We start from the raw sequence: 57,671 nt of genomic DNA, 5'->3' as shown, positions 1-57,671 counted from the left end.
CGCGGCGCGGTCGGCGCGGACCCGAAGGCCGGCGACGGCTGCGGCATGCTGATCCAGATCCCGCACCGCTTCCTCTCCGAGGAATGCGCCCGGCTGGGCTTCACCCTGCCCGCCCCGGGCGAGTACGCGGTCGGCCATCTGTTCCTGCCGCGCGACCCCGAGGGCCGCCGCCTGTGCGAGTCGATCGTCGAGAAGGTCGTGGCCGACGAAGGCCAGGTGTTCCTCGGCTGGCGCGACGTGCCGGTCGACAATTCCGGCCTCGGCGAGACCGTGAAGCCGACAGAGCCGACCCACCGGCAGATCTTCATCGGCCGCGGCGCCGGCGTCACCGACGTCGACGGCTTCGAGCGCCGCCTCTATCTGCTGCGCAAGGTCATCTCCAACACCATCTACAATCTCGGCAACCCGGCGACCAAGGGCTTCTACCCGGTGTCGCTGTCGGCGCGCACGCTCGTCTACAAGGGCATGCTGCTGGCCACCCAGCTCGGCGACTACTTCCCCGACCTGCGCGACCCGCGCCTGGAGTCGGCGGTGGCGCTCGTCCACCAGCGCTTCTCGACCAACACCTTCCCGACCTGGTCGCTGGCCCATCCCTACCGCATGGTCGCCCACAACGGCGAGATCAACACCCTGCGCGGCAACGTCAACTGGATGGCGGCGCGGCAGGCCTCGGTCGACTCCGAGCTGTTCGGCACCGAGATCTCGAAGCTCTGGCCGATCTCCTACGAGGGCCAATCGGACACGGCCTGCTTCGACAACGCGCTCGAATTCCTGGTGCAGGGCGGCTACTCGCTCGCCCACGCCATGATGACGCTGATCCCCGAGGCATGGGCCGGCAACCCGCTGATGGACGAGCAGCGCCGCGCCTTCTACGAATACCACGCCGCGCTGATGGAGCCGTGGGACGGCCCGGCAGCCGTGGCCTTCACCGACGGCCGCCAGATCGGCGCGACGCTGGACCGCAACGGCCTGCGCCCGGCCCGCTACTTCGTCACCGACGACGGGCTCGTGGTGATGGCCTCCGAAATGGGCGTGCTGCCGGTTCCCGAGGAGAAGATCGTCACCAAGTGGCGTCTCCAGCCGGGCAAGATGCTGCTCGTCGACCTTGAGGAAGGCCGCATCGTCTCCGACGAGGAGATCAAGGAGAGCCTGTCCAACGCCAGCCCCTACGCGGAATGGCTGAAGCGTACGCAGATCGTGCTGGAGGACCTCAAGCCCGTCGAGCCGCGCGCCTCGCGCACCGACGTGTCGCTGCTCGACCGCCAGCAGGCCTTCGGCTACACGCAGGAAGACCTGAGCATCCTGCTGTCTCCGATGGCGATCACCGGGCAGGAGGCCATCGGTTCGATGGGCACCGACACGCCGATCTCGGCCATGTCGGACAAGTCGAAGCTGCTCTACACCTATTTCAAGCAGAACTTCGCGCAGGTGACGAACCCGCCGATCGACCCGATCCGCGAGGAGCTCGTCATGAGCCTGGTGTCGTTCATCGGGCCGCGGCCGAACATCTTCGACCGCGAGGGCAACTCGCGCCGCAAGCGGCTGGAGGTGCGCCAGCCGATCCTTACCAACGGCGACCTCGAGAAGATCCGCTGCATCGGCCATCTCGAGGACTCCTTCGACACCAAGACCCTCGACATCACCTACCCCGCCGAGTCGGGGGCGGACGGCATGCGCGGCGCGCTGGAGCGCCTGTGCGACCGCGCCGAGGCGGCGGTGAAGGGCCGCTACAACATCATCATCCTGTCCGACCGGATGACCGGGGCCGACCGCATCCCGATCCCGGCGCTGCTGGCCACCGCCGCCGTCCATCATCACCTGATCCGCCAGGGCCTGCGCACCTCGGTCGGCCTCGTGGTGGAGACCGGCGAGGCGCGCGAGGTGCACCACTTCGCCTGCCTGGCCGGCTACGGCGCCGAGGCGATCAACCCGTATCTCGCCTTCGAGACCCTGGCCGCGATGGCCAAGGACTTCCCCGGCGAGGTGGACGCCTACGAGGTCGAGAAGCGGTTCATCAAGTCGGTCGGCAAGGGCATCCTCAAGGTGATGTCCAAGATGGGCATCTCGACCTACCAGTCCTATTGCGGCGCGCAGATCTTCGACGCCATTGGGCTGGCCGACGACTTCGTGGCGAAGTATTTCGCCGGCACGCACTCGCGCATCGGCGGCGTCGGCCTGGCGGAGATCGCCCAGGAGACCGTGTCGCGCCACAAGGACGCGTTCGGCGACTCCCCGGTCTATCGCGGCGCGCTGGACGTCGGCGGCGAGTACGCCTTCCGCATGCGCGGCGAGGCGCATGCCTGGACGCCGGACTCGGTGTCGCTGCTGCAGCACGCGGTGCGCGGCAACAGCCGTGACAAGTACCGCGCCTTTGCCGAGCTGCTGAACCGGCAGAGCGAAAAGCTGCTGACGCTGCGCGGCCTGTTCCGCATCAAGAGCGCCGAGGAGGACGGCCGCAGGCCGGTCGCCATCGAGGACGTCGAGCCCGCGAGCGAGATCGTCAAGCGCTTCGCCACGGGGGCGATGTCGTTCGGCTCGATCTCGCGCGAGGCGCACACCACGCTCGCCATCGCCATGAACCGGATCGGCGGCAAGTCGAACACCGGCGAGGGCGGCGAGGAGTCCGACCGCTTCCGCCCGATGGCGAACGGCGACTCGATGCGCTCGGCCATCAAGCAGGTGGCCTCCGGCCGCTTCGGCGTCACGACGGAGTACCTCGTCAACTCCGACATGATGCAGATCAAGATGGCGCAGGGCGCCAAGCCCGGCGAGGGCGGCCAGCTGCCCGGCCACAAGGTCGACGCGGTGATCGCCAAGGTGCGCCACTCGACCCAGGGCGTCGGCCTCATCTCGCCGCCGCCGCACCACGACATCTACTCGATCGAGGATCTGGCGCAGCTCATCTACGACCTCAAGAACGTCAATCCGGCGGCGGCGGTTTCGGTGAAGCTCGTCTCCGAGATCGGCGTCGGCACGGTCGCGGCGGGCGTGTCCAAGGCGCGCGCCGACCACGTGACGATTTCCGGCTTCGAGGGCGGCACGGGCGCGTCCCCGCTCACCTCGATCAAGCACGCCGGCTCGCCGTGGGAGATCGGCCTGGCCGAAACCCACCAGACCCTGGTGCGCAACGGCCTTCGCTCGCGCATCGCCGTGCAGGTCGACGGCGGCCTGCGCACCGGCCGCGACGTCGTGGTCGGCGCGCTGCTCGGCGCCGACGAGTTCGGCTTCGCCACCGCGCCGCTGATCGCGGCGGGCTGCATCATGATGCGCAAGTGCCACCTCAACACCTGCCCGGTGGGCGTGGCGACGCAGGACCCGGTGCTGCGCAAGCGCTTCGTCGGCCAGCCCGAGCACGTCATCAACTACTTCTTCTTCGTCGCCGAGGAGGTGCGCGAGGAGATGGCGCGCCTCGGCTTCCGCACCATGGACGAGATGATCGGCCAGATGCAGATGCTCGACCGCGAGGAGGCGATCGGCCATTGGAAGGCGAAGGGCCTGGACTTCTCGCGGCTGTTCGTGAAGCCGGAGGCCGCGCCGGCGCAGATCTTCCACAACCAGAGCCAGGACCACAATCTCGGCGCGATTCTCGACCGCAAGCTGATCGAGAAGGCGGCCCCCGCGCTGGAGGCGCGCACCCCGGTGCGGATCGAGTCGCCGATCAAGAGCGTCAACCGGGCTACCGGCGCGATGCTCTCCGGCGAGGTCGCCAAGCGCTACGGCCACAAGGGCCTGAAGGACGACACCATCCACGTGTCGCTGAAGGGCACTGCGGGCCAGAGCTTCGGCGCGTGGCTGGCGCGCGGCGTCACCCTCGAGCTCGAGGGCGAGGCCAACGACTATGTCGGCAAGGGCCTGTCCGGCGGCCGCATCATCGTCTACCCGCCCAAGGACGCCACGCGCATCGTGCCGCACGAGTCGATCATCGTCGGCAACACGGTGATGTACGGAGCCATTCTCGGCGAATGCTACTTCAGCGGCGTCGCCGGCGAGCGCTTCGCGGTGCGCAACTCCGGCGCGATCGCCGTGGTGGAAGGCACCGGCGACCATGGCTGCGAGTACATGACCGGCGGCATCGTGGTGGTGCTCGGCAGGACTGGCCGCAACTTCGCGGCCGGCATGTCGGGCGGCATCGCCTACGTGCTGGACGAGGACGGCGACTTCGCCGAGCGCTGCAACATGTCGATGGTGGAGCTGGAGCCGGTGCTGGAGGAGGAGACGCTCAACGAGCGCCTGCACCACCAGGGCGGCGACCTGACGACCCACGGACGCGTCGACGTGATGAAGGACATGACCCGCTTCGACGCGGAGCGCCTGCGCCAGCTAATCGAGGACCACGCGCGCTACACCGGTTCCGCCCGCGCCCGCGCGATCCTGGCGGACTGGGACGTCTACAGGACCAAGTTCCGCAAGGTGATGCCGGTCGAGTACCGGCGCGCGCTGGAGGAGCTGATGGCGGAAAACGAGAACCGGCCGATGGCCGTGGCTGGAGAGTAATCCGATGGGCAAGGTCACCGGCTTTTTGGAAATCGACCGCCGCGACCGGCGCTATGCGCCGGCCGCGGACCGCATCCGCCATTTCAAGGAATTCGTGATCCCGCTCTCCGAGGAGGCTACCCGGGACCAGGCGGCGCGCTGCATGAACTGCGGCATTCCGTACTGTCACAACGGCTGCCCGGTGAACAACCAGATCCCGGACTGGAACGACCTCGTCTACCACGCCGACTGGAAGGAAGCCTCGCGCAACCTCCACTCGACGAACAACTTCCCCGAGTTCACCGGCCGCATCTGCCCCGCCCCGTGCGAGGCGTCGTGCACGCTGAACCTCACCGACAGCCCGGTGACCATCAAGACGATCGAATGCGCCATCGTCGACCGCGCGTGGGAGGAAGGCTGGATCGCGCCGGAGGTTCCGGCAGTGAAGTCCGGCAAGCGGGTCGCCGTGATGGGTTCCGGCCCGGCCGGCCTCGCCGCCGCCCAGCAGCTCGCCCGCGCCGGCCACGACGTGCACGTGTTCGAGAAGAACGCCAAGCCTGGCGGCCTGCTGCGCTACGGCATCCCGGACTTCAAGCTGGAGAAGCACCTCATCGACCGGCGCGTCCGGCAGATGGAGGCGGAAGGCGTCACCTTCCATTGCAACGTCCATGTCGGCGTGGACCGGCCCGTCAGCGCCATCGCCGACGAGTACGACGCGGTTCTGCTGGCCGGCGGCGCGGAGAAGCCGCGCGACCTGCCCGTTCCGGGCCGCGACCTCGCCGGCATCCACTTCGCGATGGATTTCCTGCCGCAGCAGAACCGCCGCGTCGGGCACGAGCCGCTGAGGTCCAACGCGCCGATCCTCGCCAACGGCAAACACGTCGTGGTGATCGGCGGCGGCGACACCGGGTCCGACTGCATCGGCACCTCGATCCGCCAGGGCGCGCTCTCGGTTACGCAGATCGAGATCATGGCCAAGCCGCCGGAGAAGGAGAACAAGCTCCTCACCTGGCCGAACTGGCCGATGAAGCTACGCACCTCCTCCTCGCAGGAGGAAGGCGCGGAACGCGACTTCGCCGTCAACACCGTGTCGTTCTCCGGCGAGGACGGGGCCGTGAAGGCGCTGAACTGCGTGCGCGTCGACGAGAACTTCAAGCCGATCCCCGGCACGGAGTTCGAGATCCCGGCCGACCTCGTGCTGCTGGCCATGGGCTTCGTGTCGCCGGTGGCCGAGGGCGCGCTGGCCGAACTCGGCACGAAGCTGGACGCTCGCGGCAACGTGGCGGCCGACCCGCGCAACTACAAGTCGAGCGTCGACAAGGTGTTCGCCGCCGGCGACATGCGCCGCGGCCAGTCGCTCGTCGTCTGGGCGATCCGCGAAGGCCGGCAGGCCGCGCGCGAGATCGACCTGTTCCTGATGGGCGCGACGACGCTTCCGCGCTGACGGCGCGGCCTCAGGGCTCCGGCGGCGGCCAGCGGAAATCGTCCGCTCGCCCGGGCTTGGCCTCGGGCGTGCGGCCCTGCGCGAGCACCTGGTCGGCCAGGCGGCCGGCCTCCGACGCCCCGCGCGCCACGCCGCCCGTCAGCAGGCGCGCGCCGGGCGCGCTTTCCGGCTGGTTCAGCGGCAGGATGGGCCCGGCGACCGGCTTCACCGGGATCGCGATGGGGAGCGGCGGCAGGCCTTCGAGGCCTCGCCGCGCCGCCTCGTCGATCAGGCGCTCGATGCCGCCCGGCTCCAGCGCCGCGTCGGGCGACGGCTCACTCGTCTCGGGCGATGGCACGGCGATGACCGGGGCCGGCGGGCGGTTCTCGAGCAGGCTGCGGATCTGGGTTTCGACGAAGTGCGCCGCCTTGCGGGCTCCCAGCCGCGTGAAGTGGACGCCGTCGCCGGCGCGCAGGCGCACCGTCTCGCCGGTCAGCGCCGGGCCGGAGACCGTGTAGCGGTTCTCCGAATCCGCGAACGCCTCCCAGATGTCGACGAAGACGCCGCCGGCCTTCTGCACGCGGGCGCGCGCGATGTCGTTGATGGCCAGCATGTCGGCGGACATGCGCGCGTTCTGCATGATCGGCAGGCCGACCCAGAAGAGCGGGATGTTGCGCTCGGTGAAGGCGCGCGCGATCTCCTCCACCCGCGCCCCGTAGGCCTCGCGCCACGGTTCGCTCAGCACGTCCAGCGTCACGCCCCCAGGCATGCGGATGGCCTGGCGGTCGTTCGAGCCGACCATCATCACCGCCTGGGTGATCTTGTCCCCGGAGGCGATCTCGCGCGCCGCCTTGCGCCAGTCGTAGAAGTCCTCGCGCACCAGCCCGCTATTGTTGCGCGTGCGCCGGACGACCTCGACGTCGGGATTGGTGTCGAACGCCTCGGCGAGGCCGTTGGCCAGCAGTTCGCCCAGCGTATCGCCCATCACGACGATGAAGACGCTGGCGTCGACCTTGGGCGGAGACGGCGTGTCGGTGACGACGACGGGCGGAGCGGCGCGCCGCGGCGCCGGCCTGGGCGCCGCCACGGGAGGAGGCGGCGGGGCCGGCGAGAACAGCCGCAGCAGGTCCGAGATGGGGTTGCGGAATTCGGGCGCGGCCTCGCGCTGCGGATAGACGTTGGCCGGCGGGCGCGGCGGCTGCTGCGCGGCCAGCCGGGCGCTTCCCGCCGCGACGAGCAGGAGCGCCAGCACCGCGAATCGCGCCAGCCGGAAGAGGTTCATGGTTCGGCCGCCTCGAAAGCTTCCGCCGGCGGAGCCGGCGCGGCAAGGTTCAGGGCGAGCAGTCTAGCCCCGATCGTGGCGAAACGTCAGCGGCCGCCGCGCAGGCTCTCCAGCAGCGCCAAGGTCGGATGGCCGTCGGGCACCAGTCCGCGCCGTTCCTGGTAGTCGCGCACCGCCTCGCGCGTCTTCGAGCCCAGCTTGCCGTCCGGCTCGCCGAGATCGTAGCCGAGCCGCGCCAGGTGGCGCTGCAGGTCGACCCGCTGCTCGCGGTCGAGCTGGCGCTGGTTGACGGGCCACGCCGCCTGGATCGAGGCGCCGCCGTAGATGCGGTCCCCGAGGTGGCCGACGCCCATCGCATAGGCGTCGGAGCTATTGTAGCTCTTGATGACGTTGAAGTTGGACGTGACGAGGAAGGCCGGGCCGGACGCTCCCGCCGGCAGGAACAGCGTCGCCTCGCCGCCGCGCGGCATCGCCTCGCCGTCCGCCCGGCGGACGCCGAGCGAGGCCCATGTCGAGAACGAACCGGCGCGCGTGCGCCAGTCGAAGTTCGCCGGCAGGGCGACCTCGACGGCCCAGGGCAGGCCGGGCGTCCAGCCCTTCTGGCGGAGATAGTTGGCGGTGGAGGCGAGCGCGTCAGGCACGGAGGACCAGATGTCCTTGCGCCCGTCGCCATCGCCGTCGACGGCGTAGCTCATGAAGCTGGACGGCATGAATTGCGTCTGGCCCATCGCGCCGGCCCAGGAGCCTTTCATGTCCTCGCGCGCGACGTGGCCCTGCTGCAGGATGACCAGCGCCGTCACCAGCTCGTTGCGGAAGAAGTCGCCGCGATAGTTGAGATGGGCGAGCGTGGCCAGCGAGCGGATCACGTCCTTGCCGCCGGTGAACGTGCCGAAATTCGTCTCCATGCCCCAGATGCCGAGCACGGCGGCCCGGTCGACGCCGTAGCGGCGCTCGACGGCGTCCAGCGTCGCCGCGTACTCGCGCGCGACGTCCTGTCCGCGAGCCACCCGGGCGGAGGTGACCGCGCCGTTCAGGTACTCCCAGATCGGCTTCACGAACTCGGACTGGCGGTGCGTCAGCTCGGCGATCTTGGGATCGGGCGCCACGCCGGCGAAGGCGAGATCGAAGGTGTCGCGCGACACGCCGCGCGCCTGCGCGGCCGGCCACACGCCCTCGACGAAGGCGCGGAAGGACCCCCGCTGCGCTTCCTCGGCCGGGAGCGCCGTTGCCGCGCGGGCGTTCATGGCGGGCGAGATGGAGGCGGTGGTGAGCGGCCCGCGGCCGGGCTTGGCGGGCGGCTTGGCTGGCCCGCTCTTCTCCGTGACCTTCTTGGCCGTGACCTTCTTGGCCGGCTCGCTCTTGGCCGCCGCCGTCTTGCCAGCCGTCGGTTTGTCAGTTGCGGTCTTGGCCGTCGGCGCCTTGGCCGGCTTCTTGGCCGCCTCGCCTTTCGCCGGCGTCCCGGCGGCCTCGGTCTTGACCGCCTTCTTCGCCGTCTCGGCCTTGCCGGTCGAGGCATGGGCGGGCGACGCCTTGTGGGGCTGGGACTTGGACTGCGGCGTCGTGGCGCTCTCGGACGCCGCGCGGGCGGGCGATCCCGCGCACAGCCCCGCCACGACGGCGATGGCGGCTCCCGAACGCAAGGTCCGTGCGAAACGCGATTCCATGACGGCTCCCAGCCCAGGCGGCGCGCGCGCCGCTGACCGTGGAAGCCTTATAGCACTTATGGTTGGGGATTTCTTAAGCGACGGGGGGCGTCACGCGACCGCGGGCTCGCCGAGCCGGCTCTCCCACGCCAGCGCGTGCCGGACGATCTCCTCCAGGTTCTCATGCGCCGGCCGCCAGCCGAGCGTCCGCCGGATCTTCTCACCGGTGGCGACGATGGCCGCCGGATCGCCCGCGCGACGCGGGCCCCGCCGCACCTGGAAGTCCTTGCCGGAGACGCGCTTGACCGTCTCCACCACGTCCAGGACCGAGTAGCCCTTGCCGTAGGCGCAGTTGAGCAGCAGGTTCTCGCCGCCTTCGCGCAGGTGGTCGAGGGCCAGCAGGTGGGCGCGCGCGAGGTCGCTGACGTGGATGTAGTCGCGCAGGCAGGAGCCGTCCGGCGTCGGGAAATCCGTGCCGAACACGTCCATGCCGTCGCGCCGGCCGAGCGCCGCCTGGCAGGCGACCTTGATGAGGTGCGTGGCCTGCGGGGTGGACTGGCCCGCCCGTCCGCGCGGATCGGCTCCGGCGACGTTGAAGTAGCGCAGGATGGCGTAGCGCAGCCCGGTGGCGCGGGCGGTGTCCTCCAGCATCCACTCGGTCATCAGCTTGGACCGTCCGTAGGGCGACACCGGGTTGGGCGGCGTCTCCTCGGTCACGGGGTTCGTCGCCGGGTTCCCGTACACGGCGGCCGTCGACGAAAAGATGAAGTCGCGGATGCCGGCGTCCACCGCCGCCTGGATCAGCGAGCGCGACTTCGAGGTGTTGTTCAGGTAGTAGCCGAGCGGATCGGCCACCGACTCGGGCACCACGATCCTGGCGGCGAAATGCGCGATGGCGTCGACCCGGTGGCGCGCGATGGTCTCGCGCACCAGCGCCATGTCGCCCATGTCGCCCTTGACGAGCGGCACGCCGTCCGGCACGGCGGCGGCGAAGCCGGTGCTCAGATTGTCGAGAACCACGACGTCTTCGCCCCGGTCGACGAGGTCGAGAACCATATGCGAACCGATATAGCCCGCGCCGCCCGTCACGAGTACCGTCATGCCTGTTCCGATCTTCCGCTCCTGAAAGCCGTCCGCCAACGAGGCAGAACCCATGAAGGTTTCATGCGTTCTCTCACGTGTTCTGCCGCAGTCATGGCGCATGTTCGTGCCATGAATGTTAACCAATCCTCGCGCAGTTTCGCCCGGATCCCCTCGCCTGCCTCAATCCCGCCCGTCGCGTAGGGCAATCCTCGCCCTCGCGTGACACCAACATCGAGCCGATCTTCGACCATGACAAAGCGCATCCGCAAAGCCGTGTTCCCCGTCGCCGGCCTCGGCACCCGCTTCCTTCCGGCCACGAAGGCGATCCCGAAGGAAATGCTGACGGTGGTGGACCGCCCCGTGATCCAGCATACGGTCGACGAGGCGCGCGCCGCCGGCATCGAGCACTTCGTCTTCGTCACCGGCCGCGGCAAGGCGGTGATCGAAGACCATTTCGACATCAATTTCGAGCTCGACCGCACGCTGGCCGAGCGCGGCAAGACGAAGGAGCTGGAGGCGCTCAAGCGCGATCTGCCGGGCGCGGGATGCACCAGCTTCACCCGCCAGCAGGCGCCGCTCGGGCTCGGCCACGCCGTCTGGTGCGCCCGCGACATCATCGGCGACGAGCCTTTCGCGCTGCTGCTGCCCGACATGCTGCACCTCGGCGCGACGCCCTGCCTCGCCGGCATGATCGACGACCACGCCCGCCACGGCGGCAACATCGTCGCCGTGTACGAGGTGCCCGACAGCGAGACGCACCAGTACGGCATCGTCGGCGTCGAGAGCGGCGTCGGCGGGGCGCAGCGCATCACCGCCATGGTCGAGAAGCCGGCGCGCGGCAGCGCGCCCTCGAACCTCGCCATTTCGGGCCGCTACATCCTCGGCCCGGAAATCTTCGACATCCTGGAGACGCAGGAGCGCGGGGCCGGCGGCGAAATCCAGCTCACCGACGCCATGATCGCGCTGTCGAAGACGCAGGATTTCTTCGCCCACACCTTCGAGGGCCGGATCTACGACACCGGGTCCAAGCTCGGGTTCCTGATGGCCAACGTGGCCTACGCCATGGCGCGCGAGGACATCGGCCCCGCCTTCCGGCTGGAGCTCGACAAGCTGCGGCGCGCCTGAGCGGCGGAAGCGGCGGGGTTTCGCGAGGGCGCGGCGCGTGATAAGCCCGCCCCCATGCCGCACGCCGTATCCGTTCCCTCCGCCCGCCCCTCCGTCGAGTCCGCCCTGCGGACGCTGGAAGCGGAAGGGGCGGGCATCGCCACGCTGCGGGACGCGCTGGCCGGCGCGCTGGGGGACGACTTCGCCCGCGCGGTCGAGCTGATCGCCGCCGCCTCCGGCCGGGTCATCGTCACCGGCATGGGCAAGTCCGGCCATGTCGGCCGCAAGATCACGGCTACCCTGGCCTCGACCGGAACGCCCGCCTCCTTCGTGCATCCCGCCGAGGCGAGCCACGGCGACCTCGGCATGATCCGCAACGACGACGTCATCCTCGCTTTGTCGTGGTCGGGCGAAACGTCGGAACTGTCGGACATCGTGGCCTATTCGCGCCGCTTCCGCGTGGCGCTGATCGGCATCACCTCCAACCGGGACAGCGCGCTCGGCCGCGAGGCGGACGTCTGCCTCTGCCTGCCCAAGGCGCGGGAGGCATGTCCCAACGGCCTCGCTCCCACCACGTCGACCACCATGCAGATGGCGCTGGGCGACGCGCTGGCGGTGGCGCTGCTGGAGAACCGCGGCTTCACCAGCCAGGATTTCCGGCTCTACCACCCCGGCGGCAAGCTCGGCGCGCAGTTGAAGCAGGTGCGCAGCGTCATGCACACCGGCGAGCGGCTTCCCGTCGTCGCGCTCGGCGCGCGCATGGCGGACGCCGTCGTCACCATCAGCGCCAAGGGCTTCGGCTGCGTGCTCGTCGTCGACGCGCAGGGGGCGCTCGTCGGCATCGTCACCGACGGCGACCTGCGCCGGCACATGGCGTCCGACCTGCTGTCGCGGCCTGTCGAGGCGGTGATGACTCAAAATCCCAAGGCGATCCCGCCGGAGACGCTGGTCGCCGAGGCGCTGGAGATGGTCGAAAGCCGCAAGATCGGCGCGCTCCCGGTCGTCGAGGCCGGGCGGCCCGTCGGCATCCTGCACGTGCTCGACCTGCTGCGCGCCGGCGCGGCCTGACGACTCAGGCCTCCGCCACCTTCAGCAGCGTTCCGTCGACGCCGGTGACGCGGATGCGCGCGCCTTGCGGCAGGTCGGGACCCTCGACGCGCCAGACCGTGTCGTCGACCTTCACCCGCCCCCGCCCCTGCTCGATCGGCGCGTCCAGCACGAAGGTGCGGCCGACGATCTTGGCGCTGCGGTTGTTGAGCGCGGTTTCCCCCGTCCGCGGGCGACGCTCGCGCAGGATCCGGCGCCCGACGAGCACGGAGGCGAGCGACAGGGCCGCGAACACCAGCACTGTGATCTGCCAGCTCATGTCGACGACGGAGGCCACCAGCCCGGTGGCGACGGCGGCGAGGCCAAGCCAGAGCATGAAGGCGCCGGGCGCCAATATCTCCAGCGCCATCAACAGCAGGCCGGCGATGAACCAGGCCCACGGCCCCAGCGCGACGATGTCCGCGAGCGTCATGGCGGCCTAGCCCCGCGCCGGGCCGGCCGGCGGCACCGAGCCGCGCGCCGCCGGGGCGTTCTCGAAGGCCGACTTCGCGATCTCCGCGACGCCCGCCAGCGACCCGATGAACGCGCCGGTTTCGACCGGCATGATCAGCACCTTCTGGTTGGGCGCGGAGGCCATGGCCTGCAGCGCCTTCACATATTGCTGCGCGACGAAATAGTTGATGGCGCCCATGTCGCCGCGCGCGATGGCCTCGCTCACCACCAGCGTGGCCTTGGCTTCCGCTTCCGCCGAGCGCTCGCGCGCCTCCGCGTCGCGGAACGCCGCCTCGCGGCGACCCTCGGCCTCCAGGATCTGCGACGCCTTGTGGCCCTCGGCGCGCAGGATCTCCGCCTGCCGCTGGCCCTCGGCCTCCAGCACGGCCGCGCGCTTCTCGCGCTCGGCCTTCATCTGGCGCGCCATCGATTCGACCAGGTCCTTGGGCGGCACGATGTCCTTGATCTCGATGCGGTTGATCTTCACGCCCCACGGCGAGGCGGCCGCGTCGACCACCTTGAGCAGGCGGTCGTTGATCTCGTCGCGATGCGAGAGCAACTGGTCGAGGTCCATCGAGCCCATGACCGTGCGGATATTGGTCATGGTCAGGGTCAGGATCGCCTGCTGCAGGTTGGAGACCTCGTAGGAGGCGTGCGCCGCGTCGAGGATGGTGTAGAAGGCGACGCCGTCGACCATCACCGTCGCGTTGTCGCGCGTGATGACCTCCTGGCTCGGCACATCGAGCACCTGCTCCATCGTATTGACGCGCGAGCCGACCGTTTCGAGATAGGGGATGATCAGCCCCAAGCCCGGCTGCAAGGTGCGCGAATAGCGGCCGAAGCGCTCAATCGTATAATTGTAGCCCTGCGGCACAGTCTTGACGCCCGCGATCAGGGTGACGATCACGAACAGAACCAGCACGATCACGAAGATCGTGAAACCCGACACAGCCATGCAAGCCCCCGCGCCGCCAGATCGTCTTTCGATGATTGTCCAGCGACGGAAGCGAAGCAAGAGCGGTGGCGTGGAGAGCTCAGCCCGCCGGCTCGCCTGCGTCAGCGCGCGGCGGGTCCGGCCCAGCCCATCAGTTCGCGCTCGACCACGGCCTGAATGACGTCCAGCCCCTCCGGCGAATCGTTCAGGCAAGGCACGTAGGCGAATTTCTCGCCGCCGTGGTGCATGAAGTGCTCCATGTTCTCGCCCTCGATTTCCTCGAGCGTCTCGAGGCAGTCGGCGGTGAAGCCTGGCGCGATCACGAGCACCTTCTTCACGCCCCGGCCGGGCAGTTCGCCCATCGTGTCGATCAGATAGGGCTTCAGCCACTCGGCGTTGCCGAAGCGCGACTGGAAGCAGACCATGAAACGATCCTTGTCCCAGCCCAGTGTTTCACGCAGCAGCCGGCCGGTCTTCTGGCACTGGCAATGGTAGGGGTCGCCCTGCAGCAGGTAGTCGCGCGGGACGCCGTGGAACGAGGCGACGAGCATGTCCGGCTCGAAGTCCAGCGTCGCCAGCTTGGCCCGCACCGTGCTGGCGAGCGCGCCGATATAGGCGGGGTCGTCATGCCACGGCGGGGCGACCCGCACCGCCGGCTGCCAGCGCATGCCGGCGAGCGCCTCGAAAGCCTTGTCCGCCGCCGTCGCCGTCGTCGCGGCGCTGTACTGCGGGTAGAGCGGAACCAGCAGAATGCGGTCGCAGCCCTGGTCCATCAGCGCCTGGATGCGCGACTGCGTGCTCGGGTTGCCGTAGCGCATCGCCCAATCGACGACGATGTCGCCGCCGAGACCGGCCAGCCGGCCCGCCAGTTGCTCGGCCTGCGAGCGCGTGATGGTCTTGAGAGGGCCCTCGTCGCGCTCCGTGTTCCAGATCTTCTCGTAGTCCTTTCCCTTGGGCCCGGGCCGCACGGTGAGGATGATGAGGTTGAGGATCGGCCACCACAGCCAGCGCGGCGTCTCGATGACGCGGCGGTCGGACAGGAACTCCTTGAGATAGCGCCGCATCGACCAGTAGTCGGTGCCGTCGGGCGTCCCGAGGTTGAGCAGCAGCACGCCGACGCGACGCGGCTTGACGGCGGGGTGTCCCTCCGGCAGGGGGCCGACGGCGCGGAAGGTCGCATCGGCGCGGGGAATCGCGGTCATGTCTCGGTGGCCTCGTGTACAGCGCCCGGGTGATTTGCGCCTAGGTAGGCGGTTTCTCGCCGAAGTCCAAGGGGATGCGTCCGCAGCCGTGAGCCTGGCCGCTTGTCTCCCCGTCATTCAGGCTTCATCCTAGCCGCATACGCGGTTTCCGTTCGCCAGGATTAGTGGGAGTTCTTTCATGGGCACATTCTCTCGTCGCGACACGCTCAGGCTCGGGCTCGCGGGCGCTTCCCTCGCGGTGCTGGCGAGCACGGGCGCGTCGGCGCAAGGCGCGGTGAAGGTCACGTTCGTCCTCACCAACGACATCTACCTGATGAACGAGGAGAAGGGCCGCGGCGGCATTCCGCGCCTCGCCGCGATCGTCAAGGCCGAGCGGGCGAAGAACCCCAACGTCGTGTTCGCGCATGGCGGCGACACGCTCTCGCCGAGCCTGATGGCGGGCTTCGACCAGGGCGCGCATATGGTCGACCTGTTCAACACCGTGCCGCCCGACGCGCTGGTGCCCGGCAACCACGAATGGGATTTCGGGCAGGAGGTGTTCCTGAAGCGGATGGGCGAATCCAAATTCCCCTGGCTGGCGGCCAACGTTCGCCAGGCGGACGGCAGCGCGGTGCCCGGGCTGAAGGACACGATCGTGCTGGAGCGCGGCGGCGTGCGCATCGGCATCGTCGGCGCGGCGCTGGAAAGCACGCCGCAGATCTCCAGCCCCGGCACGCTGAAATTCTCCTCCGTCACGGACACCGTGAAGGCGCAGGCCAAGGCGCTGCGCGACGCCGGCGCGGACTTCATCGTGGCGCTGGTGCATGCCGACCGGTCGACCGACCTGCAGCTCTTCGACGCCAAGGGCGTCGACCTCATCCTCACCGGCCACGACCACGATTTGCGCGTCGTCTATGACGGCAAGATCGCGATGGCCGAGTCGGGCGAGGACGCGCAGTACGTCACGGCCATCGACGTGGCGATGGACCTCAAGGTCGACGGGGCCAAGCGCACCCTGACCTGGCGGCCCGAATTCCGCATCATCGACACCGCCACCGCGACGCCCGACCCGGACGTGCTCGCCAAGGTGAAGGGCTACGAGGCGCAGCTCTCCAAGGAACTCGACGTCCCGGTGGGCACGCTCGCCGTCGACCTCGACAGCCGCACCGCCTCGGTGCGCTCGCAGGAGACCGCCATCGGCAACCTCATCGCCGACGCGCTGAAGAACGCCACCGGCGCGGACGTCGCCATCACCAATGGCGGCGGCATCCGGGGCAACAAGCAGTACGCGGCTGGCGCGACCCTGTCGCGCCGCGACATCCTCACCGAACTGCCGTTCGGCAACCGCACCGCGACGACCGACATCACCGGGGCGGCGCTCAAGGCGGCGCTGGAGAACGGCGTCAGCCAGTTCGAGAACCGCGCGGGCCGCTTCCCGCAGGTGTCCGGACTGACGGTCGAGGTCGACCCGAAGCAACCGGTCGGCAAGCGCGTCCTGTCGGTCAAGGTCAACGGCGCGCCGCTCGACGAGGCCAAGACCTACAAGGTGGCCACCAACGACTTCATGCTGCGCGGCGGCGACGGCTACACGAGCCTGGCGGGCAAGGTCGCCGCGACCGTCGACAGCGGCGGCTCGCTGATGGCCAACGACGTCATGGTCTACGCCCGCAAGCTGGGCACGATCCAGGTCAAGCAGGAAGGCCGCATCGTCCTCAAGTAAGCCGGGACGACGGGAGACGCCGGCCCGCGCCGGCGTCTCCTCGCGCCGACGCGGCTACGGCCGCAACGCGCGCTCCATGAACACCGCGTCCGCGCCATAGGACGCGAGCATGCTCGCGAGGGACGGCGCGTCGGCCGGGGCGAAGCCGTGGCGACGCCAGAACGGCGCGGACCCGTAGACCGACACCAACGATAGGCTCGGCGCGCCGCGACGCGTCGCGTCGGCGACGACGTCGGCGACCGCCCGCTCGCCCGCGCCCTGGCCGCGCGCCTCCGGCGCGATGGCGAGGTCGTGAATGTATCGCGTCCCCTCGACCGGCGGCAGCGCGCCGAGAAGCGTGTCGAGCTTGGGCGCCTGGCGGGCGCGCCAGGGATGCGAGACGAGATAGCCGGCGAGGCCGCCCGGCCCCTCCAGCACGCGGCACCCGTCCGGAAACAGCGCCAAGCGCTCCGCGAAGACCTCGCGGCGCTCCGGCAGGGACGGATGGACGATCCGCGCCACCGCGAGCACCGCGTCGAGGTCGCGCGCCTCCATGCCGCGCCACGCCATCATCGGCGTGACGACGGCCCCGGGAGAACGGGAGCGGCGGTGCGGTCCGGGGAAAGACAGCGCAATGGGCGACGGCGATGGGCGGCTTGCATGGCGTCCTGCGAATCGTCGCTCGCGTTTGAACGCGGGCGCGCCATTCTAGCCCAGGGGGCGCGGCGCGCGCAGCGCCGCTGACGCCAGCCCGAGGGCGTGGCGCGCAAAGCGCCGCTCACGCCACCTGCGAGCTGACCGCCGCCGCCATCTGCACCACCGCCAGGGCCGTCAGGCCGGCGACGATGACGATATCCACCCAGCGATACACGGCGAGCCGACGGAAACCTGCGGTGGCGATGGCGGACACGGTTGCCTCCATTGAGCGGGACAACCCTACATTGTCATGGCGGCGCTGAAGGTTTCGTTGCGGCGATGCGCGGCATTTGAACGATCCCTCAGGCGATGCGCGTCGCCGCCGCCTTGGCGACCCGGCCGGCGAGCCGGACCAGGGACAAGTCCGAGCCCGGAGGCCCGATCAGCGACAGCCCGAACGGCCCGCCGTCGAACTCGCCGATCGGGATGTTCACCTGGGGGAAGCCCGAGAGGCCCGCCAGGCAGAGCAGCCGCAGCGATTGCGCGCGCGAGGTCTCCAGCTCCTTCTCGGTGGCGGCGAGGCGCGGCGCGGGGCCCGGCATGGTCGGCAGCACCAGCACGCCGTCGCGCCCGAGCAGCGCCGCCATGTGGGCGCGCTGCGTCTTGCGCGCGGCGAGCGCTTCCTTCAGCTCGGCCTTCGTCACCGCCTTGCCAAAGGCGACGCGCTCCGCGATGCCCACGCCCAGCTCGGGCCGCCAGCGCGTGACGAAGTCGCCGAGCGACTGCCACGACTCGTAGCCCTGGATGCGCCGGAACGCCCAGTAGAGCGGTTCGAAATCGGGGTTGGCGGCGGTGACGTCCTCCAGCGGCGTCATCATGCGGTCGATGCGGGCGACGATCGCCTCCAGCATCTTGCCGACCGGCTTCTCGGTCTGCTCGAAACAGTCCCGCGCCCGCAGCAGGCGCGGCGCGTCCGGCAGCGGCGCGGCGTCGTCCCCGAGAATGGCGGCGCCGACACGCTCGAACGTCTTGGCGTCGCGCGTGAACCAGCCGGGCGTGTCGAGCGAGGGCGCGAGCGGCATGGTGGCGTCGAGCGGCAGCCGGCCATGCGTCGGCCTGATGCCGAACAGGCCGCAATAGCTGGCCGGGCCGCGCACCGAACCGCCGGTGTCCGAGCCGAGCGCCACGTCGACGAGTCGCGCCGCCACCGCCGCGGCGGACCCGGACGACGAGCCGCCGGGCACGCGGTCGGGCGCGGCGGGGTTGATCGGCGTGCCGAAATGGTGGTTCAGGCCGTTCAGCGAATAGGCGAGCTCCACCGTGTGCGTCTTGCCGACGAAGCGCGCGCCGGCGTCGAGAAAGCGGCGCACGATGGGCGCGCTCGCGCCCTTGACGCCGGAGAGCGCCAGCATGGTCGGCTGGCCGCACCCGGTGGGATAGCCGGCGACGTCGAAAATGTCCTTCACCGCCAGCGTGAGCCCGGCCAGCGGCCCGTGCGTGGCGCTGGCGACGGGGGCCGGCGGATACGGCACGAAGGCGTGGACGGGATCGTCTTCGGTCATCGTCATCATGGCGGGCGTTGTCCCCTTCAAAAAATGTAGCGGCCTGCCGCCGGTTCGGCTCACAGCCCGGCGGCGCCGCCGTCGGAGCGCGGGTCGTGCGCGGCGGCCACGGCGCCGGTGCGCGGGTCGCGCACCAGCATGCCGGCGTGGCCGAGCGTGTCGGAATAAGCCTGCGGGAGCACCTCGACCTCGTGGCCCGCCTCGCGCAAGGCGCGCACCAGCGAGGGGTCGAAGCGGTCCTCCAGCTTCAGGGTCGCGCTGGCCGAGCCCCAGGTGCGTCCCAGCAGCCAGCGCGGCGCGTCGACGGCCTCGGCGGGGCCCATGCCGAAGGCGTGGCGGGTGAAGATGGCCGCCTGGAACTGCGGCTGCCCGTCGCCGCCCATGCTGCCATAGGGCATCACCCGGCCGTCGGCGAACACCGCCATGGCGGGATTGAGCGTGTGGAAGGGCTTGCGCCCGGGCTCCAGCGGATTGGGGGCGGAGGGATCGAGCGAGAACGAGGCCCCGCGGTTCTGCCACAGCACGCCGGTGCGCGGCAGCACACAGCCGGAGCCGTATTCCCAGTAGATCGACTGGATGTAGGACACCGCCGTGCCGCGCACGTCGATGGCGCCCATCCACACGGTATCTCCCTCGCCCCACGCGAGCGGGAACCGCGCCGCGCGCGTCATCGACACCGCGTCGGCCTCGCGCTGGAGCCGTTCGGCGGTGAGGAAGGAGGCCGGATCGGCGGGCAGGCGGGCGGGGTCCGTCACCACGGCGTCGCGCACACGGAAGGCGCGCTTGGTCGCCTCGACGAGACCATGCACGTGGGCGAAGCTCTCGCCCCGCTCCACGCCGAGGCGCGCGAACACGCCGAGGATCATCAGCGAGGCGAGGCCCTGCGTCGGCGGCGGCATGTTGTGCAGGCTGGCGCCGGGAATGGAGGCGGTCAGCGGCGCGGCGAGCCGCGCGCGGTAGGCCTCGAGGTCCGCCCGCGTCACCGGCGCGCCGAGCCGGTCGAGGTCGAAGGCGATCTCGCGGCCGACGTCGCCCCGGTAGAAATCGTCCAGTCCCGCCGAGGCGAGGTGGTCGAGCGTCGCGGCGAGCGCCGCGTTGCGCTGCGTCGCGCCCTCCTTCGGAAGCGCGCCCTCCACCAGGAACGTCTCGGAGAAGCCGGGCGCCTGCCTGGCCTCGTCGAAGGCCATCGGCGTGGTGCGCGCCTGCGAGGCGCTGACCGGCGAGCCGTCCCGGGCGTGGCCGATGGCGGCCCCCAGCAGATCGCGCAATGGCATCCGGCCGCCCAGGGCGCGTGCCAGCTCGAGCGCCAGCGCCCAGCCGCCGACCGCGCCCGCCACCGTGAGCGCGGCGTCCGGGCCGCGCGGCGGGATGGCGTCGTACCCCTTGTCGCGATAGCGCCGGATCGTGGCGAGAGCGCCCGCCGGGCCGCTGGCGTCTATGCCGTGCAGGCGGCCTCCCGGTTCGCGCACCAGCCAGAAGCCGTCGCCGCCCACCGCGTTCATGTGCGGGTAGACCACGGCGATCGCCGCCGCCATCGCGACCATCGCCTCCACCGCGTTGCCGCCGGCGGCCAGGACCGCGCGGCCCGCCTCGCTGGCGAGGCTGTGGGGAGCCGCCACGGCGGCGCTGGCGAAGATCGGCGTGTCTGTCATGTCAGCCCCGGACGGCGGCCGCGCCCGAGGCGCGGCGACTCGGAATTCTTGCATGGCGGCCCGCGCCGTTATAGTGCAGGGATCCGCACGCGACGAGGGAGACGAGAGTGGCCAACGGCGGCATCAACACACGCAATCTGATGACCATCGTCAGCGTCGCCATTCTCGTGGGCACCGAGATCTTCGGCCTGGCGCTGGCCGCCGGCTGGGCGATCGCCGGCCTGTTCCAGCTCGGCCTCGTCATCGAGCGCGTGCTGATGGCGGCGTTCGGGCTCGTCGGCGCCTACGCGCTGTATCGCTTCGTGCAGGGCGCGCTGGCCGCCGAGCCGATCAGGGACTGACGTCCTCGCACGCCCGCAGCGTCAGCGGGTCGGGCTCGCCCGGCGCGTAGTCGCCGAGGGGCCGGCAGGTTCCGGCGATGCACAGCCGCCAGTCCGCCACCGCGCCGGACCGCCGCAGCGTCATCTCGTTCAGCGCCGGCAGCGCCGGCCGCCACCGCCACGCGCCGTCCACCAGTTGCGCCCCGGGCGGCGGGTCCATGCCCGCGCCGGAGCCCTTCACCCGCGCCTGCTCGACGACGAGGCCGCGCGGCGTCACCGTCCAGTCTTCCTCCCAGGCGGTCTTCTCGACCGAATGCGTCCAGGCCAGCGTGAACGCGGCGACGCCGGCGAGCCGCGCGACGACGGCTCCGCCCGCGACCAGGCACAGCGCCATCACGCCGGGCTCGCGGCGCGCGGCGTTCCGCGCAGCATGAGCCAGAGCACCGCCGCGCCCAGCGCGTAGCCGGCGATGTCGGCCCAGACGCCCGGCACGACGAGAAGGAACGCCGCGGCGGTCGCGAGGCCTCGCGCCCAGGCCGGCCACGGCCGACGCCAGTGCCCAACCGCCGCGATGCCCCACAGGCCGACGGCGACCCACGCCTTCGCCGCCACCCAGGCGACCGCGCCCCAATAGGACAGTCCCGCCAGTCCGGCGACGGGCTGCAGCATGAGCTGGGGGTCGTAGACGGCCATGTAGGGCACGATGAATCCCGGCAGCGCGATGCCGACGGCGGCGAAGCCGATCTTCATGCCGCTCTCCTTGGCCATCGGCGCGGCGGCGAAGGCGGCCAGCGCGACCGGCGGCGTCAGGTCGGCCATGATGCCGAAATAGAACACGAACATGTGGCTGACGATCAGCGGTACGTCGAGCTTCAGCAGGATCGGCGCGGCGAGCGACGAGGTGATGATGTAGTTGGGGATGGTGGGAATGCCCATGCCCAGGATGAGGCTGAAGATCATCGTCATCACCAGCGCGGCGATGATGCTCTCCTTGCCGATGCCGACCAGCCAGTTGCCGAAGATCGAGCCGACGCCGGTCAGCGTCATGGTGCCTATGACGATGCCGACCAGCGCGCAGGCGAGCCCCACCGGCAGCGCCTGCCGCGCGCCGTCGGCCATAGCCTCCACGCAGCTTGCCAGCATGGCGCGGCCTTCGCGGCGCGGCAGGTTGGCGAGGACGAGCAGCGCGACCACCGCCAGCACGGCGGCGACGCTCACCGTCATCGACCAAGCCGTGAGCAGCGCGAAGCCGATCCAGAAGGCGAGGCGCACCGCCTGGCGCGACAGGCCCGTCGCCACCGCCGTGGCCATCATCATGGCGGCGGTGAGCGCCAGGCCCACCGCGCCGGCGAACAGCGGCGTGTAGCCGCCGAACAGCAGCGCCACCAGCACGAGCAGCGGCGCGACCAGGAACCACTTCTCGCGCAGCAGCGCCCGCGCGTTCGGCAGCTGGTCCCGGGGCAGGCCGTGCAGCCCCTTGCGCCCGGCCTCCAAGTGAACCGCCCAGTAGCACGCGCCGAAATAGAGCAGCGCCGGAATGATCGCCGCCTCGACGATCTTGGAGTAAGGCACGTCGATCGTTTCCGCCATGATGAAGGCGACCGCGCCCATCACCGGCGGCATGATCTGTCCGCCCATCGACGAGGTGGCCTCGACGCCGCCCGCGAAGGCGGCGGAGAAGCCGGCGCGCTTCATCAGCGGAATGGTGAACTGCCCGGAGGCGACCACATTGGCGACGCCCGAGCCCGACACCGTCCCCATCAGCGCCGAGGAGGCGACGCACACCTTGCCCGGCCCGCCCTGCTTGTCGCCGAACACCGCCATCGAGATGTCGTTGAAGAAATCGATGACGCCGGCGCGCTCCATGAACGCGCCGAACAGGATGAACAGGAAGATGAACGTCGCGGAGACGGCGGTCGGCGTCGAATAGATGCCTTCCGTGCCGTAGGCCATGTGCTCGACGATCTGCGCGAGGTCGTAGCCGCGATGATTGAGCGGCGCCGGCAGCAGGTGGCCGAACAGCGTGTAGGCGAGGAACGTCGCGGCCACGATGGGCAGGGCCGGCCCGAGATAGGCCCAGCAGGCGACGAACAACAACGCGATGCCGGCGATGCCGACGCCGAGGTCAAGCGTCGTGAGGTCGCCCGCGCGGTTCACGAGGTCGATATAGTAGAACCACTGGTAGAGGCCGACGCCGAATCCCGCGAGCCCGAGCAGCCAGCCGAGGGCCTTCGCCCCCGGACCGGCGAGGCGATGATTGGCGAAGAGCGCGCCGGCGATGAACACCAGGAAGCCGACATGCACGGTGCGCAGCACTTGGCTCGGCAGGCCGCCGCCGAACCGCGCCAGGATCTCGACCCCGACCGCGAGCGGCACGACCATGGCGAGCCCCGCGGCCAACGAGCCGCCGCGCGCCGCCACGAACACCGCCCTGCCGAGCAGGCCGAGCACGGCGAGGCGCATCAGCAGCAGGATGTCGACGCCGGGCACGAAATTTTTGTCGATGGGGATGCCGAAGGCGGTGACGATCTGGAACATCCCGAACGCGACGGCGATCCAGAACAACAGCGTGCCGGGCAGGCCTGCGCCGAAGCCGGCGGGAAGCCCGTGCTCGGGGTCGACCGGCGCGGTGTCGGGATGGCCGGACACGGCGTGACCGGCGAGGTCGATGTTGACCGGGGACTGGCTCATGACGGCTTCCGGAGACGAGCCGGCCGGTCCGAGGGGGACCGGCCGTCGGGACATACGGGGATGGGACGCGCCAAGGACCGCGCGCCAGATAGGCCTCGCGCTATTTGGCGACGCCTTTTTCCTTGAAGTAGCGCAGCGCGCCCGGGTGCATCGGCACCGGCATGCCTTCCATCGCCTTCTCGAGCGTAATGGACTTGCCTGCGCTGTGCGCGGCGGCGAGTTCGGGCAGGTTTTCGAAGATGGTCTTCGTCATGGCGTAGACGGCGTCGTCCTTCAGGTCGGAGCGGGTGACGAGATAGTTCACCACCGCCGCCGCCTGCACGTCGGCGGTCTGGCCCTGGTAGGTGTTGGCCGGGATCGTCGCCTTGACGTAGGGCGGCCCCACCTTGTCGACGAGCGCCGCCGGCACCTCGACCACGACGATGTCCACCGAGTTGGCGAGGTCGCGGATGGAGGCGACGCCGAGGCCGGCCGACTGCAGCGTGGCGTCGAGCTGGCGGTTCTTCATCAGCTCGACCGATTCCGCGAAGGGCAGGTACTCGACCTTCCCGAGGTCCTTGTAGGAAATGCCCGCCGCCGAGAGGATGGCGCGGGCGTTCAGCTCGGTGCCGGACTTCGGCGCGCCGACCGAGAGCCGCTTGCCCTTGAGGTCGGCGAGTGTGCGGATGCCGGAGTCCTTGGTGGCGACGACCTGGATGTAGTTCGGGTAGATGGCGGCGACGCCGCGCAATTTGTCGAGCTTGGTCTTGAAGCCCGCGTCCTCGTCGCCCTGCCACGCGAAGGCGAGGCTGTCGCCGAGTGTGAAGGCGATTTCGCCCTTGCCCTGCTGCAGCAGCGTCAGGTTCTCGACAGAGGCCTTGGTGGCCTGCACCGAGGGCCGCGAGCCGGGGATCTTGTCGCTGTAGATTTTCGAGAGCGCGACGCCCATCGGGTAGTACACGCCCGACGTGCCGCCGGTCAGGATGCCGATGAAGTCCTGGGCGCGGGCTTCGGCGCCGGCCAATGCGGCGGCCGCCAGCGCGACGGCGGCGAGGGCGCGGCGGCGCGTTTTGAGGGCGAACATGCATTCCTCCATTCGTTGCCGGGCGGTGGTCCGCCCCGGTCCGACCGGCCGCGAGGGCGGTCGATTTCGCTTCAAGGGGGTATAGAAGCATGACGGCGCAAGGGTTTACAACGCTTGCGTCGACCGGGTTGCGAGCGGGGCCGCCGACACGTGGCCACAATCGGCGATCAAGACAGCGCGATTCCTGTTCATCGCCCGCCAGGGCGGTTGCGCATTCTCCCTCGCGAGCCAATATGCTGACGCCATGAGCCTTGATCGCCGTCATTTCCTGCAGCTCGCCGCTGCCGTCAACGCCGCGACCCTGCTGGGCGTGGACACCGCCCCCGCCCAGACGGCCTCGACGCCGGAAGGAGCGGCCGCGCCGGAGCTGCGCTTCGGCCCGGCGACCGCGTTCGATTTCGAGCTGTTGAAGAAGATGGCGCGAGAGCGCGCCGGCAGGCCCTACGAGCCGCCGCCGCGCCCCGATCCGGACATCGTCAAGCAGATCGACTACGACGCCCACGGCAAGCTGCGCTATCGCCTGGAGTCCGCCCTGTGGGGCGACGGGGGCGGGGCCTTCCCGATCAGCTTCCAGCACGTGGGCATGTACTTCCCCAAGACCGTGCGGATGAACGTGGTCGAGAACGGGCAGGCGCGCGAGGTGCTGTACACGCCCGACGTGTTCCTCGGCGGCCCGGACCACGTGGCACGCAAGCTGCCGGCCCAACCCTCCGCCTTCGCCGGGTTCTGGGTGCACGAGGCCTCGCGCAACCCGAACTGGAAGAGGCTGGAGCCGTGGGCGACCTTCCTGGGCGCGTCCTATTTCCGCGCCGTGGGCGAACTCGGCCAGGTCGGCTTGTCGGCGCGCGGCGTCGCGCTCGGCCCGGGCACGGCGAACCCCGAGGAGTTTCCGGACTTCACCGAGTTCTGGTTCGAGCCGGCCGCGGCCGAGGGCGAACCGCTGATCGTCAACGCCCTGCTCGACGGGCCGAGCATCGCCGGAGCCTATCGCTTCCTGCTGCGGCGGACCAAGGGCGTGGTGATGGAGATCGAGGCCTCGCTCAACCTGCGCAAGCCGGTGGACCGCCTCGGCATCGCACCGCTGACCTCGATGTTCTGGTTCTCCGAGACGGTGAAGCCGACCGCAGTGGACTGGCGGCCCGAGATCCACGATTCCGACGGCCTGGCGATGTGGACCGGCCAGGGCGAGCACATCTGGCGGCCGCTCAACAACCCGTCGCGGATCATGGTGTCGAGCTTCATGGACCAGTCGCCGCGCGGCTACGGCCTGTGCCAGCGCGACCGCGTGTTCGACCATTACCAGGACGGGGTGCGCTACCAGCTGCGCCCGAGCGCTTGGGTGGAGCCCATCGGCGATTGGGGCCGGGGCGTCATCCAGCTCACGGAGATCCCCACCGACGACGAGATCCACGACAATATCGTGGCGATGTGGGTGCCCGCCGAGCCGGCGACCGCCGGAGCCTCCTTCGACCTCAAGTACAAGCTGCACTGGCTCGCCGACGAGCCCTACCCGTCGTCGCTCGCCCGCTGCACGGGCACGCGGCTCGGCAATGGCGGTCAGCCCGGACAGCCGCGCCCCAAGGGCGTGCGCAAGTTCATGGTGGAGTTCAAGGGCGACAAGCTGGCCAAGCTGCCGTTCGGCGTGAAGCCTGAGCCGGTGCTGTGGGCCTCGCGCGGGTCGTTCTCCTACATCTACACCGAGGCGGTGCCGGACGACATTCCGGGCCACTGGCGCGCCCAGTTCGACCTGACGGTCGACGGGTCGGACCCGGTCGAGCTTCGCTGCTACCTGCGCAACGGCGACCAGGTGCTGAGCGAGACCTGGCTCTACCAGTACCACCCGTTTTGAATGTAACGGTATAACATTCCCCTTGCCCGGGAACGATGTAACGTTATAACAGTTCGGCAAGGCCGGGATCGCCCGGCCCGGAGCCGTCCATGCCGCATCGCCACCGCCACGCCACGCACGCCGAGCCCGCGCCCGCGCGCTTCTCGCTGTTGCGCGCCTCGGCGGGAGAGCGCCTGGCCATGGCCGCCGGCGTCGCCGCCGCGCTCTGGCTCGTCGTGCTGTGGGCGATGCGCTGATGGCGGGCAAGGCTTCCAAGTTGGGTCCGGCGATCCGCCTCGACAACGTAACGCTGGGCTATGACCGCCATCCGGCGGTGCACCACCTCAGCGGGGCGTTCGAGCCCGGCAGCCTGACCGCGGTGGTCGGCCCCAACGGCGCCGGCAAGTCGACGCTTCTCAAGGGGCTGGCGGGCGCCCTCGCGCCCTTGTCGGGGCGCATCGCCGCCGAAGGCGAGCCGCGCATCGCCTATCTGCCCCAGGCGGCCGACATCGACCGCTCCTTCCCCATCTGCGTCGAGGACCTCGTCTCCATGGGCCTGTGGCGGCGAGGCGGCCTGTTCGGCCGCATCGGCGACCGCCGGCGCGTCGGCGAGGCGATGGCCGCCGTGGGACTGACCGGCTTCGAGGCGCGCCCGATCGGCAGCCTGTCGGGCGGCCAGATGCAGCGCGCGCTGTTCGCCCGCCTGCTGCTGCAGGACGCCGGCGTCATCCTGCTCGACGAGCCGCTCACCGCCATCGACGCCCGCACGGCCGCCGACCTGATGGACCTGGTGCGGCGCTGGCACGGCGAGCGGCGCACCGTCGTCGCCGTGCTGCATGACATCGACAAGGTGCGCGAGGTGTTCCCGCGCACGCTGCTGATCGCCCGCGAGGCGGTGGCCTGGGGCGACACCGCCGAGGTGCTGACTCCCGCCAACCTCCTGCGCGCCCGCCGCATGCTGGAGGCGCACGACCCCGGCGCGGAAGTCTGCGAGCGAGCCGCCTGACGGTCGCAGCCATGCTCCACGACGCGCTGATCGCGCCCTTCGCCGACTTCGCCTTCATGCGCCGCGCGCTCGCCGGCGCGTTCGCGCTGTCGCTGGGCGCCGGCCCCATCGGCGTGTTCCTGATGCTGCGCCGCATGAGTCTCGTCGGCGACGCCATGGCGCACGCCATCCTGCCCGGGGCGGCGCTGGGCTACCTGGTGGCCGGCCTGTCCCTGGGCTGGATGACCGGCGGCGGCCTTGTCGCGGGCTTCGCCGTGGCGCTGCTCGCCGGCGCGGTGGCGCGGGCGACGTCGCTGAAGGAGGACGCCTCGCTGGCGGCCTTCTACCTGATCTCGCTCGCCGCCGGCGTCACGCTGGTGTCGCTCAAGGGCTCGTCGATCGACCTGCTGCACGTGCTGTTCGGCACCGTGCTGGCGCTCGATGACGCCACGCTGCTGCTCATCGCCGGCATCGCCACGATCACGCTGCTGACGCTGGCCGCGATCTACCGCCCGCTCGTGCTGGAGAGCGTCGATCCCGGCTTCCTGCGCTCGGTAAGCCGGGCCGGAGGCCCCACCCACCTCGTGTTCCTGGGCCTCGTCGTGCTCAACCTCGTCGGCGGCTTCCACGCGCTCGGCACGCTGCTGGCGGTGGGGCTGATGATGCTGCCGGCCATCGCCGCCAGCTTCTGGACGCGCGACCTCGCCTTCATGCTCGTGCTGTCGACGCTGATCGGCCTCGCCTGCAGCGTGGCGGGGCTGCTCGCCTCGTTCCATTTCGGCCCGCCGGCCGGGCCGGCCATCATCCTGGCGGCGGGCGCGGCCTATCTGGCGTCGCTCGCCCTCGGGCCGCGGGGCGGGCTGCTGCGCCGGCTGCTGCCGCCGCGCCATCTCGAAGCCTGAGCGGCGCGATGATCCGCCGCCGCCTCGTCCTCGCCGCCGGGTTGTCGCTGCTGGCCTTCGCCGCCGACGGGACCGGAGCGCGCGCCGCGGACCGGGTTCCCGTCGTGGCGAGTTTCTCGATCCTCGGCGACTTTGTCCGCGAGGTCGGCGGCGACCGGGCCGACGTGACGGAGCTGGTCGGGCCGAACGCCGACGCCCACGTCTACCAGCCCTCGGCGGCCGACGCGCGCCGTCTGGCCGCCGCGCGGCTGGTGGTGGTCAACGGCCTGGGTTTCGAGGGCTGGATGGACCGCCTCGTAAAGGCGTCGGGCACGAGCGCCGCGATGGTGACGGCGGCCTCCTCCGTCGCCCCACTGACGCTCGAGGCCGGCGACGGCCACGCCCACGGCGCGGATGGGCGCCCCTCGCCCGACCCGCACGCCTGGCAGGATGCCCGCAACGCCCGCCTCTACGTCGCCGCCATCCGCGACGGCCTGACCGGCGTCGACCCGGCGGGGGCGGAGTATTACCGCGCCCGGGCCGACGCCTATCTGGCGCGCCTCGACGCGCTCGACGCCGAGATCCGCGCCGCCGTGGCGCGCATTCCCGAGGACCGGCGGCGCGTCGTCACCTCGCACGACGCCTTCGCCTATTTCGGCCGGGCCTACGGGCTCGCCTTCATCGCGCCGCAGGGCGTCTCGACCGACGCCGAGGCCTCCGCGCGCGACGTGGCGCGGATCATCCGCCAGATTCGCGCCGAGAAGATCCCCGCCGTGTTCCTCGAAAACGTCACCGACCCGCGCCTCGTCGAGCGCATCACCCGGGAAACCGGCGCGCGCATCGGCGGCCGGCTCTGGTCCGATGCGCTCTCCGCGCGGGACGGACCCGCGGGGACTTACATCGAGATGATGAGGTCCAATATAAGGGAACTGACGTCGGCCCTTGCGGGCTGATCCGATCATTCGCGTTTCGCGCCCCTGCCCGCGGCCGGCGACCGGCCGCGCGGGGCGATGCTGGAGCCAGCCCATGTCCGACAAGATCCCCGTCACCGTGCTCACCGGCTATCTCGGCGCCGGGAAGACCACCCTGCTCAACCGCATCCTCACCGAGCAGCACGGCAAGAAGTTCGCCGTTATCGTCAACGAGTTCGGCGAAATCGGCATCGACAACGACCTCGTGGTGGGCGCCGACGAGGAAGTGTTCGAAATGAACAATGGCTGCATCTGCTGCACGGTGCGCGGCGACCTGATCCGCATCATCGAGGGGCTGATGAAGCGGCGCGGCAAGTTCGACGCCATCATCGTCGAGACCACGGGGCTGGCCGACCCCGCCCCGGTGGCGCAGACCTTCTTCGTCGACGAGGACGTGTCGCAGAAGGCGCGCCTCGACGCGGTCGTCACCGTGGCCGACGCCAAGTGGCTCTCCGCCCGGCTGAAGGACGCGCCGGAGGCGAAGAACCAGATCGCCTTCGCCGACGTCATCATCCTCAACAAGACGGATCTCGTCACGCCCGACGAACTGGCCGAGGTCGAGGCGCGCATTCGCGCCATCAACCCCTACGCCACGCTGCACCGCACGCAGCGCGCCGCCGTGCCGCTCGACGCGGTGCTCGGCCGCAACGCCTTCGACCTCGACCGCATCCTGTCGATCGAGCCCGCCTTCCTCGAGGAGGGCGACGGCCACCATCACGACCACGATCACGACCATGATCACGATCACGAGTGCGGGCCGGGCTGCGACCACGACCATCACCATGGCGGGCTGAAGCACTATCACGACGAGCACATGCAGTCCGTGGCGCTGCGGCTCGGAGAGGTCGACCCCGAGAAGTTCATGCCATGGATCAACGAGCTGACCCAGCGCGAGGGGCCGAACATCCTGCGCTCCAAGGGCATCCTGGCCTTCACCAACGAGCCCAAGCGCTTCGTCTTCCAGGGCGTCCACATGATCCTCGACGGCGACCTCCAGCGCGACTGGAAGCCCGGCGAGGCGCGCGAGTCGCGCATCGTGTTCATCGGCCGCGACCTCGATCGCGACGCGCTGCGCAAGGGCTTCGAGGCGTGCGCGGCGTGAGCGCGGGCTTTCCTCCCTCCAAGCCCGCCCAGGGCATGACGTCGCTGGTCCAGAACGTTTCGCCGATCGCGGCGGGGGCGCACGTGATCGCGGCGGCGTTTCCCGGCGACGCGCCGGCTTTGGCGCTGGCCGATGGCGCGGTGCTGCTCGGCGAAGCTGGCGAGCGCCGTATCGAGGCGCATCCCGACGCCGGCATCCTGGTGGCGGCGGCGGACCGCAAGTCTTTTGTCACCGGCGGCGACGACGGCCGCGTGGTGCGCATCGGCGCGGACGGCGTTGCGGAGACGCTTGCCGACGAGAAAGGCCGCTGGATCGACGCGTTGGCGCTCGCCCCCGGCGGCGCGCTGGCGTGGTCCACCGGCAAGCGGGTGACGGCGCGCGACGAGAAGGGCCGCGCGCGCGCCTGGGACGCGCCCTCCACGGCGCAGGGCCTGTGCTTCGCGCCGAAGGGCTACCGGCTCGCCGTCAGCCACTACAACGGCGCCAGCCTGTGGTTCCCCAACGCCGAAACGCCGCCCGAGAAGCTGGAGTGGAAGGGCTCGCATCTCGACGTCACCTGGTCGCCGGACGGGCGCTTCGTCGTCACGTCGATGCAGGAGAACACGCTGCACGGCTGGCGGGTGGCGGACAAGAAGGACATGCGCATGTCCGGCTATCCGTCCAAAACGCGGTCGTTCTCGTGGGCGCATGACGGGCAGTGGCTGGCCACTTCCGGCGCGGACGCGGCCATCGTGTGGCCGTTCGCCGCCAAGGACGGGCCGATGGGGAAGGCTCCGCGCGAATGCGGCATCCGCCCCGCCAAGGTGTCGCGCGTCGCCTGCCACCCCGGAGCGCTCGTCGTGGCCGTCGGCTACGAGGACGGCTTCGTGCTGCTGTGCCGCCTCACCGACGGGGCGGAGCTGCTGGTGCGCAAGGCCGACCCCGACGCCGGCGCGATCACCGCGCTGGCCTGGGACCGCACCGGCCGCAAGCTGCTGTTCGGCACGGAAGGCGGCGCGGCCGGCCTGTTGAGCCTGCCGGCGTGACGGCGGGCGGCGCGAACGGAGACGCGCTGGCGCGGCTCCTGTCGCGCGTCAGGCGGCCGCGCGTCGACCCGGATTCGGCGGCGCGCATCAAGCGCTGGACACGGGAGGCGCTGGCCCTGCCGGAGGAAGCCGGCGTCACCGTCAGCGAGGTTGACTGCGCCGACCCCGCCTGCCCGGGACTCGAGACGGTGATCGTGGTGACCGCGCCCGGCCGGCGAACGCGGGCCTTCAAGGCGCGCGGCAGCGCGCTGGTGCAGACACGGCCGCTGGTAGAGGCCGCGCTGAAGGCGAGCTAGGACCGGCGCAGGTCGAGCTGCATCAGCATGTCGTCGCAGAACACGCCGTCCTTGAGCAGCGTGGCTTCCCTCTCCACGCCGTAGCTTCTGAATCCCAGGCTCTCGTAGAGCGCGATCGCGCCGACGTTCCCGGTCTCGACCGTGAGCACGAGCGCCCGGTAGCCGCGATCGTTCGCGGCCGCGATGACGCGCTCCATCAGCCGGCGCGAAATTGAGCGACCGCGATGCTCGGGAGTGACGTAGACGGCCCACACCTCCGCCTTGTGGCGGCGACGTTGCAAGGTGCGGCCGCTCGTGCCGAGGATGGCCATGCCGCCGAGAAGCCCGTCGGCGAAGGCGCCGAACACGACATTCTCCCGGATCAGCTGCTCGACGCGGTCGAGCCGGCCTTCCCACTCCGACACGTCGGAGTGATACGCCTCCGGGTTCTCCCGCAAGGAACGCTCGCGCAGCGCCAGGAAGGCCGCCGCGTCCGAGGATCCGAGTTCGCGAACCTCGACCGGCGACGTCATCTGACCAGCACGTTGCGGAACTGCCAGGGATCGGTTTCGTCGATGTCCTCGGGGAAAAAGCCCGGACGGTCGGTGAGCGGCGTCCAGTCCGTGTACACGCCGACGACCGGCCCGAGATAGGGCCTCTGCACGTCGAGGCAGCGGCGGAAGTCGACGTCGTCGGCCTCGACGATGCCCTCGTTCGGGTTCTCCAGGGCCCACACCATGCCGGCCAGGACAGCGGAGGACACCTGCAGCCCGGTGGCGTTCTGGTAGGGCGCGAGCATGCGCGCCTCCTCGACGGAGAGCTGCGAGCCGTACCAGTAGGCGTTCTTCGCGTGGCCGTAGAGCAGCACGCCCAGCTCGTCGATGCCGTCGACGATCTCGTTCTCGTCGAGAATGTGGATCTCGGGCTGGCGCACGCCGGCCTGGCCGAACATCTCGTGCAGCGACAGCACGGCGTCGTCGGCCGGATGGTAGGCGTAGTGGCAGGTGGGCCGGTACACCGCCTTGCCGGCGGCGTCGCGCACGGTCAGGTAGTCGGCGATCGAGATCGACTCGTTGTGCGTGACCAGGAAGCCGAACTGCGCCTTGCCGGTCGGCGTCCAGGAGCGCACGCGCGTGTCGGCGCCCGGCTGCATCAGGTAGATGGCCGATTGGCAGCCCGAGGCGTGGGTGCGGCCGTTCTCGGGCATCCACTTCTCGTGCGTGCCCCAGCCCAGCTCGGCCGGCTGCAGCCCCTCGGAGACGAAGCCCTCGACCGACCACGTGTTGACGAATACGCCGCGCGGCTTCGGCTTGCGGGCGCGCTGCGTGTCGCGCTCGGCGACGTGGATGCCCTTGACGCCGAGCGCCTGGGCCAGCGCCGCCCAGCCGGCGCGGCTCGTGGGCTCGTCGCCGGCGACGCCGAGGTCGGCCTTGAGGTTCAGCAGCGCCTGCTTGACGAACCACGACACCATGCCCGGGTTGGCCCCGCAGCACGACACGGCGGTAACGCCCCCCGGCTTGCGCCGGCGCGCCTCGAGCACCGCCTCGCGCAGCGCGTAGTTGGAGCGCGCCTCCGGCCCCTTCGACTTGTCGAAGTAGAACCCGGCCCACGGCTCGGCCACCGTGTCGATGTAGAGCGCGCCGATCTCGCGGCAGTATTCCATGATGTCGAGCGACGACGTGTCGACCGACAGGTTGACGCAGAAGCCCTGCCCGGGGCCCGCCGTCAGCAGCGGGCCGAGCAGGTGCTTGTAGTTGTCGCGCGTCACCGCCTGGTGGATGAAGCGCACCCCGTGCCGCTCCGCGAGGTCGCGGTCGGCGTCCGACGGATCGATGATCGCCATGCGGCTCTTGTCGAACGCGAAATGCCGCTCGATCAGCGGCAGCGTGCCTCGCCCGATCGAGCCGAAGCCGATCATCACGATCGGACCGTCGATGCGGCCGTGGACGGGGTGCGTCATGTCAGAAACTCCCTGGCAGGCGCGCCTTCCCTTTTCAGGGGCCGGCGATTGACAATCGTGCGAGGTTCAAAGCGCGAGACGGCGCGCGCGTCAACCTCGCGGCTCAGGCGAGGAAGGGATTGGTGGCGCGCTCCTTGCCGATGGTGCTCGTCGGGCCGTGGCCGCAAATGAACGCGTAGTCGTCGCCGATCGGCAGCAGGCGCTCGCGGATGGAAGTCAGTAGCGTCTCGTGGTCGCCGCCCGGAAGGTCGGTGCGGCCGATCGAGCCGGCAAACAGCACGTCGCCGACCAGCGCGAACGTCGCGTCCCGGTTGACGAACACGACGCTTCCCGGCGAGTGGCCGGGGCAATGCAGCACGTCGAAGGTCAGGCCGCCCACCGTCACCACGTCGCCCTGGTCGAGCCAGCGGTCCGGCGTGCAGTTGCGCGCGCCGAGAATGCCGTAGGACTGGCCCTGCATGTCGAGCTTGTCGAGCAGGAACTGGTCCGCCCGGTGCGGTCCCTCGATGGCGACGCCCAGTTCGGCGGCCAGCTCGGCCGCGCCGGCGGCGTGGTCGATGTGGCCGTGGGTGAGCAGGATCTTCTCGACGGTGACGCCGAGGTTGCGGATGGCGTCGCGGATCAGCGGCAGGTCGCCGCCCGGGTCGACCACCGCGCCGGTCATCGTGTCCTTGTCCCAGACGAGCGTGCAGTTCTGCTGGAACGGCGTGACGGGGACGATGGCGGCCTGGGGCTGCGGCATGGGGCTCTCCGGCGTGAGGTTCGCCCTCCTGTATCGGAGGCGCGACCCCGGGTGAAGCCCGCTGGCGGGCCGGGCGTTCCCGCCGAGAGCGTGCGGGAGCACGTCGACCGCGGGCGCGAGTTCGTTCACACTGCCTACGCGACCCGGAACGGGCGCGACGCGGCCACGCCTCGGCCGCGCCCTTCCCTTCCGAAAAAACGTCAGCTATATTGACCTATACCATAGTCGACTGCGGGAGAGTCCGAACGGACCCCCTGCGCCCCTTGCGGCGTTGTCGATATCAGGAGGGATCAGATGGCGGACCGCCCCACGCTGCGCGACGTCTCGCTCGACGACAAGTTCGACCTGTCCAAGGATCGCATCTTCCTGACCGGCACCCAGGCCATCGCCCGGCTGCTCCTGATGCAGCACGAGCGCGACCGCCGCGCCGGACTGAACACCGCGGGCTTCGTGTCCGGCTATCGCGGCTCCCCGCTCGGCGGGCTCGACCAGCAGCTCATGAAAGCGGCCAAGGTCTTCGTCCCTCGCAACATCGTGTTCCAGCCCGGCCTCAACGAGGAGCTGGCCGCCACCGCGTGCTGGGGCTCCCAGCAGGCGCAAATGCGCGGCGAGGGCAAGTACGACGGCGTCTTCTCCGTCTGGTACGGCAAGGGGCCGGGCGTCGACCGCTCCGGCGACGTGTTCCGCCACGCCAACATGGCCGGCGTCGCCCCCCATGGCGGCGTTCTGGCGCTGATGGGCGACGACCACACCGCCGAAAGCTCGACGACGGCGCACCAGTCCGAGTTCCACTTCGTCGACGTGATGATCCCGATCCTGAACCCCGCCGGGGTGCAGGAGATCCTCGATTACGGGCTCTACGGCTTCGCCATGAGCCGCTTCTGCGGTTCGTGGGTGGCGCTGAAGTGCATGAAGGACACGGTGGAGTCGACCGCCGTCGTCGACGCCTCGCTCGACCGCGTGAACATCGTCATCCCCGACATCCCGCTTCCGCCCGGCGGGCTCGGCATTCGCCCCCGCGACGGCGTGCTCGACATGGAGGCGCGCCTTCACGACTGGAAGCGCGACGCCATGCTGGCCTTCATCCAGGCCAACCGGCTCAACCGCATCGTCACCAGCGGCGGGCCGCGCGCGCGCATCGGCGTCATCACCGTCGGCAAGTCCTATCTCGACGTGCGGCAGGCGATGGACGACCTCGGCATCGACGAGGTGAAGGCCAACCGGCTCGGGCTGCGGCTCTACAAGATCGCCTGCCCGTGGCCGCTCGACCCGGTCGGGCTCAAGGAGTTCGTGCGCGGCCTCGACCTCGTCATCGTCGTCGAGGAGAAGCGCTCGCTGATCGAGGTCCAGGTGCGCGAGGAGCTCTACGGCGCGCCCGACCAGCCGGCCTGTATCGGCAAGAAGGACGAGCAGGGCCGCTGGCTGTTCCCGGTGAAGGGCGCGCTCGACCCCAACGACATCGCCATCGCCATCGGCGAGCGCCTGCTGCGCGTCGCCCCGGACGCCGACCTCGAAGCCCGGCTCGCCCGCCTCAAGGAGGCGCAGTCGACCCTCTCCGAGACGAAGGACGTCGCCACCCGCATTCCCTATTTCTGCTCGGGCTGCCCGCACAATTCCTCGACCAAGGTGCCGGACGGCATGCGCGCCTATGCCGGCATCGGCTGCCACTACATGGTGCAGTGGATGGACCGCGCCACGGACGGCTTCACCCAGATGGGCGGCGAAGGCGCCAACTGGGTCGGCGAGGCGCCGTTCTCGACCCGCGGGCACGTTTTCCAGAACCTCGGCGACGGCACCTGGAACCACTCGGGCGTGCTGGCCCTGCGCTTCGCGCTCGCGAGCAAGGTGAACATCACCTACAAGCTGCTGTTCAACGACGCGGTCGCCATGACCGGCGGCCAACGCCACGAGGGCGGGCTGACGGTCGACGCGCTGGCGCGCCAGGTCGCCGCCGAGGGCGTCAAGCGCATCGCGCTGGTTTCCGACGAGCCCGACAAATATCCGCCCGGCCTCGCCTGGCCGGCCGGCATCACCTTCCACTATCGCGACGACCTCGATTCCGTGCAGCGTTCGCTGGCGGCGATCCCCGGCGTCACGGCGATCGTCTACGACCAGACCTGCGCCGCCGAGAAGCGCCGCCGCCGCAAGAGGGGCGAATTCCCCGATCCCGACAAGCGCGTCTTCGTCAACACGCGTGTCTGCGAGGGCTGCGGCGACTGCGGGGTGAAGTCGAACTGCGTCTCGGTGCAGCCGGTCGAGACCGAGTTCGGCCGCAAGCGCCAGATCGACCAGTCGAACTGCAACAAGGACTATTCCTGCGTCAACGGCTTCTGCCCGTCTTTCGTGACCGTGGAGGGCGCGCGCATCCGCAAGGCCGAGCCGGCCGCCCTCGGCGCCGGCGAGGCCTGGGACGACCTTCCCGAGCCCGCCGCGCACGCGCTGCGCAACCCCTACGCCATCATCGTCACCGGCGTCGGCGGCACCGGCGTGGTGACGATCGGCGCCATCCTGGGCATGGCGGCGCACCTCGAAGGCAAGGCGTGCGGCATGATCGACATGGCCGGGCTCGCCCAGAAGGGCGGCGCGGTCTACAGCCACGTCAAGCTGGCGGAACGGCCCGAGGAGATCCACTCGATCCGCGTGGCGGCGGGCGAGGCCGACCTCGTGCTCGGCTGCGACCTCGTCGTCACCGGCACGCGCAAGGTGCTGGCCGCCGTGAAGGAGGGCCAGACGGCGCTCGTCGTCAACACCGCCGAGGTGATGCCGGGCGACTTCGCCCGCAACGCCGATTACTCGCTGCCGGCCGAGCGCATCAAGCGCGCCGTGGTCGCCGCCGCCGGGCCGGACGCGGCCGCCTTCGTCGACGCCACCGGCATCGCCGCGGCGCTGACCGGCAACGCCATCGCCGCCAACATGTTCATGCTCGGCTACGCCTTCCAGATGGGCCGGGTGCCGCTCTCCGCCGCCGCGCTGGAGCGCGCCATCGAGCTCAACGGCGAGGCGGTCGCGATGAACCTCTCCGCCTTCGCATGGGGCCGCCGCGCCGCCCATGACCGCGCCCGCGTCGAGGCGCTGGTGAAGCCCTCGGCCGCGCCGGCCGGCGACCGCCGCCTGTCGAGCACGCCCGAGGAGGCGCTGGCCCGCCGCGTCGCCTTCCTCACCGAGTACCAGGACGCCGCCTACGCCGAGCGCTACCGCGCGGCGGTGGCCCGGGTCGCCGCCGCCGAGGCGGCGCGCGCGCCGGGCCGCACCGGGCTCGCCGAGGCCGTCGCGCGCTATCTGTTCAAGCTGATGGCGATCAAGGACGAGTACGAGGTCGCCCGGCTCTACACCGACGGCGAGTTCCTCAAGGCGCTGCGCGGGCAGTTCGACGGCGACCTCAAGCTCACCTTCCACCTCGCCCCGCCGATCCTCGGCCGCCGAGACCCGCAGACCGGCCTGCCGCGCAAGTCGACTTTCGGCCCGTGGATGATGAAGGCGCTGGCGCTGCTGGCCAAGGGACGGCGCCTGCGCGGCGGCTGGCTCGACGTCTTCGGCCGCACCGCCGAGCGGCGCATGGAGCGCCGGCTGATCGCCGACTACGAGGCGCTGCTCGCCGAGATCGTCGAGCGGCTGACGCCGGAGACCCACGCGCTGTGCGTCGCGCTGGCCTCGATCCCCGAGAAGATCCGCGGCTACGGCTACGTGAAGGAGCGCCACCTCGCGGCCGCGAAGGCCGAGGAGGCCACGCTGCTGGAGCGGCTGCGCGCCGGGCCGGAACGCAGCGCCCCGGCGCTCGCCGCGGAATGAGACGCGCCCCGGCCGGCCAGGCGCCGGACCGGGGTTCGCCCGCGCCTTAGATCAAAGTCGGGTTTGAGTTCCACAACGGTGGAGGTACGCTGCCGTTGAACGCGGGGGGTCCGCCAGCCGGCTGGCCGTCTCGGGTTCAGGGGAACATTCCGCGCATCAGACGGCCAAAAGGCCGCGCGCGCGGCGAAGCGGACCGCCCCTGGCGGCCCGAGAGGGAGGATTGCGTGACGGCCGAAGAGGCTTCACGGGAGGACACATTTCCGAAGCTCCTGGCCCGGAACGCGCGAACGCGCGGCGGGCGGCCGGCTATCCGGCACAAGGATCTCGGCATCTGGCAAACCTGGTCGTGGACCGAGGTCGAGGCGCAATGCCGCGCGCTCGCGGTGTTCCTGCGCGAGCTGGGCGTGCGCCCCGGCGACACCATCGCCATCGTCGGCCACAACCGCCCCCGCCTGTACTGGTCCATGATGGCTGCGCAGATGCTCGGGGCCGTGCCGGTGCCGGTCTACGCCGACAGCGTCGCCGAGGAGATGGCCTATTTGCTGGCCCACGCCGAGGTGAAGCTCGCCGTGGCGCAGGACCAGGAGCAGGTCGACAAGCTCATCACCGTCGCCGAGCGCGTGCCGACGCTGCATCGCATCCTCTATGACGAGGAGCGCGGGCTGCGGAACTACGACCACACCAACCTCAAGCCGCTCGACGAGGCCATCGCGAGCGGGCTCGACGCGCTGCGCGACGATCCGGAGGCGGCGCGCGCGCTGGACGAGAGCATCGCGGCCGGCAAGGGCGCGGACCTCGCCATCATCCTCTACACGTCGGGCACGACGGGCCGGCCCAAGGGCGTGATGCTGACGCACGACAACGTGCTAATCTCCGCCCGCAACGGCTGCGCGTTCGACAAGCTGGACGAGACGGAGGAGGTCATCGCCTACCTCCCCATCGCCTGGGTCGGGGACCACATCTTCTCCTACGCCCAGTCGATCGTCGCCGGGTTCTGCGTCAACTGCCCGGAGAGCCCCGACACCGTCGTCGAGGACCGGCGCGAGATCGGCACGACCTACGCCTTCGCGCCGCCGCGCGTCTACGAGAACCTGCTGACGCTGACCATGGTGCGGATGGAGGACGCCTCCGCGCCGAAGCGGCGCATGTTCGCCTTCTTCCTCGCCGTGGCGAAGCGCGCCGGCGAACGCATCCTCAACGGCGAGCCGACGCCGTTGAAGGACCGGTTGCTCTACGCGCTGGGCGAAGCGCTCGTCTACGGGCCCCTGAAGAACCGCTTCGGCCTGTCGCGGGTCAAGGTCGCCTACACGGCGGGCGAGGCCATCGGCCCCGAGATCTTCCGCTTCTACCGCTCGCTCGGCATCAACCTGAAGCAGCTCTACGGGCAGACCGAGGCCTCGGTCTACGTCACGCTGCAGCCCGACGGCGAAATCCGGGCCGACACGGTCGGCCGTCCCGGCCTGGAGGTCGAGGTGAAGATCGCCGATGACGGCGAGGTTCTGTTCCGCTCGCCCGGCGTGTTCAAGGCCTACTACAAGGACCCCGACGCGACCGCCCGCACCAAGACGCCGGACGGCTGGGTGCATTCCGGCGACGCCGGCTTCTTCGACCGCGACGGCCACCTCAAGATCATCGATCGGGCGAAGGATGTCGGCCGCATGAAGGACGGCTCGCTGTTCCCGCCCAAGTACCTCGAGAACAAGCTGAAATTCTATCCCAACATCAAGGAGGCCGTGGCCTTCGGCGACGGCCGCGACTTCTGCGCCGCCTTCATCAACATCGACCTGACGGCGGTGGGAAACTGGGCCGAGCGCAACAACGTCGTCTACGCCTCCTACCAGGAACTGGCCGCCCACCCGCTTGTCTACGACATGATCGCCGCGCACGTGGACGAGGTGAACCGCTCGCTGGCCGTCGAGCCGCGCATGGGCGGCGCGCAGATCCGCCGCTTCCTCGTGCTCCCCAAGGAACTCGACGCCGACGACGGCGAGCTGACGCGCACGCAGAAGGTGCGCCGGGGCTTCATCGCGGAGCGCTACGGCGCGCTCGTGGATGCGCTCTATTCCGGCGCGAAGGAGGCTGACCTGCGCGTCGAGGTAACGTTCGAGGACGGCCGCAAGGGCGTCATCGCGGCGCGCGTCGGCATCCGCGACTGCGCCGCCCATCCCGTGCCCGGCGGGGGCGAAACGCTGGAGGCCGCGGAATGAGGGCGCCCGGAGGCGACACCCGGCTGGCGCCGGGAGACGTGCTGCTCTCAGTGGAGGGCGTTTCGCTCTCCTTCGGCGGCGTGAAGGCGATCACCGACGTCTCGTTCGACATCCGCAAGGGCGAGATCCGCGCCATCATCGGCCCCAACGGCGCGGGCAAGACGTCGATGCTCAACGTCATCAACGGCTTCTACCACCCGCAGCAGGGCCGCATCACCTTCAAGGGCGCGACGCGCCAGAAGATGCGCCCCTCCGTGGCCGCCGCCCAGGGCATCGCCCGCACGTTCCAGAACGTCGCGCTGTTCAAGGGCATGTCGACGCTCGACAACATCATGGCGGGGCGGACGCTGAAGATGCGCAGCCCGTTCTTCTGGCAGCTCTTCCGCCACGGCCCGGCGCTGACCGAGGAGATCGCCCACCGCAAGGTGGTGGAGGAGATCATCGACTTTCTCGAGATCCAGGCGATCCGCAAGACGCCGGTCGGCAAGTTGCCCTACGGCCTGCAGAAGCGCGTCGAGCTGGGACGGGCGCTGGCCATGCAGCCCGACCTGCTGCTGCTCGACGAGCCGATGGCGGGCATGAACCTCGAGGAGAAGGAGGACATGTCCCGCTTCATCCTCGACGTGAACAACCAGTACGGCACGACCATCGCGCTGATCGAGCACGACATGGGCGTGGTGATGGACCTCTCCGACCGCGTGGTGGTGCTGGAATATGGCCGCAAGATCGCGGACGGCGCCCCCGACGAAGTGAAACGGAACAAGCAGGTGATCGATGCCTATCTCGGCGTTCCGCACTGACCGGGCGGGGAGGCGCGCATGAGCGCGACCGAGGCCCGCGAACCGCCGATGCGGCTGACCGCCACCGGCTGGACGCTCGTCGCGCTCGCGGCGGCGGTCGCGCTGCTCGTGGTTGCGAGCCTGTCCGGCCTCATCGCCAAGGGCCACCCGCTCGACACGCTGTTTGTCGACCCCTTCCGCCAGATGGTCGACGCGCCCGACCTGCTGGTGCAGACGATCTGGGAAGGCCTCGTCTCCGGTGTGCTCTACGCGCTGATCGCGCTCGGCTTCGTGCTGATCTTCAAGGCCTCCGGCGTGTTCAACTTCGCCCAGGGCATCATGGTGGTGTTCGCGGCGCTGACGCTGGTCGGCCTGCACGAGATGGGCGTCCCGGCGCTGCTCGCGCTCGTGCTGGCCGTGGGCGTCATGTTCGTGCTGGCGGTGGGTGTCGAGCGCTTCGTGCTGCGGCCGTTGGTCAACCAGCCCGACATCATCCTCTTCATGGCGACGTTCGGCATCACCTACGTGCTGATCGGGCTCGGCGAGTTGGTGTTCGGCGGCAACCCCAAGCAGATGATCGACGAGCAGCTGTTCCTGCCCAAGGGCGCCATCGAGCTGAAGATGCTCGGCGGCTTCGTGTCGCTGCAGAAGATCGACATCGCCGCGGCGGTGATCGCGGCGGCGATGATCGCGGCGCTCGCCTTCTTCTTCCAGCACACCCGCATCGGCCGGGCGCTGCGCGCCGTGGCCGACAGCCACAAGGCGGCGCTTTCGGTGGGCATCTCGCTCAACCAGATCTGGGTCATCGTCTGGTTCACGGCGGGCGTCGTGGCGCTCGTCACCGGCATCATGTGGGGGGCGCGCTCCGACGTGTCCTTCGCGCTGTCGACGATCGCGCTCAAGGCGCTGCCGGTGCTCATCCTCGGCGGCTTCACCTCAGTTCCGGGCGCCATCGTCGGCGGCCTCATCATCGGCGTGGGCGAGAAGATCGGCGAGTTCTACTGGGGCCCGCTGGTGGGCGGCGGCATCGAAAGCTGGCTCGCCTACTTCATCGCCCTCGCCTTCCTGCTGTTCCGGCCGCAGGGCCTGTTCGGCGAGAAGATCATCGAGCGGATCTAGATCGGGGATACGGCTTTGTTCTACCGCGAGGCAGGCCAGTACAAGACGAGCTACGCCGCCGACATGGCGATCTTCCCGCTCCTGCAGGACAGGATCGGCATCGCCGTCATCCTGGCGGTCCTGTTCGTCGGGGTGCCGCTGTTCGCCAGCGAGTTCCTGATCTCGACGGTGATGATCCCGACGCTGGTGTTCTCGCTCGCCGCGATCGGCCTCAACGTGCTCACCGGCTACACGGGGCTGATCTCGCTGGGGACCGGCGCCTTCATGGGGGTCGGCGCCTATGCCTGCTACAAGCTGACCACCTATTTCCCCGGCGTGAACATCATCGTCTGGATCGTCGCCTCCGGCTTCTTCTCGGCGGCCGTCGGCGTCGTGTTCGGCCTGCCCAGCCTGCGCATCAAGGGCTTCTACCTCGCCGTGGCGACGCTGGCGGCGCAGTTCTTCCTGCAATGGTGCTTCGTGCGCGTGCCGTGGCTGTACAACTACAACGCCTCGGGCGCCATCGAGGTGCCGCTGCGGACGCTGTTCGGCTTGCCGGTGACCGGCCCCAACGCGACGCCGGAAGCGCGCTATCTGGTGCTGCTTTCCATCGTCGTCGGGCTCACCTGGTTCGCCTCCAACCTCGTCCACGGCCGCGTCGGGCGCTCGTGGATGGCGGTGCGCGACATGGACATCGCGGCCGAGCTGATGGGCATCCGCCTGCTGCCGACCAAGCTGCTCGCCTTCGCGGTGTCGTCCTTCTACGCCGGCGTGGCCGGCGCGGCGATGATGTTCCTGTGGTACGGCGGCGGCGAGGCCAACGACGCCTTCAACATCAACCAGAGCTTCCTGATCCTGTTCATGGTGATCATCGGAGGCCTCGGCAGCCTGATCGGCTCGTTCTTCGGCGCGGCGTTCATCTCCATCCTGCCGACCGTGCTGAAGTTCGGCCTGCCCGCCATGGGTGTGCCGCTGGGCGGCGCGACGGCCGAGCACATCACCTATCTCGTGGTCGGCGGGCTGATCATTTTCTTCCTGGTCGTCGAGCCGCATGGGCTCGCCCGGCTGTGGCAGATCGGGAAGCAGAAACTGCGGATCTGGCCGTTCCCCTACTGAGGCGGCCGGTGTCGGGGGGAAGAGGGCGTGGCCGCGGCCACGCGAAACGAAAACGGACCGGCGGGCGCAACACCCCGGCCGCCTTTTGGAGGACACGAGTATGACGGGACGGACATATGTTCTCGGAGCCAGTCTGGCCCTGTGCCTCGCGGGAACGGCGCTGAGCGCCGCGCCCGCCGCGGCGCAGGAGTCCATCTACGTGCCGCTGCTGACCTACCGCACCGGCCCCTTCGCCGGATCGGGCATCCCGATCGCCGACGGCATGGCCGACTACCTGCGCATGCTCAACGAGCGCGACGGCGGAATTGGCGGCGTCAAGCTCGTCGTCGAGGAATGCGAGACCGGCTACGACACCAAGAAGGGCGTCGAGTGCTACGAGTCGGTGAAGGGCAAGAACCCGGTCGTCGTGAACCCCTACTCGACCGGCATCACGCTACAGCTCATCCCCAAGGCGGCCGTCGACAAGATCCCGATCCTGTCGATGTCCTACGGCCTGTCGGCCTCGGCCGACGGCAACACCTTCCCGTGGGTGTTCATTCCGCCGGTGACCTACTGGGACGGCGCCTCGGTCTTCATCCAGCACGTCGCCCAGACCGAAGGCGGCTTCGACAAGCTGAAGGGCAAGACCATCGGCCTCATCCACCTCGACGCACCCTACGGCAAGGAGCCGATCCCGGTGCTCGAGAAGCTGGCGCAGACCTACGGCTTCACGCTCAAGCTCTACCCCATCGCCGCGCAGGACATGCAGAACCAGAGCTCCACCTGGCTCAACATCCGCCGCGACCGGCCGAACTGGATCTACATCCAGGGCTGGGGCGCGATGAACCCGACCGCCGTCAAGGAGGCCGCCAAGAACAACTTCCCGATGGACCATCTCGTCGGCGTTTGGTTCGCGGGCGGCGACGACGACGCGCGCGGCGGCGGCGACCAGGCCAAGGGCTACAAGGCGCTGAACTACCACCAGGCCGGAACCGACTTCCAGGCGCTGAAGGACATCCAGAAGTTCATCGTCGACAAGGGGCTCAGCAAGGCGCCCAAGGACAAGGTCGGCGAGAACCTCTACAACCGCGGCGTCTACAACTCGATGCTGATCGCCGAGGGCATCGCCAACGCCCAGAAGATCACCGGCAAGAAGGCGGTGGCGCCGGAAGATGTCCGGCGCGGGCTGGAGGCGATGAACATCACCGAGGCAAGGCTGAAGGAGCTCGGCCTCGAAGGCTTCGGCTCCACGGTGAAGCTGTCCTGCGAGGACCACAGCGGCCACAACAAGGTGTTCATCCACCAGTGGGACGGCGCCAAGTGGGTGAAGGCGTCCGACTGGATCGCCCCGCAGAAGGACGTCGTGCGCCCGATGCTGGAAGCCTCCGCCAAGGAATACGCGGCCAGCAACGCCGGCTGGCCGAAGCGGACGGAGCCCTGCGAGAAGAGCTCCTGACCGTCGCCCATCCTCCCCGCCCGGTCCGCCGGGCGGGGATTTCCATCGAGCCGCCCCACCCGGAGCCCGCATGTCCGCCTCCGTCCAGCCGAGCCCCGCGAGCGCGCCCGACACCATCCTCGCGGTCAACAACATCGAGGTCGTCTACGACCACGTGATCCTGGTGCTGAAGGGCGTCTCGCTCACGGTGCCGCGCGGCGGCATCGTGGCGCTGCTCGGCGCCAACGGCGCGGGCAAGACGACGACGCTGAAGGCGATCTCCAACCTGCTGCGCGCCGAGCGCGGCGAGGTGACCAAGGGCACCATCGAGTTCGCCGGCGAGCGCGTCGACCGGCTGACGCCCAACGAGCTGGTGCGGCGCGGCTGCATCCAGGTGATGGAGGGCCGCCACTGCTTCGGCCACCTCACCATCGAGGAGAACCTGCTGACCGGCGCGTTCACGCGGCGCGACGGCCAGGCGGCGATCAAGCGCGACCTCGAGGCGATCTACGACTACTTCCCGCGCCTGCGCCAGCGCCGGACGTCGATGGCCGGCTACACCTCCGGCGGCGAGCAGCAGATGTGCGCCATCGGCCGGGCGATGATGTCGCGCCCCCGCATGATCCTGCTGGACGAGCCCTCGATGGGCCTCGCGCCGCAGGTGGTGGAGGAGATCTTCGAGATCGTGCGGGCGCTCAACGCCCGCGAAAGCGTGTCCTTCCTGCTCGCCGAGCAGAACACCAACATCGCGCTGCGCTACGCCACCTACGGCTACATCCTGGAGACGGGCCGCGTGGTGATGGACGGCGCCGCCGACAGCCTGCGCGAGAACGAGGACGTCAAGGAGTTCTACCTCGGCGTCGCCGGCGACGACCGCAAGAGCTTCCGCGAGGTGAAGAGCTACAAGCGCCGCAAGCGCTGGCTGGCCTGACCCCACCCCGACCGACGAGCGAGACGAGATGACCGAGCATTACGACGAGCTGGAGACCCGCCCGGCGGCGGAACGCGAGGCCGACCTGTTCCGCCGCCTGCCGGCGACCGTCGCCAAGGCGATGACCGGCCCCGGCTGGGCGCGCCACCTCGCGGGCGTCGACCCCGGCGCGGTCTCCTCGCCCGCCGCCCTGGCGGCGCTGCCGGTGCTGCGCAAGTCCGAGCTGCCCGCCCGCCAGAAGGCCGACCCGCCCTTCGCCGGCTTCGCCGCCGAGCCGCTGTCGAGCTTCGGCCGGCTCTACGTGTCGCCCGGCCCGATCTTCGAGCCCGAGGGCACGCAGCCCGACCCGTGGCGCGTGGCCCGCGCGCTGTTCGCCGCCGGCGTGCGGCGCGGCGACATCGTGCTCAACACGTTCAGCTACCACCTGACGCCGGGCGCCTTCATGATGGACGCCGGGGCGCGGGCGCTGGGCTGCCCGGTGATCCCCGCCGGGCCGGGCCAGACCGAGCAGCAGCTCGACGTCATCGCCCATCTGCGGCCCGTCGCCTATTGCGGCACGCCGGACTTCCTGAAGATCCTGCTCGATGCCGGCGAGAAGGCGGGCAAGCCCGCCGCCTCGCTGCGCAAGGCGTTCGTCTCCGGCGCGGCGTTCCCGGCCACTCTGCGCGACGAGCTGCTGGGGCGCGGCGTCGCCGCCTACCAGGCCTACGCCGTGGCCGATGTCGGCGTCGTCGCCTACGAGACGCCGGCCCGCGAGGGGCTGGTGGCCAGCGAGGACCTGATCCTGGAGATCGTGCGCCCCGGCACCGGCGAGCCCGTGCCGGACGGCGAGGTCGGCGAGGTGGTCGTCACCTCGCTCAATCCCGTCCACCCGGTCATCCGGCTGGCGCTGGGCGACCTCTCGGCCGTGCTCGCCGGCCCGTCTCCGTGCGGGCGCACGGCCCGGCGGATCAAGGGCTGGATGGGCCGGGCCGACCAGACGGCGAAGGTGAAGGGCATGTTCGTTCGGCCGGAGCAGATCGCTGAGATCCTGCGCCGGCATCCGGGCGTCGGCCGCGCGCGGCTCGTCGTGTCGCGCCGCAACGAGCAGGATGCGATGACGCTGCACGTGGAGGCGGCGAACCCCGACCCCGATCTCGCCGCCTCGATGGAGGTGACGCTGCAGGCGGTGACGCGGCTGCGCGGCGACGTCGCCGTGGCGGCGCCGGGCGCGCTCCCCAACGACGGCAAGGTGATCGCCGACGAGCGTCCGGTCGGCTGAGGCGCGGCCCGGCCGGGCTCAGTCGCCCTTGCCTTCGTCAGCCTTGCCCTCGGTGTCCTTGAACCACACCTCGACGGGGCCGCTCAGTTTGAGCGTGACGAGGTTGCCCTTGCGGTCGCGCGCCGTGCCGGCGGTCACGCGGACCCAGCCCTCGCTGATGCAGTATTCGTCGACATTGGTCTTCTCGACGCCCTTGAAGCGCACGCCGACGCCGCGCTCCAGCAGGGCCTCGTTGTAGTAGGGGCTACCCGGGTTGGCGGAGAGCCGGTCAGGCGGGGTGTCGGACATGGGCGAACCTTCGATTGCGGCGTTGCGTGCCGATGCAGATATAGAACATCGGCGCGCTTGCAAACCCGCGGGCGCGTCACGCGCCGCCGCGCCGGCCGAACCGCGGCGCGCTTCCGCGCAAGAGAGCGTCGCAAGCGGCGGTCGCGCCCGCCGCCGTGGCGCGTGACACTCTCCGTCGCGGGGATTAAACGTCGCCGCAGATGCGCACCCTGGAGACGCCCGTGTCCTGTCCCCGATCCCCCGCGCGCGGCCTGGCGGCGCTCGCCGGCCTCGCCCTGTTCTGCCTCGGCGCGTCCGCGGCGGCCGCCGCCGACCGCGTCACCTTCGGCGCCAACTGGGTGGCGCAGCCCGAGCACGGCGGCTTCTACCAGGCGGCGGCGGACGGCACCTATGCGCGCTACGGCCTCGACGTGACCATCGTGCCCGGCGGCCCGCAGGTGAACAACCGGCTGCTGCTGTCGGCCGGCAAGCTCGACTTCTACATGGGCGGCAACCTCGTGCAGACCTTCTCGGCGCTCGAGCAGGACATTCCGACATTGGCCGTGGCCGCCATCTTCCAGAAGGACCCGCAGGTGCTGCTGTCGCACCCCGGGCAGGGACTCGACACGTTCGAATCGCTGCGCAAGGCGCGCCTGTTCCTGTCCAAGCCCATTGTCGCCTCGACCTTCCAGTGGCTGAAGTCCGAGTGGGGCTTCACCGACGGCCAGCTGCGGCCCTACGCCTTCTCGGCCGCGCCGTTCATCGCCGATCCCGGCTCGGCCCAGCAGGGCTACGCCACCTCCGAGCCGCTGACCGTGGAGAAGCAGGGCGGCTTCAAGCCCAACGTGTTCCTGCTCGCCGACTACGGGTTCGACAGCTACGCGACCACCATCGAGACGCGCCGCGACCTCGTCGACTCCAACCCGGACCTCGTGCGCCGCTTCGTCGAGGCGTCGATCGTCGGCTGGTACACCTATCTCTACGGCGACCGCTCGAAGGGCGACGCCGCCATCAAGGCCGCCAATCCCGACATCACCGACGAGCTGCTGGCCTATTCGCTGGCCGCCATGAAGGCGCGCGGCATCGTCGATTCCGGCGACGCGCTGACGCTCGGCATCGGCGCGATGACCCCGGAGCGCTTCGCCAGCTTCTACGCCCGCATGGTCAAGGCCGGCGTCACCCGCTCGGGCCTCGACCCGAGCCGGGCCTACACGCTGGCCTTCGTCAATCGCAAGGTCGGGCTGGAGTCGAGGCCGAAGCCGTGACCGGCGCGCCGGCGCGACCGTTGTCCGCGACTGCCCCCGCGCTGGTGTCGCTGGCGGGCGTCGGCAAGGCGTTCGACAACGGCGTCGTGGCGCTGCAGGGCGTCGACCTCGCCGTGGCGGAGGGCGAATTCCTGGCGCTGCTGGGGCCCTCCGGCTGCGGCAAGACGACCGTGCTGCGCCTGATCGCCGGCCTTGACGAGCCGAGCGCCGGCGCGATTGCGGGCCAGGCGCTGGCGGCGCGGGAGGGCGGGCTCGGCTACGTGTTCCAGGACGCGACGCTGCTGCCGTGGGCGAACGTCGCGGACAACGTGTTCCTGCCGCTGCGGCTGGCGGGCGTGGCGCGGCGCGACGCCGACGAGCGCATCGCGGCGATGCTGCGGCTCGTCGGCATCGACGGCTTCGCCGGGGCGCTGCCGCACCAGCTCTCGGGCGGCATGCGGATGCGCGTGGCCATCGCCCGCGCGCTGGTGACGCGGCCGCGCCTGCTGCTGATGGACGAGCCCTTCGCCGCCCTCGACGAGATCACCCGGTTCCGCCTCAACGACGACCTGCTGCGCCTGAAGCACGAGACCGGTTGCACCGTCGTGTTCGTCACCCACTCGGTGTACGAGGCGGTCTACCTGTCGACCCGCGTCGCGGTGATGAGCGCGCGGCCGGGCCGCATCCTGCGCGAGATCGCGGTCGACCTGCCGGCCCGACGCGACGACGCGCTGCGGCGCGACCCCGCCTATCTGGCGCTGTGCGCGGAGGCGTCGGCCGCGCTGCACGCGGCGCTGGCCGGGAGCCCGGCGTGAGCCGAGCCGCCCGCGCGGGTTCGGCCGGCGCGCGCTTCGCCGGCTGGCTGCTGCCGGGGGCGGTGCTGGCCGCGACGCTGGCCGCGTGGGAGGCCTTCGTCGCGCTCTCCGGCACGCCAGCCTACGTGCTGCCCGCGCCCTCGCGCGTGCTGCGCACGCTGGCGGCGGACTGGCCGGTGCTCGCCCCGGCGCTGGGCGTCACGCTGCGGCTGACGCTGGCGGGCTTCGCCAGCGCGGCGGCGGGCGGCGTGCTGATGGGCGTCGCGCTCACGCGCTCGCGCTGGGCGGAGCTGGCGTTCTCGCCCTACGCCGTCATCCTGCAGGTGACGCCGCTGGTCGCCATCGCGCCCATTCTCGTCATCTACGCGGGCGTGACGGCGACTGTGTACCTGTCGGTCTTCCTCGTCGCCTTCTTCCCGGTGCTGGCGGCGACCATGGCCGGCTTGCGCGCGGCCGATCCCGCCTTGTCGGACCTGTTCCGGCTCTACCGCGCAACGCCGGCGCAGCGCCTGTTCCAGCTCGAGTTGCCCTCCGCCGCGCCCTTCATCGCGGCGGGCGTGCGCACGGCCGGCGGCCTGTCGCTGATCGGCGCGGTGGTGGCGGAATTCGTGGCGGGCGCGGGCGGAGCCGGCTCCGGCCTCGCCTACCGCATCGTCGAGGCGAGCTACCGCCTCAACGTGCCGCGCCTGTTCGCCTCGGTGCTGCTGATCTGCGTGGCGGGCCTGCTCATCTACGCCATCGTCAGCGTCGCCTGCGCGGCGCTGGTGCGGCGCTGGCGGCCGCAGGGAGGCTGAACCATCCTGCGCATTTGCATGGGCGCTCCGCGACCGGGGCGGGCGCGCATCGTCCGATGATCGGATAGTTTGCGCCGCCGCGCGGGGCGGCCGGGAGAACGACGTGCAGCAGACCCAGGGCGAGACGACACGCGAGGCAGGACGCGAGCGCCTGGTCGGCATCGTGCTGATGTGCGGCGCGGTGCTGCTGTTCTCGGTGCTCGACGGCACGGCGAAATATCTGTCGCGCGAGCTGCCGACGCCGCAGATCGTCTGGGCGCGCTACTTCGCCAACGTTCTCCTGGTGCTCGCCGTGCTGAACCCGTGGACTCGGCCCGGCGTGGCGCGCGCCCGCAAGCCGATGCTGCAGGTGGTGCGCTCGTGCCTGCTGCTCGGCTCGACCGCGCTGAACTTCCTGGCCGTGCGCTATCTCCAGCTTGCCGAGACCATCACCATCACCTTCATGACGCCGCTGCTGGTGGCGCTGCTGGCGCTGCCGATCCTCGGCGAGCGGATCGGGCCGCGCCGCCTTGCCGCCATCGTGGTCGGCTTCGCGGGCGTGTTGCTGGTGGCGCGCCCCGGCGTCGGCGGCATCCATCCGGCGGCGCTGTTCTCGGTGGCGGGGTGCGTCTGCTACGCCTTCTACGGCATCCTGACTCGCATGCTGGCGACGCACGACAAGGCCGAGACGACTCTGGTTTATTCAGGGCTGGCGGGCGTGGTGCTGCTGACGCCGCTGCTGCCGCTGTTCTGGGTGCAGCCGCCGACGGCGCTGGCCTGGGCGCTGATGCTGTCGATGGGCGTCTACGCCTCGGTCGGGCACTATTTGCTGATCCTCGCCCACCAGCGCGCCCCGGCGGCGATCCTGTCGCCGTTCATGTACACCCAGCTCGTATGGATGATCGGCATCGGCTACTTCGTGTTTGGCGACCTGCCCGACCGCTGGACGCTGGCCGGCGGCCTCGTGGTCGCCGGCTCCGGCCTGTACCTGCTCTCGGCCGAGCGGAGCCGGCGCTGAGGGCGCTCAGCCCTTCTTCGGCGTCAGCGTGACGCCGTTGGCCCTGGCGACGGCGGTCGACAGCATCGGCACGTAGTCGTCGGCCCCGCCTGCCGCCACCGCCAGCGCGTAGCTGTTCTTCACCGCATTGCCCATCGGATTGGCGAGCCCGACGGCGTCGGCCATCGATTCGAGATAGCGCATGTCCTTGAAAGCGTTGCGGAGGGTGAACTTGTGGGCGTCGCGGTCCTGCTCCAGCGTCCAGCGCATGAAGGTCTGGTAGAAGCCGCAGTCCATCCGGCCGCCCCGGATGACGCTGTCGAAGCGCTCGGGCGTGATGCCGACCTTCTGGGCCAGCGTCAGCGCCTCGGAGTACAGCGCCGCGTAGCCCATGGCGATGAAGTTGTTGAGCAGTTTCATCCGGTGGCCGTCGCCGGGGCCGCCGATGTGGATGACGCGCCCGGCCCAGGTGTCGAGCACCGGCTTCAGCCGGGCGAACACCTCGTCGCTCGCGCCCACCATGGTGTCGAGTGCGCCTTCCCATGCCTCCTTCGGCGTGCGCGAGAGCGGCGCGTCGACGAAATCCACACCCATCTCCGCCAGTTCGGCGGCGATGGCCATGCTCGAGACCGGATCGGCGGTCGAGCAGTCGACCACCACGGAGCCCGGCTTCAGCCCCTGCTTCAGCCCGTTCGGGCCGCGCACGATGGCCTCGACCTCGGGCGAGCCGGTGACGCAGATGAACACGACGGTCGACGCGGCGGCGATCTCGGCCGGGCTGGACGCCTCGCTCGCGCCGCGGCGCAGCAGGTCCTCGACGGGAGCGCGGTTGCGATGCGCCATCACCGTCAGGGGATAGCCCTTCTCGACGATGTTCTTGGCCATGCCGTGGCCCATGAGCCCCACGCCGATGAAGCCGATGCGTTCGCTTGTCGTCGCCGTTGACACCAGGGCCGCCTCCCGCTCTGCTTCCCGTCACGCCGCGCGCGCCGCGCGAGGGCGGACGGGGAGGTTTCTTGTCGATCATGGGCAGCTATCACGGTGCGCCCGGCGCGGAAAGCGCGAAACGATGACGCGGGTGACGCTCCAGGTCATCGCCGAGACGCTGGCGGTGTCGACCGCCACCGTGTCGCTCGCGCTGCGCGACAGCCCGGTCGTCGCCGCCGAGACGAAGGAGCGCGTGCAGCGCCTCGCGGCCGAGTTGGGCTACGTTTACAACCGCAGCGCCGCGAGCCTGCGCACCGCGCGCACCAACATGGTCGCGGTGGGCTTCCACGACATCACCAATCCCTATTTCGCCGAGGTTCTGGCCGCCGTCGAGGACGCCGCGATGGCGGCCGGGCGCACCATCCTGCTCGCCACCTACGGCGAGAGCCTGGAGCGGCAGGCCCGCGTGCTGCGCACGCTGCGCGAGTACCGGCCAGACGGCATGATCCTGTGCGTGGCGGCCGGCACGCAGAAGGAGGACCTCGCCCCTTTGCTCGCCAGCGGCATCCCGCTGACGCAGCTCTCGCGCGAGACCGCGGGGGTCGACCTCGACTTCGTCGGCAGCGACGACGCCGCCGGGGTGGGCCTCGCCATCGACCACCTCGTCGGCCTCGGCCATCGCCGCATCGCCATGATCTGCGGCATGGACAGCTATTCCACCGGCCGGGCGCGCCGGCGCGGCTATTGCGAGGGGCTGGCGGCGCACGGCATCCCGCTCGACCCCGCGCTGATGTTCCCGGCCTACGGCACGCGCGAGAACGGCCTCGCGGCGATCCAGGCGGCGCTGGCGCTGCCCGACCCGCCCACGGCGGCGGTGTGCTTCAACGACCTCGCCGCCTTCGGCGCGATGAACGGCCTGCGCCATCTCGGCCGCGAGGCCGGGCGCGACTTCTCCATCGTCGGCTGCGACGACGTGGCTGAGGCGGCGCAGTGGTTCCCGGCGCTGACGACGGTGCGCAACCGGCAGGACGAGATGGGCCGCCTCGCCGCCCAGATGCTGGCCGCGCGCATCCGGGAGCCGGGGCTGCCGACGCGGCGCGTGCTGCTCGAGCCTTTGCTGATGGTGCGCGCCTCGACGGCGCCGCTGCGCGAGCGGCGCGTCGCGACGGCCTGAGCGCGCTTTATTCCGGCCGCCAGGGGAATGTCCAGGTCTCCGTCAGGGCGCGGTTGCCGGCCTTGAGGAAGGCCCGCAGGTCGGCCGACTGGCCCTTCTCCACCGCCACGTCGATGCCGGCCCGGAACCCCTTGGTGCGCGGGTTGGGCGACAGGAAGGTGCGCAGGATGCGGCCGTTGGAGACGCTGGGCACGATCTGCACCCGCTCCGGATCGCCGAGATAATAGGCGAGATCGCCGCCGGCGAAGTCGATGATGAAGCGGCGCGTGTTGGGATCGGCCTGCTCGGACGAGCCGAGCGCGCGCGGGCTCGTCTGCCAGGTGTTGTAGGCCGCGCCACCGGGGTGCAGGGCGAAGTCGTCGGTGATGGCGCGGATGCGGTAGGCCCAGACCAGCGTCTGGCCCGGCTCCGGCACGGCGCTCGGCGTCCAGTAGGCGACGATGTTGTCGTTGGTCTCGTCGCCGGTCGGGATTTCGACCAGCTCGATGCGCCCCTCGCCCCACGAGCCGCGCGGCTCCACCCAGTAGCTCGGCCGCGCTTCGTAGCCGAGGTCGAGGTCCTGGTAGTGCTCGAAGATGCGGTCGCGCTGCATCAGGCCGAAGCCGCGCGGATTGGTGTCCATGAAGCTGGAGATGGCGATTTCGCGCGCGTTGCGCAGCGGGCGCCAGATCCACTCGCCCGAGCCTGCGTGCACCAGCAGCCCGTCCGAATCGTGCAGCTCCGGCCGGAAGTCGTCGAAATAGCGCTTGTCGTTCTCGCCGACATAGAACATCGAGGTCAGCGGCGCGATGCCGATGCGCGGGATCGGCCGGCGCGGGAACAGCGTCATGCTGACGTCCACCACCGTCTGCTGCTCCGGATAGACCAGGAACTGGTAGGCCCCGGTGAGCGACGCGCCGTCGAGCAGCGCGTAGATGACGGCGCGCTCGGCGTCGGGCGCGGGCTGCTCGATCCAGAACTCCCGGAAAATCGGGAACTCCTCCGTCTCGCGCGCGCCGACGCCGATGGCGAGCCCGCGCGCCGACAGGCCGTAGCGCTGCCGCCGCCCGAGGAAGCGGAAATAGCTGGCGCCCAGGAAGGAGATCAGCTCGTCGTAAACCTTCGGGTCGTTGAGCGGGTAGTGCAGGCGAAAGCCCGCGAAGCCGAGATTGACCGGCAGCGGCCGATCGAACTTGTTGCGCCCGTAGTCGAACAGCGAGGCCGAATAGGGTACCGGGGCGGCGATGCCATCGCGGATCACGTTCACCGTCACCGGCTGCGGGAACAGGAAGCCGGGGTGGAACATCTGCATGCGGAACGCGCCGCCCGCGCCGCCGAGCAGCGCGCGATCCGGCTTGAAGCGGATGTCGCGGTAGGAGTCGAAGTCGAGCCGGGCGAGCTGCTCGGGCAGCGGCTGCGGCGTCGCGTCATAGGGCAGCGTGGCGAGGTCGCGCGCCCGGCGCACCACGTCGTCATAGCCGAAGCGCGCCTGGGCGGGAGCGCCGGCAGGCTGGCCCGGGCCGGACGGCGACTGCGCCGAGGCCGGCGCGGCGAGCAGGGCGGCGGCCAGGCCGGCGAGGCGTTCCACGAAGGTGCGGCGATCGAGGTGCATTCAACGCGACTCGTATTGGAAGGGAGAGACTTGGAGGCAGAGACTTGGAGGCAGAGACCACGCAAGGGAGCCCCGGAAGGACCCGGCCCCGGGCCTCGCGGACCGAAGGCGGAATCACCCGGGACGCATGCTGAATACACGAACGTCCGGACGATGGGCAGACCCGGGCCGAGGGACGGGTCCGCGGCTGACGCAATCCCAATCTTTAATCATGTTATCAGAGACTTAGCCGCCGACCTAGGGAATTTGCGGAGGGCTGAAAAAAACTATTGAACCCCGAGGTCTTCGGTCCTATTTATCCCCTGCCCAATTTCGCACGTGCCTGTGGTCGCGTGCTGGTCGGTGGGCATCCGGACAAGAGGCCGGACAGCCGCCCGGGACAGGATCGGGACTATTGGGGTGGGAACCCCAGTGGCGATGATCCCGGCGCTAATGCCGCGTTCCGAACCCTGACCAGCAGCCGGAGGCGAAACCGGCGTACCCTGCTCTCCCCAGGGGACGTGGCTTAAAGCAACGACGGAGCGGGCTTTTTCGTCTCTCTCTGCCCTCCACAGGCAGAGTTACCGAAGAGGCTTGTTGTCCATCTTGCCAGGCGTGCGGGGCGGGATCTCCCTCTCCAATCCAAGGCAGTTTCCATCGGGTGGCGACACCCGGCGTCGGCGTCTCCATCGCGCCTGCGCCGCGGGATCGTCTCCCATGGCTCACATTTGAGCGGCCGCCCGCTCGCCACCTTGGGGGAGATCGTGCCATGACCGCACGGATCCGCGAGTTCCTGCGCAACCGACGTGATGACGGGCCCTGCATGGTGCTCGACCTCGATGTCGTGCGCGACAACTATCACGCCTTCGCCCACGCGCTCCCCGACACGCGGGTGTTCTACGCCGTCAAGGCGAACCCCGCGCCGGAAGTGCTGGCCCTGCTGGCGTCGCTCGGCTCGTGCTTCGACACCGCTTCGGTGGCCGAGATCGAGATGGCTCTGGCCGCCGGCGCGACGCCCGACCGCGTGTCCTTTGGCAACACCATCAAGAAGGAGCGTGACATCGCGCGCGCCTTCGAGCTGGGCGTTCGCCTGTTCGCGGTCGACTGCAAGGCCGAGGTCGAGAAGGTGGCTCGCGCCGCTCCGGGCGCGCAGGTGTTCTGCCGCATCCTGTGCGACGGCGCCGGCGCGGAGTGGCCGCTGTCGCGCAAGTTCGGCTGCGTGCCGGAGATGGCGACCGACGTGCTCGAGCACGCCCATCGTCTGGGCCTCGAGGCCTACGGCGTGTCGTTCCACGTCGGCTCGCAGCAGCGCAACACGGGCGCGTGGGACCAGGCGCTCGCCTCGGCCTCGGCGATCTTCCGCGAGTGCGCCGAGCGCGGCATCCACCTGCGCATGGTCAATCTGGGCGGCGGCTTCCCCACCAAGTACCTGAAGAAGGTGCCGGAGGTGGAGAGCTACGGCGAGGCGATCTTCCGGTCGCTCTCCCGGCACTTCGGCAACCGCATGCCCGAGACGATCATCGAGCCGGGCCGCGGCATGGTCGGCAACGCGGGCGTCATCGAGTCCGAGGTCGTGCTCATCTCGCGCAAGTCCGAGGAGGACGAGGTGCGCTGGGTGTATCTCGACATCGGCAAGTTCGGCGGTCTCGCCGAGACGATGGACGAGGCGATCCGCTATCCGATCCGCACGCGCCACGACGGCGGGCCGAAGACCCCCTGCGTGCTGGCCGGTCCGACCTGCGACTCCGCCGACGTCATGTACGAGAAGGAGCCGTACCTGCTGCCGGTGTCGCTGCAGATCGGCGACAAGGTGCTGATCGAGGGAACCGGCGCGTACACGACCACCTATTCGGCGGTCGCGTTCAACGGGTTCCCGCCGCTGCGATCCTACGTGATCTGAAGCGCAAGCCGCTCCGCGCGGCGTTCAAGGTCGACGGCTCCGCCCGGAGCCGTCGAGGCGCGCACCTCCCCGCGCCCGCGCCCGGGTCCGCTCGCGGACCCGGCTTCCCGAACCCACTCTCCCGGATTCGAACCGGACCGGCTCGCGCCGGCCGGGGAAGGAGCACGCCCATGGCCCGGATTCGCCTCGAGACCCCGGACGACGTCACCGCCCGCGAGCGCCTGCTCGACGCCGCCTTCGGCGACGACCGCTTCGCCAAGACCTGCGAGCGCCTGCGCGAGGGCCGCCTGCCCGCCCTCGCCCTGGTGGCGGAGGACGCACGCGGCCGTCTCATCGGCACGGTGCGGCTGTGGCCCGTCGAGGCCGGGCCCGGCCGGCCCGCCCTGATGCTCGGCCCGCTGGCGGTCGACGCCGCGTCGCGCGGCGACGGCCTCGGCGGCCGGCTGATGCGCGCCGCGCTCAACCGCGCCGCGCTGGCCGGGCACGAGGCCGTTCTGCTGGTCGGCGACGCCCCCTACTACGCGCGCTTCGGCTTCGCCGCCGAGCTTGCCCAGGCCCTGGAGATGCCCGGCCCCGTCGAGCGCCGGCGCTTCCTCGGCCTCGAACTGCGTGACGGCGCGCTGGCCGGCGCGCGCGGCCTCGTCATCCCCACCGGCGAGCCCGCGGCCCCGTCCCTCCCCGCCCAGCTGGCCCCCGCCGACGCGGTCGAATCGCTCCGACAGGCCGCGTAGCCGGGCGACGGCGCGGGTTCCGGGCCGCGCGGTCCTACTTGCCGTGCGAGCGCCGGCTTTTTCGGAAGCGCAAGGGCGGACCTCGGTCCACCCCGTTCCCGGAACCCCGGCGCGACAGCGCAAAGGGCGGACGCCAGTCCGCCCGTTTCCGGAACCCCAAAGGGCGGACGCCAGTCCGCCCGTCCCCGGAATGCCGCAGCGAAAGCGCCAAGGGCGAGCTTCCGCCCGCCCCCGTTCCCGGAGCCTTAAGGGCGGACCTCGTCCGCCCGTTCCCGGAACCCCGCAGCGTAGCGGAGGGGTGTCCGGGATCCAGCGCGTGGATGTTGCCGCGAAGCGGCGCTTTATAAGCCTTTTCATTTGGACGCGCTGACGCGCGACATTGTTGCGCTGGGCCCCGGGCCTGCCTCCGCCAAGGCTCCGGCATCCCGGGGACGGGCGGGCCGGAGGCCCGCGCTCCCGGGCACGGCGCGAATGGGCGAACACAGTCCGCCACCCCGTTCCCGGAACCCCGGAATCCCGAAGCGAAAGCGGGGGGCGTCCGCGCCTTCGGCGCAATTCCGCGCTTGACATTCTGAGGAATTTATGCCTATATGGCTCTCGTCCTCACCCGAGGAAGGGGCGTCT

48 protein-coding genes (1 of these 48 running past the window's edge) are annotated in these 57,671 nt (G+C 70.4%); 29 read left to right on the top strand and 19 right to left on the bottom strand.

What is annotated here, in order from left to right; translation table 11 throughout:
• Both gltB and NK718_RS14560 read left to right on the top strand, forming a co-directional pair.
• Positions 1–4,494 carry the 3' portion of a glutamate synthase large subunit gene (gene gltB, locus NK718_RS14565; protein WP_254743664.1) on the top strand. The gene continues 156 nt to the left of window position 1, outside the view, so the window shows 4,494 of its 4,650 coding nt (coding positions 157–4,650); its start codon lies off the left edge, out of view; the stop codon is at positions 4,492–4,494.
• Between the two features lie 4 nt (positions 4,495–4,498).
• Positions 4,499–5,917 carry a glutamate synthase subunit beta gene (locus tag NK718_RS14560; protein WP_254743662.1) on the top strand — a complete coding sequence of 473 codons (1,419 nt, stop codon included), beginning with the start codon at positions 4,499–4,501 and terminating at the stop codon, positions 5,915–5,917.
• 10 nt (positions 5,918–5,927) lie between these two features.
• Here NK718_RS14560 and NK718_RS14555 read toward each other — a convergent pair whose 3' ends face one another.
• The 3 genes from NK718_RS14555 to galE form a co-directional block, all read right to left on the bottom strand.
• Positions 5,928–7,178 carry an SGNH/GDSL hydrolase family protein gene (locus tag NK718_RS14555; protein WP_254743660.1) on the bottom strand — a complete coding sequence of 417 codons (1,251 nt, stop codon included), beginning with the start codon at positions 7,176–7,178 and terminating at the stop codon, positions 5,928–5,930.
• Positions 7,179–7,264: 86 nt separating this feature from the next.
• Positions 7,265–8,842: a lytic murein transglycosylase gene (locus NK718_RS14550; protein ID WP_254743658.1), complete on the bottom strand. Its 1,578-nt coding sequence runs from the start codon at positions 8,840–8,842 to the stop codon at positions 7,265–7,267.
• Positions 8,843–8,932: 90 nt separating this feature from the next.
• Positions 8,933–9,922 (bottom strand): UDP-glucose 4-epimerase GalE, encoded by a 990-nt coding sequence (gene galE / locus NK718_RS14545; protein ID WP_254743656.1) that lies wholly within the window; start codon positions 9,920–9,922, stop codon positions 8,933–8,935.
• A gap of 231 nt (positions 9,923–10,153) precedes the next feature.
• Here galE and NK718_RS14540 point away from each other — a divergent pair, with 231 nt between their 5' ends.
• Both NK718_RS14540 and NK718_RS14535 read left to right on the top strand, forming a co-directional pair.
• Positions 10,154–11,029, top strand: coding sequence for a UTP--glucose-1-phosphate uridylyltransferase (locus NK718_RS14540; protein ID WP_254743654.1), 876 nt, complete (start codon positions 10,154–10,156; stop codon positions 11,027–11,029).
• 54 nt (positions 11,030–11,083) lie between these two features.
• Positions 11,084–12,076, top strand: a complete 993-nt coding sequence (locus tag NK718_RS14535; RefSeq protein WP_254743652.1) for a KpsF/GutQ family sugar-phosphate isomerase — start codon at positions 11,084–11,086, stop codon at positions 12,074–12,076.
• A 4-nt stretch (positions 12,077–12,080) separates the two neighbouring features.
• Here NK718_RS14535 and NK718_RS14530 read toward each other — a convergent pair whose 3' ends face one another.
• From NK718_RS14530 to hemH, 3 genes are all read right to left on the bottom strand, one after another.
• Positions 12,081–12,527, bottom strand: coding sequence for an NfeD family protein (locus tag NK718_RS14530; protein WP_254743650.1), 447 nt, complete (start codon positions 12,525–12,527; stop codon positions 12,081–12,083).
• Between the two features lie 6 nt (positions 12,528–12,533).
• A complete protein-coding gene (locus NK718_RS14525; RefSeq protein ID WP_254743809.1) occupies positions 12,534–13,496 on the bottom strand; it encodes an SPFH domain-containing protein in 963 nt (320 codons plus the stop codon).
• A 107-nt stretch (positions 13,497–13,603) separates the two neighbouring features.
• Positions 13,604–14,683: a ferrochelatase gene (gene hemH / locus NK718_RS14520; protein WP_254743648.1), complete on the bottom strand. Its 1,080-nt coding sequence runs from the start codon at positions 14,681–14,683 to the stop codon at positions 13,604–13,606.
• Between the two features lie 178 nt (positions 14,684–14,861).
• Between hemH and NK718_RS14515 the strand changes: the two genes are divergently transcribed.
• Positions 14,862–16,382: a bifunctional metallophosphatase/5'-nucleotidase gene (locus tag NK718_RS14515; protein WP_254743646.1), complete on the top strand. Its 1,521-nt coding sequence runs from the start codon at positions 14,862–14,864 to the stop codon at positions 16,380–16,382.
• A gap of 54 nt (positions 16,383–16,436) precedes the next feature.
• Here NK718_RS14515 and NK718_RS14510 read toward each other — a convergent pair whose 3' ends face one another.
• The 4 genes from NK718_RS14510 to NK718_RS14500 form a co-directional block, all read right to left on the bottom strand.
• Positions 16,437–16,934 (bottom strand): GNAT family N-acetyltransferase, encoded by a 498-nt coding sequence (locus tag NK718_RS14510; RefSeq protein ID WP_254743644.1) that lies wholly within the window; start codon positions 16,932–16,934, stop codon positions 16,437–16,439.
• A 205-nt stretch (positions 16,935–17,139) separates the two neighbouring features.
• Positions 17,140–17,271 (bottom strand): hypothetical protein, encoded by a 132-nt coding sequence (locus NK718_RS21985; protein ID WP_256515631.1) that lies wholly within the window; start codon positions 17,269–17,271, stop codon positions 17,140–17,142.
• Positions 17,272–17,359: 88 nt separating this feature from the next.
• Entirely contained in the window at positions 17,360–18,568 is a 1,209-nt protein-coding gene (locus NK718_RS14505) for an amidase (protein WP_307730363.1), read from the bottom strand.
• Positions 18,569–18,618: 50 nt separating this feature from the next.
• Positions 18,619–20,211, bottom strand: a complete 1,593-nt coding sequence (locus NK718_RS14500; RefSeq protein ID WP_254743642.1) for a gamma-glutamyltransferase family protein — start codon at positions 20,209–20,211, stop codon at positions 18,619–18,621.
• Between the two features lie 107 nt (positions 20,212–20,318).
• Here NK718_RS14500 and NK718_RS14495 point away from each other — a divergent pair, with 107 nt between their 5' ends.
• The gene (locus NK718_RS14495; protein WP_371877292.1) at positions 20,319–20,552 is read left to right on the top strand and encodes a hypothetical protein; all 234 of its coding nucleotides are present in this window, start codon (positions 20,319–20,321) and stop codon (positions 20,550–20,552) included.
• Here the strand turns inward: NK718_RS14495 and NK718_RS14490 are convergent.
• From NK718_RS14490 to NK718_RS14480, 3 genes are all read right to left on the bottom strand, one after another.
• Positions 20,542–20,925 (bottom strand): DUF1850 domain-containing protein, encoded by a 384-nt coding sequence (locus NK718_RS14490; RefSeq protein ID WP_254743640.1) that lies wholly within the window; start codon positions 20,923–20,925, stop codon positions 20,542–20,544. The genes NK718_RS14495 and NK718_RS14490 overlap by 11 nt on opposite strands.
• Positions 20,925–23,222, bottom strand: coding sequence for a TRAP transporter permease (locus NK718_RS14485; RefSeq protein WP_254743632.1), 2,298 nt, complete (start codon positions 23,220–23,222; stop codon positions 20,925–20,927). The genes NK718_RS14490 and NK718_RS14485 overlap by 1 nt, the downstream gene beginning before the upstream one ends.
• 100 nt (positions 23,223–23,322) lie before the next feature.
• Positions 23,323–24,285 (bottom strand): TAXI family TRAP transporter solute-binding subunit, encoded by a 963-nt coding sequence (locus NK718_RS14480; RefSeq protein WP_254743631.1) that lies wholly within the window; start codon positions 24,283–24,285, stop codon positions 23,323–23,325.
• 244 nt (positions 24,286–24,529) lie between these two features.
• On the opposite strand from NK718_RS14480, the gene NK718_RS14475 reads away from it, so the two are divergent.
• From NK718_RS14475 to NK718_RS14440, 8 genes are all read left to right on the top strand, one after another.
• A complete protein-coding gene (locus NK718_RS14475; protein ID WP_254743630.1) occupies positions 24,530–26,134 on the top strand; it encodes an OpgD/OpgG family glucan biosynthesis protein in 1,605 nt (534 codons plus the stop codon).
• A gap of 89 nt (positions 26,135–26,223) precedes the next feature.
• Positions 26,224–26,370 (top strand): hypothetical protein, encoded by a 147-nt coding sequence (locus tag NK718_RS14470; RefSeq protein ID WP_254743629.1) that lies wholly within the window; start codon positions 26,224–26,226, stop codon positions 26,368–26,370.
• On the top strand, positions 26,370–27,119 hold the full coding sequence (aztA, locus tag NK718_RS14465; protein ID WP_254743628.1) for a zinc ABC transporter ATP-binding protein AztA: 750 nt from the start codon (positions 26,370–26,372) through the stop codon (positions 27,117–27,119). Before NK718_RS14470 ends, aztA begins: the two co-directional genes overlap by 1 nt.
• Before the next feature lie 11 nt (positions 27,120–27,130).
• Positions 27,131–28,000, top strand: a complete 870-nt coding sequence (locus NK718_RS14460) for a metal ABC transporter permease (RefSeq protein ID WP_254743627.1) — start codon at positions 27,131–27,133, stop codon at positions 27,998–28,000.
• A gap of 8 nt (positions 28,001–28,008) precedes the next feature.
• On the top strand, positions 28,009–28,932 hold the full coding sequence (locus NK718_RS14455; RefSeq protein WP_254743626.1) for a metal ABC transporter solute-binding protein, Zn/Mn family: 924 nt from the start codon (positions 28,009–28,011) through the stop codon (positions 28,930–28,932).
• 73 nt (positions 28,933–29,005) lie between these two features.
• Positions 29,006–30,052 carry a CobW family GTP-binding protein gene (locus NK718_RS14450; RefSeq protein WP_254743625.1) on the top strand — a complete coding sequence of 349 codons (1,047 nt, stop codon included), beginning with the start codon at positions 29,006–29,008 and terminating at the stop codon, positions 30,050–30,052.
• 35 nt (positions 30,053–30,087) lie between these two features.
• The gene (locus tag NK718_RS14445) at positions 30,088–31,077 is read left to right on the top strand and encodes a WD40 repeat domain-containing protein (protein ID WP_254743803.1); all 990 of its coding nucleotides are present in this window, start codon (positions 30,088–30,090) and stop codon (positions 31,075–31,077) included.
• Positions 31,074–31,373 carry a hypothetical protein gene (locus NK718_RS14440; protein WP_254743624.1) on the top strand — a complete coding sequence of 100 codons (300 nt, stop codon included), beginning with the start codon at positions 31,074–31,076 and terminating at the stop codon, positions 31,371–31,373. Before NK718_RS14445 ends, NK718_RS14440 begins: the two co-directional genes overlap by 4 nt.
• On the opposite strand, the gene NK718_RS14435 is transcribed toward NK718_RS14440, so the two are convergent.
• The 3 genes from NK718_RS14435 to NK718_RS14425 all read right to left on the bottom strand — a co-directional run bounded on the left by NK718_RS14435 (position 31,370) and on the right by NK718_RS14425 (position 34,054).
• A complete protein-coding gene (locus tag NK718_RS14435) occupies positions 31,370–31,885 on the bottom strand; it encodes a GNAT family N-acetyltransferase (protein ID WP_254743623.1) in 516 nt (171 codons plus the stop codon). The two genes, NK718_RS14440 and NK718_RS14435, sit on opposite strands and share 4 nt — an antisense overlap.
• On the bottom strand, positions 31,882–33,312 hold the full coding sequence (locus NK718_RS14430) for a homospermidine synthase (protein WP_254743622.1): 1,431 nt from the start codon (positions 33,310–33,312) through the stop codon (positions 31,882–31,884). The genes NK718_RS14435 and NK718_RS14430 overlap by 4 nt, the downstream gene beginning before the upstream one ends.
• A gap of 103 nt (positions 33,313–33,415) precedes the next feature.
• Positions 33,416–34,054: an MBL fold metallo-hydrolase gene (locus tag NK718_RS14425; protein ID WP_254743621.1), complete on the bottom strand. Its 639-nt coding sequence runs from the start codon at positions 34,052–34,054 to the stop codon at positions 33,416–33,418.
• A gap of 294 nt (positions 34,055–34,348) precedes the next feature.
• On the opposite strand from NK718_RS14425, the gene NK718_RS14420 reads away from it, so the two are divergent.
• From NK718_RS14420 to NK718_RS14385, 8 genes are all read left to right on the top strand, one after another.
• Positions 34,349–37,843, top strand: coding sequence for an indolepyruvate ferredoxin oxidoreductase family protein (locus tag NK718_RS14420; RefSeq protein WP_254743620.1), 3,495 nt, complete (start codon positions 34,349–34,351; stop codon positions 37,841–37,843).
• Between the two features lie 224 nt (positions 37,844–38,067).
• Positions 38,068–40,050 carry an AMP-dependent synthetase/ligase gene (locus NK718_RS14415; RefSeq protein WP_254743619.1) on the top strand — a complete coding sequence of 661 codons (1,983 nt, stop codon included), beginning with the start codon at positions 38,068–38,070 and terminating at the stop codon, positions 40,048–40,050.
• On the top strand, positions 40,047–40,850 hold the full coding sequence (locus NK718_RS14410; RefSeq protein ID WP_254743618.1) for an ABC transporter ATP-binding protein: 804 nt from the start codon (positions 40,047–40,049) through the stop codon (positions 40,848–40,850). Before NK718_RS14415 ends, NK718_RS14410 begins: the two co-directional genes overlap by 4 nt.
• A 183-nt stretch (positions 40,851–41,033) precedes the next feature.
• Positions 41,034–41,948 carry a branched-chain amino acid ABC transporter permease gene (locus tag NK718_RS14405; protein ID WP_254743801.1) on the top strand — a complete coding sequence of 305 codons (915 nt, stop codon included), beginning with the start codon at positions 41,034–41,036 and terminating at the stop codon, positions 41,946–41,948.
• Positions 41,949–41,963: 15 nt separating this feature from the next.
• The gene (locus NK718_RS14400; protein WP_254743617.1) at positions 41,964–43,043 is read left to right on the top strand and encodes a branched-chain amino acid ABC transporter permease; all 1,080 of its coding nucleotides are present in this window, start codon (positions 41,964–41,966) and stop codon (positions 43,041–43,043) included.
• A 100-nt stretch (positions 43,044–43,143) separates the two neighbouring features.
• Positions 43,144–44,478 (top strand): ABC transporter substrate-binding protein, encoded by a 1,335-nt coding sequence (locus tag NK718_RS14395; RefSeq protein WP_254743616.1) that lies wholly within the window; start codon positions 43,144–43,146, stop codon positions 44,476–44,478.
• A 70-nt stretch (positions 44,479–44,548) separates the two neighbouring features.
• Positions 44,549–45,388, top strand: a complete 840-nt coding sequence (locus NK718_RS14390) for an ABC transporter ATP-binding protein (protein WP_254743615.1) — start codon at positions 44,549–44,551, stop codon at positions 45,386–45,388.
• Between the two features lie 28 nt (positions 45,389–45,416).
• Complete coding sequence (locus NK718_RS14385) at positions 45,417–46,649, top strand: phenylacetate--CoA ligase family protein (protein ID WP_254743614.1); 1,233 nt, start codon at positions 45,417–45,419, stop codon at positions 46,647–46,649.
• Between the two features lie 18 nt (positions 46,650–46,667).
• Here NK718_RS14385 and NK718_RS14380 read toward each other — a convergent pair whose 3' ends face one another.
• Complete coding sequence (locus NK718_RS14380; RefSeq protein ID WP_254743613.1) at positions 46,668–46,937, bottom strand: DUF3297 family protein; 270 nt, start codon at positions 46,935–46,937, stop codon at positions 46,668–46,670.
• 221 nt (positions 46,938–47,158) lie between these two features.
• Between NK718_RS14380 and NK718_RS14375 the strand changes: the two genes are divergently transcribed.
• From NK718_RS14375 to NK718_RS14360, 4 genes are all read left to right on the top strand, one after another.
• Complete coding sequence (locus NK718_RS14375; RefSeq protein ID WP_371877289.1) at positions 47,159–48,181, top strand: ABC transporter substrate-binding protein; 1,023 nt, start codon at positions 47,159–47,161, stop codon at positions 48,179–48,181.
• Between the two features lie 20 nt (positions 48,182–48,201).
• Entirely contained in the window at positions 48,202–48,975 is a 774-nt protein-coding gene (locus tag NK718_RS14370; protein WP_254743612.1) for an ABC transporter ATP-binding protein, read from the top strand.
• Positions 48,972–49,769, top strand: coding sequence for an ABC transporter permease (locus NK718_RS14365; RefSeq protein ID WP_254743611.1), 798 nt, complete (start codon positions 48,972–48,974; stop codon positions 49,767–49,769). The genes NK718_RS14370 and NK718_RS14365 overlap by 4 nt, the downstream gene beginning before the upstream one ends.
• Before the next feature lie 103 nt (positions 49,770–49,872).
• Positions 49,873–50,766: a DMT family transporter gene (locus NK718_RS14360; protein ID WP_254743610.1), complete on the top strand. Its 894-nt coding sequence runs from the start codon at positions 49,873–49,875 to the stop codon at positions 50,764–50,766.
• A gap of 6 nt (positions 50,767–50,772) precedes the next feature.
• On the opposite strand, the gene NK718_RS14355 is transcribed toward NK718_RS14360, so the two are convergent.
• Positions 50,773–51,693 (bottom strand): NAD(P)-dependent oxidoreductase, encoded by a 921-nt coding sequence (locus tag NK718_RS14355; RefSeq protein ID WP_254743609.1) that lies wholly within the window; start codon positions 51,691–51,693, stop codon positions 50,773–50,775.
• 121 nt (positions 51,694–51,814) lie between these two features.
• Here NK718_RS14355 and NK718_RS14350 point away from each other — a divergent pair, with 121 nt between their 5' ends.
• The gene (locus NK718_RS14350) at positions 51,815–52,846 is read left to right on the top strand and encodes a LacI family DNA-binding transcriptional regulator (RefSeq protein WP_254743608.1); all 1,032 of its coding nucleotides are present in this window, start codon (positions 51,815–51,817) and stop codon (positions 52,844–52,846) included.
• 7 nt (positions 52,847–52,853) lie between these two features.
• Here the strand turns inward: NK718_RS14350 and NK718_RS14345 are convergent, their stop codons facing one another.
• Positions 52,854–54,437, bottom strand: coding sequence for an OpgD/OpgG family glucan biosynthesis protein (locus tag NK718_RS14345; RefSeq protein WP_254743607.1), 1,584 nt, complete (start codon positions 54,435–54,437; stop codon positions 52,854–52,856).
• A 748-nt stretch (positions 54,438–55,185) separates the two neighbouring features.
• On the opposite strand from NK718_RS14345, the gene NK718_RS14340 reads away from it, so the two are divergent.
• Both NK718_RS14340 and NK718_RS14335 read left to right on the top strand, forming a co-directional pair.
• The gene (locus tag NK718_RS14340) at positions 55,186–56,316 is read left to right on the top strand and encodes a type III PLP-dependent enzyme (protein WP_254743606.1); all 1,131 of its coding nucleotides are present in this window, start codon (positions 55,186–55,188) and stop codon (positions 56,314–56,316) included.
• Between the two features lie 170 nt (positions 56,317–56,486).
• Entirely contained in the window at positions 56,487–57,047 is a 561-nt protein-coding gene (locus NK718_RS14335; RefSeq protein ID WP_254743605.1) for a GNAT family N-acetyltransferase, read from the top strand.
• Positions 57,048–57,671: the final 624 nt, after the last annotated feature.

This window comes from Alsobacter ponti (assembly GCF_024294805.1).
GTDB classification, from domain to species: domain Bacteria; phylum Pseudomonadota; class Alphaproteobacteria; order Rhizobiales; family Beijerinckiaceae; genus Alsobacter; species Alsobacter ponti.
Note: the sequence above shows the minus strand (reverse complement) of the source record. Positions and strands in the feature narration are given on the sequence as shown.

Coding starts and splice junctions, on each gene's coding strand:
- galE (WP_254743656.1), bottom strand. CDS start 9,922: ATGACGGTACTCGTGACGGGCGGCGCGGGCTATATCGGTTCGCATATG.
- NK718_RS14490 (WP_254743640.1), bottom strand. CDS start 20,925: ATGGCGCTGTGCCTGGTCGCGGGCGGAGCCGTCGTCGCGCGGCTCGCC.
- NK718_RS14515 (WP_254743646.1), top strand. CDS start 14,862: ATGGGCACATTCTCTCGTCGCGACACGCTCAGGCTCGGGCTCGCGGGC.
- NK718_RS14505 (WP_307730363.1), bottom strand. CDS start 18,568: ATGATGACGATGACCGAAGACGATCCCGTCCACGCCTTCGTGCCGTAT.
- NK718_RS14500 (WP_254743642.1), bottom strand. CDS start 20,211: ATGACAGACACGCCGATCTTCGCCAGCGCCGCCGTGGCGGCTCCCCAC.
- NK718_RS14380 (WP_254743613.1), bottom strand. CDS start 46,937: ATGTCCGACACCCCGCCTGACCGGCTCTCCGCCAACCCGGGTAGCCCC.
- NK718_RS14385 (WP_254743614.1), top strand. CDS start 45,417: ATGACCGAGCATTACGACGAGCTGGAGACCCGCCCGGCGGCGGAACGC.
- NK718_RS14395 (WP_254743616.1), top strand. CDS start 43,144: ATGACGGGACGGACATATGTTCTCGGAGCCAGTCTGGCCCTGTGCCTC.
- NK718_RS14445 (WP_254743803.1), top strand. CDS start 30,088: ATGACGTCGCTGGTCCAGAACGTTTCGCCGATCGCGGCGGGGGCGCAC.
- NK718_RS14435 (WP_254743623.1), bottom strand. CDS start 31,885: ATGACGTCGCCGGTCGAGGTTCGCGAACTCGGATCCTCGGACGCGGCG.
- NK718_RS14460 (WP_254743627.1), top strand. CDS start 27,131: ATGCTCCACGACGCGCTGATCGCGCCCTTCGCCGACTTCGCCTTCATG.
- NK718_RS14535 (WP_254743652.1), top strand. CDS start 11,084: ATGCCGCACGCCGTATCCGTTCCCTCCGCCCGCCCCTCCGTCGAGTCC.
- NK718_RS14540 (WP_254743654.1), top strand. CDS start 10,154: ATGACAAAGCGCATCCGCAAAGCCGTGTTCCCCGTCGCCGGCCTCGGC.
- NK718_RS14430 (WP_254743622.1), bottom strand. CDS start 33,312: ATGACGCACCCCGTCCACGGCCGCATCGACGGTCCGATCGTGATGATC.
- NK718_RS14530 (WP_254743650.1), bottom strand. CDS start 12,527: ATGACGCTCGCGGACATCGTCGCGCTGGGGCCGTGGGCCTGGTTCATC.
- NK718_RS14350 (WP_254743608.1), top strand. CDS start 51,815: ATGACGCGGGTGACGCTCCAGGTCATCGCCGAGACGCTGGCGGTGTCG.
- NK718_RS14475 (WP_254743630.1), top strand. CDS start 24,530: ATGAGCCTTGATCGCCGTCATTTCCTGCAGCTCGCCGCTGCCGTCAAC.
- NK718_RS14425 (WP_254743621.1), bottom strand. CDS start 34,054: ATGCCGCAGCCCCAGGCCGCCATCGTCCCCGTCACGCCGTTCCAGCAG.
- NK718_RS14420 (WP_254743620.1), top strand. CDS start 34,349: ATGGCGGACCGCCCCACGCTGCGCGACGTCTCGCTCGACGACAAGTTC.
- NK718_RS14390 (WP_254743615.1), top strand. CDS start 44,549: ATGTCCGCCTCCGTCCAGCCGAGCCCCGCGAGCGCGCCCGACACCATC.
- NK718_RS14485 (WP_254743632.1), bottom strand. CDS start 23,222: ATGAGCCAGTCCCCGGTCAACATCGACCTCGCCGGTCACGCCGTGTCC.
- NK718_RS14455 (WP_254743626.1), top strand. CDS start 28,009: ATGATCCGCCGCCGCCTCGTCCTCGCCGCCGGGTTGTCGCTGCTGGCC.
- NK718_RS14450 (WP_254743625.1), top strand. CDS start 29,006: ATGTCCGACAAGATCCCCGTCACCGTGCTCACCGGCTATCTCGGCGCC.
- NK718_RS14340 (WP_254743606.1), top strand. CDS start 55,186: ATGACCGCACGGATCCGCGAGTTCCTGCGCAACCGACGTGATGACGGG.
- NK718_RS14555 (WP_254743660.1), bottom strand. CDS start 7,178: ATGAACCTCTTCCGGCTGGCGCGATTCGCGGTGCTGGCGCTCCTGCTC.
- NK718_RS14480 (WP_254743631.1), bottom strand. CDS start 24,285: ATGTTCGCCCTCAAAACGCGCCGCCGCGCCCTCGCCGCCGTCGCGCTG.
- aztA (WP_254743628.1), top strand. CDS start 26,370: ATGGCGGGCAAGGCTTCCAAGTTGGGTCCGGCGATCCGCCTCGACAAC.
- NK718_RS14560 (WP_254743662.1), top strand. CDS start 4,499: ATGGGCAAGGTCACCGGCTTTTTGGAAATCGACCGCCGCGACCGGCGC.
- NK718_RS14550 (WP_254743658.1), bottom strand. CDS start 8,842: ATGGAATCGCGTTTCGCACGGACCTTGCGTTCGGGAGCCGCCATCGCC.
- NK718_RS14470 (WP_254743629.1), top strand. CDS start 26,224: ATGCCGCATCGCCACCGCCACGCCACGCACGCCGAGCCCGCGCCCGCG.
- NK718_RS14510 (WP_254743644.1), bottom strand. CDS start 16,934: ATGATGGCGTGGCGCGGCATGGAGGCGCGCGACCTCGACGCGGTGCTC.
- NK718_RS14405 (WP_254743801.1), top strand. CDS start 41,034: ATGGTCGACGCGCCCGACCTGCTGGTGCAGACGATCTGGGAAGGCCTC.
- NK718_RS14335 (WP_254743605.1), top strand. CDS start 56,487: ATGGCCCGGATTCGCCTCGAGACCCCGGACGACGTCACCGCCCGCGAG.
- NK718_RS14410 (WP_254743618.1), top strand. CDS start 40,047: ATGAGGGCGCCCGGAGGCGACACCCGGCTGGCGCCGGGAGACGTGCTG.
- NK718_RS14345 (WP_254743607.1), bottom strand. CDS start 54,437: ATGCACCTCGATCGCCGCACCTTCGTGGAACGCCTCGCCGGCCTGGCC.
- hemH (WP_254743648.1), bottom strand. CDS start 14,683: ATGACCGCGATTCCCCGCGCCGATGCGACCTTCCGCGCCGTCGGCCCC.